General features: G+C 35.4%; 50 protein-coding genes and 1 riboswitch. Of the genes, 27 read left to right on the top strand and 23 right to left on the bottom strand.

From position 1 onward, the window contains the following. Positions 1 to 246 precede the first annotated feature (246 nt). Positions 247 to 621, top strand: coding sequence for a DUF5362 family protein (locus A9G22_RS07135; RefSeq protein ID WP_065586232.1), 375 nt, complete (start codon positions 247 to 249; stop codon positions 619 to 621). 90 nt (positions 622 to 711) lie between these two features. Here A9G22_RS07135 and bamE read toward each other — a convergent pair whose 3' ends face one another. Next, positions 712 to 1,128, bottom strand: coding sequence for an outer membrane protein assembly factor BamE (bamE, locus tag A9G22_RS07130; protein ID WP_065586231.1), 417 nt, complete (start codon positions 1,126 to 1,128; stop codon positions 712 to 714). A gap of 208 nt (positions 1,129 to 1,336) precedes the next feature. Here bamE and A9G22_RS07125 point away from each other — a divergent pair, with 208 nt between their 5' ends. Then, a complete protein-coding gene (locus A9G22_RS07125; RefSeq protein WP_065586230.1) occupies positions 1,337 to 1,948 on the top strand; it encodes an FKBP-type peptidyl-prolyl cis-trans isomerase in 612 nt (203 codons plus the stop codon). Positions 1,949 to 1,988: 40 nt separating this feature from the next. Here A9G22_RS07125 and A9G22_RS07120 read toward each other — a convergent pair whose 3' ends face one another. Continuing rightward, complete coding sequence (locus A9G22_RS07120; protein WP_075508587.1) at positions 1,989 to 3,185, bottom strand: MFS transporter; 1,197 nt, start codon at positions 3,183 to 3,185, stop codon at positions 1,989 to 1,991. Positions 3,186 to 3,315: 130 nt separating this feature from the next. Here A9G22_RS07120 and dapB point away from each other — a divergent pair, with 130 nt between their 5' ends. From dapB to tamB, 5 genes are all read left to right on the top strand, one after another. Continuing rightward, positions 3,316 to 4,137, top strand: a complete 822-nt coding sequence (gene dapB / locus A9G22_RS07115) for a 4-hydroxy-tetrahydrodipicolinate reductase (protein WP_075508586.1) — start codon at positions 3,316 to 3,318, stop codon at positions 4,135 to 4,137. 7 nt (positions 4,138 to 4,144) lie between these two features. Beyond that, positions 4,145 to 4,642, top strand: a complete 498-nt coding sequence (gene tadA / locus A9G22_RS07110; protein WP_075508585.1) for a tRNA adenosine(34) deaminase TadA — start codon at positions 4,145 to 4,147, stop codon at positions 4,640 to 4,642. Positions 4,643 to 4,773: 131 nt separating this feature from the next. Further along, positions 4,774 to 5,313: a hypoxanthine phosphoribosyltransferase gene (hpt, locus tag A9G22_RS07105; protein ID WP_065586226.1), complete on the top strand. Its 540-nt coding sequence runs from the start codon at positions 4,774 to 4,776 to the stop codon at positions 5,311 to 5,313. Positions 5,314 to 5,324: 11 nt separating this feature from the next. Continuing rightward, positions 5,325 to 7,046 carry an autotransporter assembly complex protein TamA gene (tamA, locus tag A9G22_RS07100; protein ID WP_442899743.1) on the top strand — a complete coding sequence of 574 codons (1,722 nt, stop codon included), beginning with the start codon at positions 5,325 to 5,327 and terminating at the stop codon, positions 7,044 to 7,046. Between the two features lies 1 nt (position 7,047). After that, positions 7,048 to 10,848: an autotransporter assembly complex protein TamB gene (gene tamB / locus A9G22_RS07095; RefSeq protein WP_075508584.1), complete on the top strand. Its 3,801-nt coding sequence runs from the start codon at positions 7,048 to 7,050 to the stop codon at positions 10,846 to 10,848. Between the two features lie 51 nt (positions 10,849 to 10,899). Here tamB and mnmD read toward each other — a convergent pair whose 3' ends face one another. After that, positions 10,900 to 11,610 (bottom strand): tRNA (5-methylaminomethyl-2-thiouridine)(34)-methyltransferase MnmD, encoded by a 711-nt coding sequence (mnmD, locus tag A9G22_RS07090; RefSeq protein ID WP_065586223.1) that lies wholly within the window; start codon positions 11,608 to 11,610, stop codon positions 10,900 to 10,902. An 88-nt stretch (positions 11,611 to 11,698) separates the two neighbouring features. Here mnmD and A9G22_RS07085 point away from each other — a divergent pair, with 88 nt between their 5' ends. The 6 genes from A9G22_RS07085 to A9G22_RS07060 all read left to right on the top strand — a co-directional run bounded on the left by A9G22_RS07085 (position 11,699) and on the right by A9G22_RS07060 (position 16,494). Continuing rightward, positions 11,699 to 12,430: a 1-acylglycerol-3-phosphate O-acyltransferase gene (locus A9G22_RS07085; RefSeq protein ID WP_065586222.1), complete on the top strand. Its 732-nt coding sequence runs from the start codon at positions 11,699 to 11,701 to the stop codon at positions 12,428 to 12,430. A 9-nt stretch (positions 12,431 to 12,439) separates the two neighbouring features. Further along, positions 12,440 to 13,213 (top strand): methyltransferase domain-containing protein, encoded by a 774-nt coding sequence (locus A9G22_RS07080; protein ID WP_065586290.1) that lies wholly within the window; start codon positions 12,440 to 12,442, stop codon positions 13,211 to 13,213. A gap of 102 nt (positions 13,214 to 13,315) precedes the next feature. Continuing rightward, complete coding sequence (gene rfaD, locus A9G22_RS07075) at positions 13,316 to 14,242, top strand: ADP-glyceromanno-heptose 6-epimerase (RefSeq protein WP_065586221.1); 927 nt, start codon at positions 13,316 to 13,318, stop codon at positions 14,240 to 14,242. 15 nt (positions 14,243 to 14,257) lie between these two features. Then, positions 14,258 to 15,307, top strand: a complete 1,050-nt coding sequence (gene rfaF / locus A9G22_RS07070; protein WP_065586220.1) for an ADP-heptose--LPS heptosyltransferase RfaF — start codon at positions 14,258 to 14,260, stop codon at positions 15,305 to 15,307. Then, a complete protein-coding gene (gene rfaC / locus A9G22_RS07065) occupies positions 15,307 to 16,269 on the top strand; it encodes a lipopolysaccharide heptosyltransferase RfaC (protein ID WP_065586219.1) in 963 nt (320 codons plus the stop codon). The genes rfaF and rfaC overlap by 1 nt, the downstream gene beginning before the upstream one ends. Positions 16,270 to 16,293: 24 nt before the next feature. After that, complete coding sequence (locus A9G22_RS07060) at positions 16,294 to 16,494, top strand: YaeP family protein (RefSeq protein WP_065586289.1); 201 nt, start codon at positions 16,294 to 16,296, stop codon at positions 16,492 to 16,494. Here the strand turns inward: A9G22_RS07060 and A9G22_RS07055 are convergent. The 3 genes from A9G22_RS07055 to trmA all read right to left on the bottom strand — a co-directional run bounded on the left by A9G22_RS07055 (position 16,472) and on the right by trmA (position 20,023). Further along, positions 16,472 to 17,899 (bottom strand): heavy metal sensor histidine kinase, encoded by a 1,428-nt coding sequence (locus A9G22_RS07055; RefSeq protein ID WP_065586218.1) that lies wholly within the window; start codon positions 17,897 to 17,899, stop codon positions 16,472 to 16,474. The genes A9G22_RS07060 and A9G22_RS07055 overlap by 23 nt on opposite strands. Further along, entirely contained in the window at positions 17,877 to 18,563 is a 687-nt protein-coding gene (locus A9G22_RS07050) for a heavy metal response regulator transcription factor (RefSeq protein WP_065586217.1), read from the bottom strand. The genes A9G22_RS07055 and A9G22_RS07050 overlap by 23 nt, the downstream gene beginning before the upstream one ends. A 362-nt stretch (positions 18,564 to 18,925) precedes the next feature. Next, positions 18,926 to 20,023: a tRNA (uridine(54)-C5)-methyltransferase TrmA gene (gene trmA, locus A9G22_RS07045; protein ID WP_065586216.1), complete on the bottom strand. Its 1,098-nt coding sequence runs from the start codon at positions 20,021 to 20,023 to the stop codon at positions 18,926 to 18,928. A 366-nt stretch (positions 20,024 to 20,389) separates the two neighbouring features. Here trmA and srmB point away from each other — a divergent pair, with 366 nt between their 5' ends. Both srmB and A9G22_RS07035 read left to right on the top strand, forming a co-directional pair. Beyond that, on the top strand, positions 20,390 to 21,703 hold the full coding sequence (gene srmB / locus A9G22_RS07040) for an ATP-dependent RNA helicase SrmB (RefSeq protein WP_065586215.1): 1,314 nt from the start codon (positions 20,390 to 20,392) through the stop codon (positions 21,701 to 21,703). A gap of 119 nt (positions 21,704 to 21,822) precedes the next feature. Continuing rightward, the gene (locus tag A9G22_RS07035; protein ID WP_065586214.1) at positions 21,823 to 22,425 is read left to right on the top strand and encodes a peroxiredoxin C; all 603 of its coding nucleotides are present in this window, start codon (positions 21,823 to 21,825) and stop codon (positions 22,423 to 22,425) included. Between the two features lie 91 nt (positions 22,426 to 22,516). On the opposite strand, the gene A9G22_RS07030 is transcribed toward A9G22_RS07035, so the two are convergent. The 8 genes from A9G22_RS07030 to eco form a co-directional block, all read right to left on the bottom strand. After that, the gene (locus A9G22_RS07030) at positions 22,517 to 22,831 is read right to left on the bottom strand and encodes a DMT family transporter (protein WP_065586213.1); all 315 of its coding nucleotides are present in this window, start codon (positions 22,829 to 22,831) and stop codon (positions 22,517 to 22,519) included. 26 nt (positions 22,832 to 22,857) lie between these two features. Beyond that, complete coding sequence (locus A9G22_RS07025) at positions 22,858 to 23,172, bottom strand: DMT family transporter (protein ID WP_065586212.1); 315 nt, start codon at positions 23,170 to 23,172, stop codon at positions 22,858 to 22,860. A gap of 687 nt (positions 23,173 to 23,859) precedes the next feature. After that, a complete protein-coding gene (gene ribB / locus A9G22_RS07020) occupies positions 23,860 to 24,504 on the bottom strand; it encodes a 3,4-dihydroxy-2-butanone-4-phosphate synthase (protein ID WP_065586211.1) in 645 nt (214 codons plus the stop codon). 162 nt (positions 24,505 to 24,666) lie between these two features. Continuing rightward, positions 24,667 to 24,844: riboswitch (FMN riboswitch) on the bottom strand. Between the two features lie 106 nt (positions 24,845 to 24,950). Beyond that, positions 24,951 to 25,709, bottom strand: coding sequence for an ABC transporter permease subunit (locus A9G22_RS07015; protein WP_081296928.1), 759 nt, complete (start codon positions 25,707 to 25,709; stop codon positions 24,951 to 24,953). A 243-nt stretch (positions 25,710 to 25,952) separates the two neighbouring features. After that, the gene (gene potH, locus A9G22_RS07010) at positions 25,953 to 27,125 is read right to left on the bottom strand and encodes a putrescine ABC transporter permease PotH (RefSeq protein WP_255314944.1); all 1,173 of its coding nucleotides are present in this window, start codon (positions 27,123 to 27,125) and stop codon (positions 25,953 to 25,955) included. An 18-nt stretch (positions 27,126 to 27,143) separates the two neighbouring features. Further along, positions 27,144 to 28,280 carry a putrescine ABC transporter ATP-binding subunit PotG gene (gene potG / locus A9G22_RS07005; RefSeq protein WP_081296912.1) on the bottom strand — a complete coding sequence of 379 codons (1,137 nt, stop codon included), beginning with the start codon at positions 28,278 to 28,280 and terminating at the stop codon, positions 27,144 to 27,146. Positions 28,281 to 28,382: 102 nt separating this feature from the next. Further along, entirely contained in the window at positions 28,383 to 29,492 is a 1,110-nt protein-coding gene (locus A9G22_RS07000; protein WP_065586210.1) for an extracellular solute-binding protein, read from the bottom strand. A gap of 340 nt (positions 29,493 to 29,832) precedes the next feature. Then, complete coding sequence (eco, locus tag A9G22_RS06995; RefSeq protein WP_075508583.1) at positions 29,833 to 30,327, bottom strand: serine protease inhibitor ecotin; 495 nt, start codon at positions 30,325 to 30,327, stop codon at positions 29,833 to 29,835. A gap of 110 nt (positions 30,328 to 30,437) precedes the next feature. Here eco and ydiK point away from each other — a divergent pair, with 110 nt between their 5' ends. After that, on the top strand, positions 30,438 to 31,490 hold the full coding sequence (gene ydiK / locus A9G22_RS06990; protein WP_065586208.1) for an AI-2E family transporter YdiK: 1,053 nt from the start codon (positions 30,438 to 30,440) through the stop codon (positions 31,488 to 31,490). Positions 31,491 to 31,701: 211 nt separating this feature from the next. Beyond that, complete coding sequence (gene pssA, locus A9G22_RS06985; RefSeq protein WP_065586207.1) at positions 31,702 to 33,057, top strand: CDP-diacylglycerol--serine O-phosphatidyltransferase; 1,356 nt, start codon at positions 31,702 to 31,704, stop codon at positions 33,055 to 33,057. Between the two features lie 386 nt (positions 33,058 to 33,443). On the opposite strand, the gene guaB is transcribed toward pssA, so the two are convergent. The 3 genes from guaB to ubiG form a co-directional block, all read right to left on the bottom strand. Next, the gene (guaB, locus tag A9G22_RS06980; RefSeq protein ID WP_065586206.1) at positions 33,444 to 34,904 is read right to left on the bottom strand and encodes an IMP dehydrogenase; all 1,461 of its coding nucleotides are present in this window, start codon (positions 34,902 to 34,904) and stop codon (positions 33,444 to 33,446) included. A 213-nt stretch (positions 34,905 to 35,117) separates the two neighbouring features. Continuing rightward, positions 35,118 to 36,458 (bottom strand): gluconate transporter, encoded by a 1,341-nt coding sequence (gntT, locus tag A9G22_RS06975; RefSeq protein ID WP_442899745.1) that lies wholly within the window; start codon positions 36,456 to 36,458, stop codon positions 35,118 to 35,120. Positions 36,459 to 36,552: 94 nt separating this feature from the next. Further along, positions 36,553 to 37,263 (bottom strand): bifunctional 2-polyprenyl-6-hydroxyphenol methylase/3-demethylubiquinol 3-O-methyltransferase UbiG, encoded by a 711-nt coding sequence (ubiG, locus tag A9G22_RS06970; protein WP_075508581.1) that lies wholly within the window; start codon positions 37,261 to 37,263, stop codon positions 36,553 to 36,555. A 363-nt stretch (positions 37,264 to 37,626) separates the two neighbouring features. Between ubiG and A9G22_RS06965 the strand changes: the two genes are divergently transcribed. The 10 genes from A9G22_RS06965 (at position 37,627) to A9G22_RS06925 (ending at position 49,577) form a co-directional block, all read left to right on the top strand. After that, complete coding sequence (locus A9G22_RS06965) at positions 37,627 to 38,988, top strand: sodium-dependent transporter (RefSeq protein WP_218058767.1); 1,362 nt, start codon at positions 37,627 to 37,629, stop codon at positions 38,986 to 38,988. A 390-nt stretch (positions 38,989 to 39,378) separates the two neighbouring features. Further along, positions 39,379 to 39,630 carry an NYN domain-containing protein gene (locus A9G22_RS11840; protein ID WP_442899744.1) on the top strand — a complete coding sequence of 84 codons (252 nt, stop codon included), beginning with the start codon at positions 39,379 to 39,381 and terminating at the stop codon, positions 39,628 to 39,630. A 21-nt stretch (positions 39,631 to 39,651) separates the two neighbouring features. Continuing rightward, positions 39,652 to 39,894, top strand: a complete 243-nt coding sequence (locus tag A9G22_RS11835; RefSeq protein ID WP_218058765.1) for an OST-HTH/LOTUS domain-containing protein — start codon at positions 39,652 to 39,654, stop codon at positions 39,892 to 39,894. 361 nt (positions 39,895 to 40,255) lie between these two features. Continuing rightward, the gene (gene htpG, locus A9G22_RS06955; RefSeq protein WP_075508580.1) at positions 40,256 to 42,130 is read left to right on the top strand and encodes a molecular chaperone HtpG; all 1,875 of its coding nucleotides are present in this window, start codon (positions 40,256 to 40,258) and stop codon (positions 42,128 to 42,130) included. Between the two features lie 183 nt (positions 42,131 to 42,313). After that, the gene (gene licT, locus A9G22_RS06950) at positions 42,314 to 43,156 is read left to right on the top strand and encodes a BglG family transcription antiterminator LicT (protein WP_065586202.1); all 843 of its coding nucleotides are present in this window, start codon (positions 42,314 to 42,316) and stop codon (positions 43,154 to 43,156) included. Positions 43,157 to 43,344: 188 nt separating this feature from the next. Next, on the top strand, positions 43,345 to 45,240 hold the full coding sequence (locus tag A9G22_RS06945; RefSeq protein WP_075508579.1) for a beta-glucoside-specific PTS transporter subunit IIABC: 1,896 nt from the start codon (positions 43,345 to 43,347) through the stop codon (positions 45,238 to 45,240). A 3-nt stretch (positions 45,241 to 45,243) separates the two neighbouring features. Next, positions 45,244 to 46,635, top strand: a complete 1,392-nt coding sequence (locus tag A9G22_RS06940; RefSeq protein WP_075508578.1) for a glycoside hydrolase family 1 protein — start codon at positions 45,244 to 45,246, stop codon at positions 46,633 to 46,635. A gap of 178 nt (positions 46,636 to 46,813) precedes the next feature. Next, positions 46,814 to 48,142, top strand: coding sequence for an OprD family outer membrane porin (locus tag A9G22_RS06935; RefSeq protein ID WP_065586199.1), 1,329 nt, complete (start codon positions 46,814 to 46,816; stop codon positions 48,140 to 48,142). A gap of 13 nt (positions 48,143 to 48,155) precedes the next feature. Continuing rightward, positions 48,156 to 48,920: a histidine phosphatase family protein gene (locus A9G22_RS06930; RefSeq protein ID WP_075508577.1), complete on the top strand. Its 765-nt coding sequence runs from the start codon at positions 48,156 to 48,158 to the stop codon at positions 48,918 to 48,920. A gap of 159 nt (positions 48,921 to 49,079) precedes the next feature. Then, positions 49,080 to 49,577: a methylated-DNA--[protein]-cysteine S-methyltransferase gene (locus A9G22_RS06925; RefSeq protein ID WP_218058764.1), complete on the top strand. Its 498-nt coding sequence runs from the start codon at positions 49,080 to 49,082 to the stop codon at positions 49,575 to 49,577. 65 nt (positions 49,578 to 49,642) lie between these two features. Here the strand turns inward: A9G22_RS06925 and A9G22_RS06920 are convergent, their stop codons facing one another. The 6 genes from A9G22_RS06920 to A9G22_RS06895 form a co-directional block, all read right to left on the bottom strand. Then, on the bottom strand, positions 49,643 to 50,551 hold the full coding sequence (locus A9G22_RS06920; RefSeq protein ID WP_075508575.1) for a lysine exporter LysO family protein: 909 nt from the start codon (positions 50,549 to 50,551) through the stop codon (positions 49,643 to 49,645). A gap of 79 nt (positions 50,552 to 50,630) precedes the next feature. Next, positions 50,631 to 51,575 (bottom strand): VirK/YbjX family protein, encoded by a 945-nt coding sequence (locus tag A9G22_RS06915; RefSeq protein WP_065586195.1) that lies wholly within the window; start codon positions 51,573 to 51,575, stop codon positions 50,631 to 50,633. Positions 51,576 to 51,806: 231 nt separating this feature from the next. Next, the gene (gene eno, locus A9G22_RS06910; protein ID WP_065586194.1) at positions 51,807 to 53,108 is read right to left on the bottom strand and encodes a phosphopyruvate hydratase; all 1,302 of its coding nucleotides are present in this window, start codon (positions 53,106 to 53,108) and stop codon (positions 51,807 to 51,809) included. 48 nt (positions 53,109 to 53,156) lie between these two features. Next, positions 53,157 to 54,794: a glutamine hydrolyzing CTP synthase gene (gene pyrG, locus A9G22_RS06905; protein WP_065586193.1), complete on the bottom strand. Its 1,638-nt coding sequence runs from the start codon at positions 54,792 to 54,794 to the stop codon at positions 53,157 to 53,159. A 546-nt stretch (positions 54,795 to 55,340) separates the two neighbouring features. Continuing rightward, positions 55,341 to 55,628: a TonB-dependent receptor domain-containing protein gene (locus A9G22_RS11540; RefSeq protein ID WP_065586192.1), complete on the bottom strand. Its 288-nt coding sequence runs from the start codon at positions 55,626 to 55,628 to the stop codon at positions 55,341 to 55,343. Between the two features lie 177 nt (positions 55,629 to 55,805). Next, on the bottom strand, positions 55,806 to 57,458 hold the full coding sequence (locus A9G22_RS06895) for a TonB-dependent receptor (RefSeq protein WP_075508574.1): 1,653 nt from the start codon (positions 57,456 to 57,458) through the stop codon (positions 55,806 to 55,808). Positions 57,459 to 57,671 lie beyond the last annotated feature (213 nt).

The raw sequence follows: 57,671 nt of genomic DNA, 5'->3' as shown, positions 1-57,671 counted from the left end.
TATTGATTGAAATGGAGATTTATTACAAGAAGTTTAATATTTTTATGAAAGTTCCCAATGAGATCCTAACATGATCAGTAACTTTAAAATTTCAACGATGTTTGCCCTATTAAGCATTGGAGCAATGGAAAAACAATTAAGTATAGATTTTACGAGCAAAAAAATCTCGACAATTAATTAAAAATTGCTATTCTAGCTACCGATTTTTGATCATGTAATAAATAAATACATACATAGGGAATAAAAATGAATAACAATGAAACAAATACCATTTCGTTACAAGTAAGCGATTTACTGCAAAAATGCCTGCGTTTCATCGGTGTTATGCAACAAATTTTCGGTGTCTTAGTAATAATTAGTGGAGCAATCGCTTGTTTAGGAATCATTTCTGCTATTGTCGGCGTGCCAGTGATCATTGGTGGTATTAAACTTTTCCAATCAGGTAGTTCTTTTATTTTAACTGCAAAATTAAAACATAACGATGATCTTGTAAATGCAATTAATGGACTTCATGGATATTGGATGTTTATGCTAATTACTTTCATATTATCTGTAGCTATGTTTATCACAATGTTATTTCTTTTTACGGCATTAGTATCTTCCGCAATATACGGTTATTAACCCGTAACAACTTTTTAGTGAAAATTTAAATTTATTAATTAAGAATTTAGAAAAGTAAAAACCTCGTTAACTATGAGGTTTTTATTCCTATTAAGATTCAGTATTATCATCGTCAGATTTTGTATCAATTGGGTCTGATATATCTTGTTTATTCATTTCATCTAATGATTTAGATTCAGCTAGCGCTGAAGCTTTGATATCTTTTACTATGCCCTTTTCATCAAAATAAACTGCATACATTCTTTGGCTTACAGCTCCATGCTGTGGTTGTTGACGGAAAACATAATACCACACATTACCACCAAAAACTGAAGTTAACATGGGCGCACCCATAATAAATACAACCTGTTTTTTATTTTGACCAACTTGTAATAGATCAATAGCATCTTGTGTTACATAATTACCTTGGTTGATATCAGGTCTATAAACCCAACGATCAACGACTGAACAACCAGTTAATAAAACACTAGTTACAATTGCAAAAGCGGTAAATTTACGAAACGGCATCTAACTTTATCCATTAAAAAAATAATAGGGTGTATTATCGCTGATATTTTCCCTAAGTGCTAGCCAAATTGATATATTCTTTCACTATTAGACAACAATCAAGTTATCATTAAATCATTCTATGAATTATTACTTGACTTTTATTCTTGTATCAAACAACTTAATACAGTCACAATAAACGCTATTTTTAAACAATAAAAGGTAAAAAATGAAACTAGAGACAATAGATCAAAAAGCAAGTTATGCTATTGGATTACAAATTGGACAACAATTGAAAGAATCAGGCTTAAATAATTTAGAACTCAACGCATTAAAACAAGCAATGGAAGATGTTTTAGCCGGTAATCCGCCTGCACTACCTTTGCAAGAACTACATGATGCACTACGTCATGTACACGAACAAGCAACAAAAGAAAAAGCCAAACAAGCAGAAAAAATTGCTCAAGCAGGTAAAGATTTTCTTGCCAAAAACCTTGATAAAGATGGCATTAAATCGACTGAATCTGGTCTACAGTATGAAATCATCCAACAAGGTGATGGTGCTTTACCTAAAGCAACAGATCGTGTTCAAGTCCATTATACGGGGCAATTGATTGATGGTACTGTATTTGATAGCTCAGTAGAGCGTGGACAACCGGCTGAGTTCCCTGTCAATGGTGTAATTCAAGGCTGGGTTGAAGCGCTACAACTGATGCCTGAAGGTTCAAAATGGCGTTTATATATTCCTCAAGAGTTAGCCTATGGTGCTCAGGGAGCTGGCGCATCAATTCCACCATACAGCGCATTAATTTTTGATGTTGAATTATTAAAAGTTTTATAAGCAAGAATGGACGCTATTTGGCGTCCATTTGTTTTAAGTATTATCGTTTGGGAAGAAGATAGGCGCTAAATGCCGCCAGTAATAATAAAATACTCGCCGTACCAAACGCAACTAAATGAGTGTGTAAGTGATCGTAAGCCCATCCACCTAACCATGAACCCATCATCGCACCAATTTGATGCCCCAAATAGGTTAATCCAGAAAGTAATCCCACAATTTTTACACCATAAATATCTGCTGTAATAGCGCCAGACATTGACAAAGCGCCAGCCCAAACCAAACCACCTGCTGCTGCAATAGTAAAAAGCTGCCATTTAGTTGATGCTAAAACAAGAGTAATAAAACCTAAGCCTCGTATTAAATAGACCATCATCAAAATGTTTTTTCGTTGTACTATATCAGATAGATAACCCAAAACTAAGGTACTAAAAATAGCGACTAAACCAATCAAACCAATACCATTAGAACTGGTGATAGGATCAAAACCATGATCGATAAGCATTGGGACACCATGTGTTCCTAATAAATTCATACTGAAGCCACACGTAAAAAGCCCAAAACTCAGTTGCCAAAATGGACGTGTTTTTAACACATCTATAAGTTTGATACTAAACTCTATTTTTTGATTGATAACAGGCTCTATACTAGAATTTTCGATCTCAGATTGATTATCTTCCATAATAAACAAAGCAATAGGCAAGGCGATAATCATAAAAATTACAGCAAACGAAATTAGCGTTGTTTGCCATCCATAAATAGGAATGAAGAATGCAAAAACAGGTAACATCACTGCAATACCTGCCATACTTCCTGTTGATAAAATAAATAAGGCCAATCCTCTGCGTTTAATAAACCAACGCGCTATAATGGGCGTAAAGCTAACTGACCCCACAAAAGAAGTACCAAAAGATAATGCAATACCGAAAGATAGTAAAAAGCTCCAAGAATCAGTTGAGTTAGCTGACCAAACTGTCGAAATAATAATAATGATCGCGCCTAATATTAGGACAAAACGAGTGCTATATTTACCCACTAAATATCCGGCTATTGGCATTGCGATACCTGAAAAAAGCATACCTATAGCAATAATGCCAGAAAGGACGCTACGGCTAAAACCGAGATCATTTGCAATGGGAAGAAAAAAGACCCCCATACTCATTCTCAACCCACTAGAAAGTAAAGTAAGAAAAGAAGCTGCAATAACGATATTCCAACCAAAATACCACGGAGATCTCATAATAACTCCTGATTATTTTTTATAGAAAACGGTTCAAAAATTGTAACATTTAAGTTTAGCTGATGTGTATAAGTTATTTATTTTCCGCTATAATATTTATCTACATTCACAAAAAGTTAAGGAAAGTTATATGTCAACAAACATGATTCGTATCGCAATTGCTGGCGCTGGTGGCAAAATGGGACGGCAACTTATCCAAGCTGTTTCGCAAATCGAAGGGGTTACCTTAGGTGCAGCATTTGAACGAAATGGTTCATCATTAATTGGTAGTGATGCTGGTGAACTTGCAGGGATCGGTATTTGTGGCATTACAGTCACCGATAATCTAGAACGAGCTAAAGACCAATTTGACGTATTAATTGATTTTACGAGACCTGAAGGCACCCTTGCACACTTAGCTTTTTGTGTTGAAAATAAAAAAATGATAATCATTGGCACAACAGGTTTTGATGATGCTGGTAAACAAGCTATTGCTGATGCAGCCAAAAACATTGCCATTGTCTTTGCCGCAAACTTCAGTGTCGGTGTTAACTTAGTGCTAAAATTATTGGAAAAAGCCACCAAAATTATGGGCGATTATACTGATATCGAAATTATTGAAGCGCATCACCGTCACAAGGTTGATGCACCGTCTGGCACAGCATTAGCCATGGGCGAAGCAATTGCAGAGGCTCTTGATTGTAACTTAAAAGATCGTGCTGTTTACTGTCGCGAAGGTCATACAGGTGAAAGGCCACAAGGCGCTATCGGCTTTGCAACTATCCGGGCCGGTGACATAGTAGGAGAACATACTGCTATCTTTGCCGATATTGGCGAACGCGTTGAAATTAGCCATAAAGCATCTAGTCGCATGACATTCGCTAATGGAGCTGTACGGGCCTCACTCTGGCTTGCCAAACAACCCATTGGTTTATACGACATGCGTGATGTTTTAAATCTCAATAATTTGTAATTTGAAAATGTCAGATGAAATTTGGATGCGCCGTGCATTAATGCTCGCTAATCGTGCCGAATTGATTGGAGAAATTCCAGTCGGCGCGGTGATTGTTGATGAAAATAATCAAATTATTGGTGAAGGTTTTAATCAACCCATTAGTAAGCATAATCCCACTGCTCACGCTGAAATAATAGCTATTGAACAAGCGGGTAAATTTTTGAATAACTATCGCATAATTAATACAACCTTATATGTCACTCTTGAACCTTGTATTATGTGTGCTGGTGCCATTATTCATAGCCGTATTAAACGTGTAGTATATGGTGCAAGTGATTACAAAACAGGCGCAGCAGGTTCTTTTATCAATATTCTTGCTCAGCAAGGCATCAACCATTATGCAGAAGTTAAAGGTGGCGTGCTAGCTAACGAGTGTAGTGCTATTTTAAGTGATTTTTTTAAAAAACGGCGTTTACAAAAAAAAATGACTAAAAATAGTTGTCAAAAAGTTTTAGGTAACTAGGCGTTTGAGTAAAAAATGCTATAATCCGCTCCCTTCTTAGCATAATAAAATATGGATTCACTTATTCTTTTTAGCAAGGAATATTGCTAGAATCTAATTTAATTTTTTAAAAGTAAATTTGAGCATTATTAATGAAAAAACACACATTAGAAATGATGATATCCGCTGAGGATATCCAAAAACGAATAATCGAATTAGGTACACAAATCAGCAAAGATTATCAACATAGCCAAAATGAACTGATCTTAGTAGGACTTTTACGTGGTTCTTTCATTTTTATGGCCGATTTAAGTAGGGCAATTAACGTCGGCCACGAGGTTGATTTTATGACAGCATCAAGCTATGGTAATGCTGTTATTAGTAACCGTGATGTTAAAATATTAAAAGACTTAGACGAAGATATCCGTGATAAAGATGTATTGATTATCGAAGATATTATAGATACGGGCAATACTCTCAGCAAAGTCATGGCTATTTTAAAATTGCGTCATCCACGCAGTATTGAAATTTGTACACTTTTAGATAAACCTTCACGGCGTGAAGTAAACGTTCCTGTTAAATATATCGGATTTTCCATTCCTGACGAGTTTGTTGTGGGTTATGGTATTGACTATGCTCAACACTACCGTCACTTACCTTATATTGGTCATGTCACTTTACTTGAATCTTAATATTATACGAGGTGTATGTGTCACGATTTTCCTGTTCATTAGGTTTACTTTTGGTGATGACAGCAACATCAAGTTATGCTGACATGAAATTATCCATCAAGGGATTAAAGGGAGAGCTTGCTGAAAATGTTGAGGCACGAACTTCATTAATTACACCAGACAAAGTTAGTGATAACCCGAATTTTAAACGTTATTTTGAAAGCGAAGCAAAAAAAGCACTACGCGCATTAGGTTATTACTCGCCAACCTTTGAATACAATGCACAAGATCCTAAAGTACTTGTTGTCAGAATATCACCAGGCAAGCCCGTATTAGTTGAGCAACTTAATGTCAATATTATCGATGACGGTCAACAAGACCCCGATTTTGAATATTTACTAAACCACGAATTGCCCAACATTGGTGATGTGTTAAATCATGGTATTTATGAATCATTTAAGAAAAGTCTACAAAATTTATCATTAAAAAAAGGTTACTTTGATGCCAATATGCCAAAACATCAGTTAGCTATTTTGATGTCCGAGCATCAGGCCTTTTGGAATATTGATTATACAACAGGTCAGCGTTATCGATTTGGGAAAGTGACTTTTCATAATGCCAAAATCCGTGATGATTATTTAGCTAATATTGTGCCATTTAAAGTGGGAGAGGAATATACTGCAGAACAGTTGTCATTATTAAATAGACGCCTTACCTCAACAAACTGGTTTAATTCGGTTGTGGTTGTCCCAGATTTTCCTCATGTAACAGAAGATAAAGTTCTTCCCATTGATGTAGAAACCTCACCTCGCAAAAAAAATAACATGGATTTAGGGTTAGGCTTTTCAACTGATAACGGCGTGCATGGTAAAATTGGTTGGAATAAACCTTGGATCAATAGCCGAGGACAAAGTTTTCAAAGTAACTTATCACTATCTTCACCAGAACAATTAGTGACCATGAGTTACAAAATTCCATTAAAAAAATCACCTCTTGAGCAATATTACACCATTCAGGGTGGGTATAAAAAAATTAATAATAATGATACCTATTCTCGTTCTTATACGTTTGGAGCTTTACGCAACTGGGATAATTTTTATGGATGGCAAACGTCACTAGGTTTTAATGTATTAAGTGATGATTTTACTCAAGGTGATGCAAGTTTTAAAACATTTTTGTATTATCCTTCGCTGAGCTTATCAAGAATCCGTTCTGATGGTGATTTATTAGCAATGTGGGGCGATTCACAACGTTATTCTGTTGAAGCTGCTGGAGAGTCATTAGGTTCCGATATTAATCTAGTACGCTTTCAAGCACAACAAACCTGGATTCGATCGTTACTAAAGTCACATCGATTTATAGCCCGTGGTAATTTTGGCATTATACAAGCAAGCAATTTTGATCGTGTTCCACCATCATTTAGATTTTTTGCTGGTGGTGAACGCAGTATCCGGGGTTACAGTTATCAGTCTATCTCGCCTAAGGATAAAAAAGGCAAGTTAAAAGGTGCATCTAAACTCATCACTGGTTCATTTGAATATCAATATAATTTAGCCGGATCATGGTGGGGAGCTACATTTGTAGATACAGGTGAAGCGATAGACAAAGTTGATAAAACCAAATTTTATACAGGAGCAGGTTTTGGCATTCGTTGGGCCTCTCCAATTGGGCCAATAAAAATCGATTTAGCAACACCATTGAGCAAAAACAGTGGTTCTGTTCACCTATATATTGGTTTAGGAAGCGAATTATAAAATGACTAGAAATACAGTTAAAATTAAAAAAGAAAAAAAATCAAAACCGATACATAAATGGAAAAAGCGAAGTATTGCCATTTTATCTATTATTGTTTTTCTAATTTTTTTTATTATTATATTTATATACACTAGTGTTGGTTTAAAGTTAACCACGTATGTTTTAAATAAATTTTTACCTGAGTTAAAGATAACGCAAGTTGAAGGTTCATTTCATGACCTGCATATCCAAGGACTCTCGCTTGAATTACCAAGTGTTAATGTTCAAGTCAATGATGCATCTTTTTCACTTTCTGGACTTTGTTTATTAAAAACTGAAGTCTGTATCAATCGATTTAATGCCAATGGTATAAAAGTTTCAATTAATGCTAAACAAAACGAAAGTTTGCCTGACGAACCTACTTCCGAAAAACATTTTGTGCTCAAAACACCGTTACCTATAGATCTTAAAAATACCCACCTAACCGATGTCAAAATCACTATTGATGATATGCAATTTGGCATGTCAGACTTTATAGGTAAAGCCACTTGGGTTAACAATCAGATTTATGTTTATCCTGCTGTGGCAACAGATTTAAGCGCTATCTTTGCCGATAATAAAATAACCAATGTACCTGTTAAAACAACAGCAGAAGATATCGCGATTAATGAAAAAATTAGCCAAATTTTTAATCAACCACTGTTTGACTCATTGCCTCAAATTAATATTCCATTAGATATTAATGTAACCTGTTTTAAGGGTAATAACTGGTTATTACATATAGGAGGCCAAGATTATCGTTTCAATAATGTAGCCATTCAAACCAATATTGTTAATAGCCGTATCATTATAAAACAATTAGACACGGATGCTACCACCCCTTACGCAAGCGGACATGCTTCGGTTTCGGGCGAAATCACATTACGCGATGACTGGCCGGTATTAGCGCTAGTAAAAGCGAATACTGAGCAAAACCAATTTGATGCACAGTTTTCAGGCAAATTGCTGGGTGAGTTGTTGGTCAATACAACTCTTGATGGTTCAAATCAGATGAAACTAAGTGGACACATCAATTTTGTTGAAAAATACCTGCCTATCATGATCCAACTCGAAGGTAAACATATCCAATGGCCAATTGAAGGGCAAGCGCAATATGAATTAAATGATTTTGCTGCATCAATAAATGGTAATGTAAAGCAATATCAAATATCAGCCAAAGGAGATATACAAGGGGAACAACTAGGCAATACTATGTTTGATATTGCAGGAAAAGGAACCAATCAAGATGCAAGCATTGATCACGGCATCGTTAAATTACCTCAAGGTGAGGTTAATATAGCGGGAAATATAAGTTGGTCACAAGCATTACAATGGGATACCAATATAAAACTCAATAATGTTGATCTTACTAAAGAACTGCCAACGAACCCAATTCGATTAAACGGTCAATTGAAAACGAAAGGTATACTAGAGAACGATAAATGGGCATTTAATTTATCCGATCTACAACTAAAAGGTAATATTAATCATGCTGATTTATTGGCATCTGGTAGCGTGTTTATTAATTCTGAAAATAAAGCCACAGCGAATAATTTTACGATTCAATGGGGTAAAAATCAGATCGATTCAAATGGATCAACTGAAAAAGGCAACTTAATTGCGAAGTTAAATCTAGAATCATTATCTTTATTGGTTGATGATATGCAGGGATCAATTGCGGGAAATATAAAACTCAATAGCACGCCTAATAACGCAATCATAGATACCAATTTAACCATTAATTCACTATCTTTTGACACGATAAAAGTTGCTAAAGCTAATCTTGTTGGCAAAGTTGAATATAAAAATCAAGTTAGTGGCAACATCATGTTAACTGGTCAATCAATAGAACTTCCAAGCCAAACCATCAAAAAAGCAACTATTGATCTGTATGGTAGTGAAAGCCAGCATACTTTAACCGTTAATATTGATGGTGAACCAGTATCATTAAAAACTTCGTTAACAGGACAGCTTGATAAAGCACGCACAAAATGGCACGGGACCATCCCTCACGCCCTACTCAATTTAGGCAATAACAACAATTGGCTACTCGCTAAATCTGTAGACTTAGCTTATGATGTGAATAATCAAATCCCAGCCATTAATGCCCATTGCTGGATAAATGGTAAGTCAACTATTTGCCTTGATAAACAATTTTTGCTAACTAAAAACAGCGATACGAGTATTACTTTAAAAGAAATTAATCTATCTAAACTACCGATACCTAACGATAGTGAAACCAAACTTGCGGGTAATGTAAATGGTAAAGTCATCATCCAATTTAAAAATGACAGTAAAATACCATCAATAAAAGCGAATATAACCAGTCATGATGTTTATATTCAACAAATGGTGACCTCGCAGTCGTTACCACTGCCTTTCGATCTTTTCAAGATTGATGCAGAATTTAATGAACAGCAAGCTAAATTAGATTGGAATTTTGGTCTGAATAAACTCGGAAAAATCAGCGGTAATTTTGTTATTACTGATCCAATCGAACAAAAAAAATTAGGTGGTCAATTGAATATCGATCATTTAGCGTTAGCAATTATTAATCCGTTATTAAACAGCAAAGATTATGCTAAAGGAGCCATTAATGGTCAGGTTAGATTTTCTGGATCATTAAATGCCCCATTGCTGACTGGTAGCATTAATTTACAAAATAGCGAAATAAAATCAAGCCAATTACCGATTGATGTTAAATCAGCTAAATTTGATATCAATTTCAATGGTAAATCATCTTCATTAAAAGGTATTTTAACCACTCAAGCCGGCAATGTTAATATTAATGGTAATGCTAGCTGGAATACCTTAGATAAATGGCAAGCTTCGTTAATAGTTAATGGAGCTGCCATGGAAGTTTCAGTACCGCCAATGATTATTATGTCCATTGTTCCAGATATTAAAATCAATGCAACACAAGATGAATTAACTTTATTAGGTAAAGTTAGCATTCCAAAAGGAAAAATAACAGTTGAATCGCTTCCGGCATCAAGTGTTGATGTTTCATCAGATGAAGTAATGCTCGATATAAATCGAAAAGAAATTAAACCTCAAGAATTTGGTATTAAAATCAATAGTCATCTTGAAATCAATATTGGTGATAATGTGACTGTCGATGCTTTTGGATTAAAAGCCTCGCTTAAAGGTAACTTAATAGCGGCACAAACTAACAAAGGGCTTGATCTGCATGGTGAAGTTTTGATTCCAACAGGTCGATTTCATGCCTATGGACAAGATTTGATTATTCACAAAGGCATCATTACATTTTCAGGAGCGACAGATCAAGCAATACTGGACATCGAAGCAATCCGCAATCCTGAATCAATGGAAAATAGCAATGTCACAGCGGGAATTCGTGTTACAGGATCCTCAGAGTCACCTAAAATTGAAGTTTTTTCAGACCCAACCATGTCACAGCAAGAAGCGCTGTCCTACTTAATTCGTGGGCACAGTCTTGATAGCACAGAACAAAGTGATAGTGATATGATGACAGCACTGCTGGTTGGTATTGGTACAGCAAAAACAGGTAAATATATTGGTGATATCGGTAATGTATTTGGTATCAAAAATCTAACACTTGATACGCAAGGCGCAGGTAATAACTCTAAAGTTGTAGTTAGTGGTTACATATTACCTAACTTACAACTCAAATATGGTGTTGGTATATTTGATTCACTGGCCACGTTTACTTTGCGTTACCGGCTAATGCCCAGCCTTTATTTAGATGCCACATCAAGCTTAGCACAAACATTGGATATCATTTATCAATTTGATTTTTAACTGTGCTAAAACTTGAAAAAGCGTTTTGCCTTGCCAATTTCCTTGGCAAGGTTATTCATCTCTATAACCAATTAACATTTCACGCTTCACCCCAAAACCTTTGCGTTTACGCACTTTGAATCCAGCATTAAGCAAATTTCGTCGCACAAATCCAGCCGCAGTAAAAGTAGCGAAAGTGCCATTTAATGCCGTTAATGCGTAACAATCTTTGAATAATGATTCTGCCCACATATCAGGGTTCTTAGCTGGCGAAAAACCATCAAAAAACCAAGCATCAATCAATACATTTCGCTTAGCTAAAAATTTCGAAAAATTGCTAATATCATCATAACATATCGTCAAACTAACGTTGTCAAACTGACAGGTAGAATCAATTAAATGAGTCTGAAGCTGCTTAGCTAATAGTAATAAACTATCATCCGAAATCACATTATTGTGAACTTTTATTAATTCATCTGATGATAACGGGTATTTTTCGACACTAAAAAATGCAAGATACTTAAGTATATGATTTGGATGTTGACTTCTAAAATGTAAAAATGTTTGCCATAAAAGCAAAAAGCTGAGTCCGGACCCAAAACCTGTTTCGCCAACGATAAATGTATCTTGTTTATGCCGTAAAAAACGCTGATATAAATCATTACCATCAATAAATACGTAAGTGGTTTCGTCAATTGCCCCTTTAGTATTAAAATACACATCATCAAAATAGGTAGACATTGGAGTTTGATTTTCGTCCCAAGTAATAGTCAATTTATGCATGCTTATCCTTTAAACAGAAGCATTTAACACACTGTATATTAGCGTAGATTATGTATATAATACACCAAGTTAAATTATGAGGTAAATTATGGTATTTCTTTTTCGCTTAATTAGTGTTGTGATAATTGGTGTTGTCGTTTGTTTATTAGGCATCATCTTTTGCTTATTCAACCCAAGGAATCCTAAAAATGTAGCAAGATTTGCTCATTTATTTAGTTATTTCTTTAAACCTCTATTAGGTGTAAAAGTTGATACTCGCTTAGTTCCTGGTATTAATAAAATAGGCAGCTGTGTTTATATTGCTAATCATCAAGATAACTATGACATCGTCGTAGCCGCTGATGTGGTACAGCCAAAAACAGTAACAGTTGGGAAGAAAAGTCTCGCTTGGATTCCATTTTTTGGGCAACTTTACTACCTTACAGGCAACATTCTTATCGATCGCAATAATAAATCAAAAGCTCACGACACGATTGGGCAAATAGTTGATGAAATCAAAAAACGAGGCATATCCATTTGGATGTTTCCAGAAGGGACTCGTAGTAGAGGTCGTGGATTGTTACCATTTAAAACGGGCGCATTTAAAGCTGCAATTGCAGCTGGTGTCCCCATTGTGCCAATTTGTGTATCGCAAACCAATGATATTAAATTAAATCGCCTAAACAATGGACATATCATTGTTGAAATGTTAGAGCCTATTGAAACCAAAGTTCTAAGCAAAGAAGATGCTGGAGCCTTAATGGAACAATGTTATAACCAAATGGCTACTAAAATAGCGCAAATAAACGATGAAGCAAAACAACTGAACAATCAAAAATAACTTATGACTATACAAGACCGTAATTTTGATGATATTAGCAACAAGTTTGCACAAAACATTTATGGTACAACCAAAGGTAAAATTCGTGAAGCAATAGTATGGCAAACACTAGAAAAGATCTTAGCAACCTACCCATCTGATAAACCACTAACCATACTTGATGCCGGCGGTGGGCAAGGTCAGATTGCCCTGCGACTGGCCAACCTCGGTCATAAAGTAACGCTTTGTGATATCTCTGAACAAATGCTAGAACAGGCAAAACAAAAGGCTCAAGCAGAAAAGGTATGTATAAATTGTCTTTGCTGCCCTATTCAACAACTTGATAACTTAATTAATAAACAGTTTGATTTAGTCATTTGCCATGCGGTATTAGAATGGGTAGCTGAACCAATTGAATTAATAAATTCATTAAAAAAACACCTTAAATCTGATGGTTATTTATCGTTAATGTTTTATAACTATCATGCACTTTTATTTAAAACTGTCACATTAGGCAATTTTGGTTACATACAGTCGGGCTTAGCTAAACGTAAGAAAAAGACACTGTCGCCGGATTTTCCAAGAGTGCCTAATGACGTATATCACTGGCTTACACAACTAGATTTTAATATATTACAAAAAACTGGAATTCGTATTTTCCACGATTATCTAACCAACAAATCCAAAGCAGAAACCCACTTTGAACAGTTATTAGAACTTGAACAAAAATACTGCCAAACTGAACCTTATCTTAATTTAGCAAGATATATATTAGTTACCGCAAAAAATAAAATAAACTCGTAAATAAACCCGCACTCGCTTATGCTTTTTTAAATGATTACTCGAAAATTTTGTCATAAATCTGTATTATAAGTAGATTAATTTTATTGGTTAAGGAAAATAAGCATGATTGTTGTAACAGGCGGCGCTGGATTTATTGGCAGTAATATTGTTAAAGGTTTGAATGATCTAGGACATAAAGACATTTTAGTTGTTGATGATTTAACTGACGGCACTAAATTTGCTAATTTAGCTGATTTAGATATTGCCGATTATATGGATAAAGACGAGTTTATTTCAATCGCCATCGCAGGGGAAGATAGGGATATTGAAGCTGTATTTCATCAAGGCGCTTGCTCATCCACTACGGAATGGGATGGCAAATTTATGATGGAAAACAACTATAACTATTCCAAAGACTTGCTACATTACTGTTTAGACTTCAACATTCCATTTTTATATGCATCATCTGCCGCGACTTATGGTGGACGCAGTGATAACTTTATTGAAGAACGCGCTTACGAAAAACCATTAAATGTTTATGGATATTCTAAATTCTTATTTGATCAATATGTAAGACAGCAATTACCCCAAGCTAATTCACCCATTTGCGGATTTCGTTATTTTAATGTCTATGGACCACGCGAATCACACAAAGGCAGTATGGCTAGTGTTGCATTTCATTTAAATGAACAAATTAACAAAGGTGAAAAACCAAAACTTTTTGCTGGCAGTGAGAATTTTAAACGTGACTTTATTTATGTTGGTGATGTCGTTGCGGTCAATTTATGGTTCTGGAAAAACAAAATTTCAGGAATTTTTAACTGTGGAACAGGTCGAGCAGAATCATTCCAAGCGGTCGCTGATGCAGTACTTAATTACCATAAAAAAGATGAGATTGATTATATCCCTTTCCCTGATCATCTAAAAGGACGCTACCAAAGCTATACCCAAGCTGATCTAACTAAATTTAGACAAACAAAATGTTCAATCGAATTTAAAACTGTTGCTGAAGGAACTGCTGAATATATGAAATGGCTCAACGAACAATAGAAAGGAATTAATTGAATGAAAACACTCATTATTGGTCCTTCATGGGTTGGTGATATGATGATGTCACAGAGCTTATATCGTACATTAAAACAACTTGATTCAAACAACCAAATTGACGTCTTAGCGCCTGCTTGGTGTCGAACTCTATTAAATAAAATGCCAGAAGTGAATCAAGCAATTGCAATGCCATTAGGCCATGGTGAGTTTGCTTTAACAAAACGTCGCGAAATAGGAAAATCACTGGGTAATAACCATTATGATCAGGCAATTGTATTACCTAATTCATTCAAATCAGCATTGATCCCTTTTTTTGCAAAAATTCCTAAGCGTACAGGCTGGAAAGGCGAAATTCGTTACGGTTTATTAAACGATCTGCGTAAACTCGATAAGCAAGCGTTTCCGTTAATGGTTGAACGCTATATTGCTCTAGCTTATCCTAAAGATCAAATTCATGCGGCTTCTGATTTACCACAACCACTATTGCGGCCTAAACTTAATGTCGAACAAGATGAGATAATCCACGCCCTTTCAACCTTTGCTATTACACAAGATGAACCTTTAATTGGCTTTTGCCCAGGCGCTGAATTTGGTCCAGCAAAACGTTGGCCTGATTATCATTACGCAGCACTTGCCGATATGTTAGTTAAACAGCATGCTAAAATTATTATTTTTGGTTCCCAAAATGATCGCGAAGTAGGTGAGCAAATTATTACCAAAATGATTCATCGTGATAAATGCATCAATTTAGCGGGGCAAACCCAATTAGAGCAAGCAGTTAGTCTCATTGCAGCTTGTAAAGCCATTGTGACTAATGACTCAGGATTAATGCATATTGCTGCCGCATTAGACAGACCACTAGTTGCACTTTATGGACCAAGTAGCCCTGATTTTACCCCACCACTGTCTGATAAAGCCGAAGTTATCCGCCTAATTACCGGATACCATCGCGTCCGTAAAGGCGATGCCGAACAAGGTTATCATCAAAGTCTAATCGATATTAAACCCGATACTGTATTTGAAACCTTGATGAAACTTATTATCCGTTGCCAAAAGAGTAATGAATAATGCGAGTATTAGTGGTTAAAACGTCATCCATGGGGGATGTGCTTCATACTCTACCGGCATTAACGGATGCTACCAACAACTTACCTGATATCACCTTTGATTGGGTAGTAGAAGAAAATTTTGCCCAAATACCCAGCTGGCACTTTGCAGTCAATAAAGTGATCCCCGTTGCAATAAGACGCTGGCGAAAAAATTGGTTTGCCAAAGCAATTCGCCAAGAGCGGCATGATTTTATTCATACCTTAAGGCAACAACAATATGATGTAATTATTGATGCGCAAGGACTCATTAAAAGTGCATTTCTTATTACTCGTAAAACCCAAGGCATTAAGCATGGTTTGGATCGAAAAAGTATCAAAGAACCTATTGCCAGTTGGTTTTATGATATAAAACACAATGTACCCAAGCAGATGCATGCTATTGAGCGCATTAGATTGCTGTTTGCGCAAAGCCTACAGTACAAGCTACCTAATTCAATGGGTGATTATGCTATTGCACGCCACTTTTTATCTTCACTACCTAGCGATAATCAGCAGTATCTGATTTTTTTACACGCAACAACACGCGATGAAAAGCATTGGAATGAAGATGCTTGGCGAAAATTAATTAAATTAGTTGAACCGACAGGATTAAAAATAAAGCTACCATGGGGGGCGCCACATGAACAAGCAAGAGCAATTCGCTTAGCTCAAGGCTTTCAACATGTCGAAGTACTTCCCAAACTTCCACTTTCTAACATAGCAACGATTATTGCTGGAGCAAAAGCGGTTGTTTCGGTTGATACAGGATTAAGTCACCTAACAGCCGCATTAGATCGTCCTAACATTACTTTATTTGGCAAAACCGATCCAAATTTGATAGGCGGCTATGGAAAAAATCAATTCAGCATTATATCAAACGAAAAAAATATGCAAACCATTCAAGCCGAACAGGTTTATCAACAGTTAGTTAAATTTTTATAAGTGGAATCAAAAGAAATGAATCTAATGAATAAATATAGTGCACTTGTTTGTGAAAAGTATGCGCAAATTGGCAGTAATGACCTCGGTTATATTGAAGATGCTTTAGGCGCCGTTATGCAAGTATTAGATGAAGTTGTTCGTAACAATCAAGTACCACAAGATCTGAAAGATAAAGCTGCTTATGCCGCAGCTAATTTATTGATCAGCGACTTTGATGTAAAATAGCCGTTGGTAAATTAATGATAAATCGCGTAGATCGTTCATCGGATTCAGCATAAATCGAACCTTTATGCGTTTCAACAATGGATTTAACGATCGCCAGCCCTATGCCTGTACCCGAATTATCATTACCATTACGATGGCGTGATTCATCAACTCGATAAAACCGCTCAAAAAGATGCGGCAAATGTTTATTGTCAATTTTTTTGCCCGGATTAGAGATAACAATCCTAACGCGTTTTTCGCTAACTTGACTTAAAGCTATCGTAATAATTTGATTTTCTGATGTATAACGAATTGCATTGGATAAAATATTACTAATTGCTCGCCCTAACATCAACTTATCACCTTGAATATGAGAACAATTTCCTTCAAGATTAAAGATAATATTTTTCTCATCAGTAAGTGGTTCAAAATACTCACACATCATTGTCATCATATTATGTAAATCAATATCAATTAAATTGGGCACCAATTGACGATTATCAGCTTGAGCTAAAAATAGCATGTCAGAAATCATCTGCGACATTTTTTCGTATTCTTCTAAATTAGAATATAAAATCTCGCGATATTCATTCGTCGATCTAGCATTACTCAACACAATTTGTGTTTGCGTTGTTAGATTGGTAATGGGTGTTCGCATCTCATGAGCGATATCCGCAGTAAAATTACGTTGACGTTGAAATACATCTTCTATTCGATTAAGCATATCATTAAATGCTTTCACTAAACTGACGTATTTCATTGGTACTAAAGAGGTAGGAATGCGGTAATTCAAGCTTTTAAGATTAATTTTTTCGATCTTTTTAATCAATCGATTGATTGGTTTTTGAGTAAAATAGATACTAATAAAAGAACCAATTAATGCCAAAATACAAGCAATACCAATAAGTAAACCTAAACCATCGTGTAATCGCCGAATAAATTCAATATGTAAATCACGGCTAACAGCAACTATAGTGGTATATTGTTTACCATTTTCAATAATAACGCGTGAAGCAGCAACTCGATATGATACTTTATCTTGATTCCAAATATCAGTGTTGTGATTTTCAATAATAGTATCAAAACCAATCTGAGTTTTAGCAACGGCTAAATTTGGTCCACGTGTTCGATAGACAATTTTACCACTTTCATCAATGACATAAACAAATAGACGATGATGCCCAGTTAAAATTAATAACAAATTTTGAATAAATTCGTCACGATTTTCATCTGGAGAATAATAAACAAGTTCACGTTCAATAGAATCAATTACCGAATTAAGCTCGGATACATTTCGTTGAATTGAAAGTTTTTCAAAAGAGCGCTCAATAAAAAAACTGAAACAATAGAGTAAACCACACGTTAACAAACAAACAACAAGAGGCAAACGGAACGTGATTAACTTATTCGGCTTCATCCAAGACATCTAACTTATACCCCATTCCTCGGACTGTATGAATCAATTTTGGTTCAAAATCAGCATCGATTTTATTACGTAATCGTCTAATCGCAACATCAATCACATTAGTATCGCTATCAAAATTCATATCCCAAACTTGAGAAGCAATTAACGAACGAGGTAAGACTTCACCAGGATAACGTAAAAAATACTCTAATAATAAAAACTCTTTATTGGTTAAATCAATACGCTTATCCCCACGTGTTACCATTCGTTTTGGAAGATCCATGACTAGATCAGCAATACTCAATTGAGAATTATTGACTTGGGGTACATTACGTCGAAGCATAGATTTAACTCGCGCCAATAATTCAGCAAACGAAAAAGGTTTTACTAAATAATCATCAGCACCTAAGTTAAGACCTTTTACTTTATCTTCTACACTACCCATAGCGGTCAGTAGCATAATTTGGGTCTCTTTACCTGCTTCACGCAGTGACTGAACAATTTTCCATCCAACAATATCTGGTAACATGACATCTAGAATAATTAGATCATAATCTTCTGTCATGGCTCTATGATAACCATCAAGACCATTATTTGTTAGATCAACAACAAATCCAGATTCCACTAAACCTTGGCGAAGATACTCACCTGTTTTTTGCTCATCTTCAACTACTAACAATTTCATATTTGAATACTTCCTTTGTTATTTTTCTGGTTGTCGAAATTGCATAATACAGCTATAGAATAAGTGATAGACACCAAACCAATCATGATAGTTTAATGACTATTTTGTAATGAGTATGTCATTAATAAGTTGGTTATTCTTTGTTATAGTAGCCACACAATGATTCATGAGGCTAGACATTATTGTTTCATTGTTTTATTTCCTTTCATCCATTCCTTGCAATTTAATGCAGCCCTAGTTTATCTAGGGTTTTTTTTTGTTATAAAGCTATAGATTTGTATATATGCTTGAAACAATAATTAGTTAGATATAGATTTAAGGATATTCTAGCAAAAATATCCTATATTGAATATCACATCATTTTATTTTTTACACAACACAATACCCGTTTCGATATGATCGGTATAAGGAAACTGATCAAACATTGCAATATGTTGAATTGAATGTGTTTTAGTCAATAACTTCAAATTGTCACGCAAAGTATAAGGATTACACGAAATATAAATAATAGTTTTATAGGTTTTCAATATATTAATAGTATTTAAATCCACTCCCGCGCGTGGTGGATCAACAAGTACCGTATCACACTGATAATCATCTAAATTAATTCCTTTTAAACGATTAAACTCACGCTCTTTTTTAATTGCACTAGTAAACTCTTCGGCCGATAACCGTACAATATTAAGATTATCAACTTGATTCACAACAATATTATGCTGAGCAGAATAAACCGATGCTTTAGCTATTTCGGTTGCCAATACTTTGCGAAAGTTTTGTGCCAGTGCAATCGAAAAGTTACCATTACCACAATAAAACTCGAGTAAATCACCGGACGCATTTTTAGTGACCGAGACAGCCCACTGTAGCATTTTAATATTTACCACTGCATTGGGTTGGGTAAAACTATTCTCGACTTGGCGATAAATAAACGTTTTATCCATTACTGGCAAAACTTCATCAACATAATCTACATCAATTGCTATCTTTTGATTACTTGCTCGCCCAACAATATTCGCATCTATTCCCTGCTCAGCTAATTGTGTTTTTAAATTTTTTGCTTCGGTGATCCATTCATCATTTAATTTTTTATGATACAAAAGCGTAATTAATAACTGACCACTTAAAGTCGAAAAATAATCGATTTGAAACAACAAATGACGAAGTAACTGATTATGTTGTAACAAAGGCAAAATCGACTGCATAGCTTGATTAATGAGTTTAGTGGCGATAGGAAATTCATCAATCCTTACCCGTTTTTTTGTCTTTTGATCATACATAATATGATAAAGGTCTTCGCCATCATGCCAAACTCTAAACTCGGCACGCATACGGTAATGGTTAATGGGCGATGAATATACTGCTAATTCGGGAAGTAAAAAGTCTGATAACAATGTTTTTAAATTATCTACTTTTTTTGCTAACTGTTGTTTATAGTTATCATTCGAGAAGCATTCAGTCATAGTCATTATCTAATAGGTATTATTGAAGTATTATTTAATATGGAATTTTGAGTCAATCTGCATTAAGTCACAAAATAGTTAAACACAAACTATTTAAACTAAGTTAACCTTAGCAGTATAACTAAATAGTCATTATAAATGCCATTATTAGGGTTCTAATCTTATCACAAATAGCCAATGATGATAAGTTTTGCTTAGATAAAGCGCCTAATCTTTAGGTATGAAAACTAAACTTTACATTGCAATAATTTGTCTACAAATAACCACTCCATAAAGATCGAATAATAAGCCATCACGCTTTTATTGATTGTAGTTATAACGATTGACGTTATAATGTGTATCATAATTTTAGACAAAAAGAATACTATGACAGCACACACTTTTTCTGATTTAGAATTAGATGATATATTAATTCACAATCTTCAAGCACAAAATATAAATACTCCAACAGTTATCCAAGCGCAAACCATCCCCGTTGCTTTAGATGGCAAAGATATTTTAGGTTCCGCGCCTACGGGTACCGGCAAGACACTGGCTTTTTTAATTCCTGCTGTACAACATTTATTGGACTTTCCACGTCGCAAACCTGGCCCGCCACGCATTTTGATTTTAACCCCAACCCGTGAACTAGCCATACAAATTGCCGAGCAAGCCAAATTATTAACGGAATCCACCCATTTAAGTATTGCAACTATTACTGGCGGCGTTGCTTATATGAACCATGCTGAAATATTTAGTAAAAATCAAGATATTGTTATTGCTACAACTGGCCGCTTATTACAGTATATAAAAGAAGAGAACTTTGATTGCCGTGCAGTTGAAATGCTTATTTTAGATGAAGCTGATCGCATGCTAGACATGGGCTTTTCGCAAGATGTCGAAACTATATCAGGAGAAACACGCTGGCGTAAACAAACCTTATTATTTTCAGCCACACTGGAAGGTGAAGGACTGCATAATTTTGCTAGCCGTATATTGAATGACCCAATTGAAATTACTGCCGATCCATCGCGTAAAGAGCGTAAAAAAATATTACAATTTTATTATCGTGCCGACGATTTAACTCATAAAGTGGCACTACTTACTTACTTATTAAAACAAGAGGAATTAAAAAAAACGATTGTATTTGTTCGTAAACGTGAGCGTGTGCATGAATTAGTTAGCCTATTACATCAAGCGGGCATTTATAGTTGCTATTTAGAAGGTGAAATGGTGCAAGCAAAACGCAACGAAGCAATCAAAAGAATTAGTAATAATACAGTTAATGTACTTATTGCAACCGATGTTGCAGCACGAGGTATTGATATTGATGATATCACTCATGTTATTAATTTTGATGCACCAAGAACTGCTGATGTTTATTTGCATAGAATTGGGCGCACCGCCCGTGCCGGCAAAAAAGGTACAGCGATTATGCTAGTCGAGGCGCATGATAACGAATTACTTCAAAAAATTGAACGCTATATTCAAGAGCCGATTAAATTAAGAACGATTGATGCATTACGCCCTAAAACTAAAGCGCCAAAACCAGCTACTAAGAAAAAGCCTTCACAAAAAGCCAAACAAAAAAGTACAATCAAAAAACAAGAACAGGCAAAAAAGAAAAAAGTAAAACAGCGCCATCGTGATACTAAAAATAAAGGTAAACCTAAAAGATTAATTACTAACACCAAACAATAATAATATATTTAATAGCTAAAACTTATGATATCGATTGTTTATAACAACTTGGACAATAAATTTTAATTGCTATAATGCTACGCAAAGTGAATTGCATTTAACTAAAAAGGAGAAATACTATGACATTAGTCACTCGCAAAGCACCCGATTTTACATCAGCAGCTGTTTTAGGTTCTGGTGAAATTGTTAGCAATTTCAATTTATCACAACATATTAATGGTAAATATGCTGTTGTATTTTTTTGGCCAATGGACTTTACTTTTGTTTGTCCATCAGAAATTATCGCATTTGATCACCGCCTAGAAGAATTCAAAAAACGTGGCGTGGAAGTAATCGGTGTTTCAATGGACTCTGAATACGTACATAATGCATGGCGTAATACACCACAAGAGAAAGGTGGAATTGGCGAAGTTAAATTCCCTATTGTTGCCGATATCAAACACTCAATAATGCAAGATTATGGTGTTGAACACCCTGAAGCTGGTGTTGCACTACGTGCTTCTTTCTTTATTGATAAATCAGGTATTGTACGCCACGAAACAATTAATGATTTACCAATTGGTCGCAACATTGACGAAATGATTCGTATTGTTGATGCGTTCCAATTCCATGAAGAACATGGTGAAGTTTGCCCTGCACAATGGACAAAAGGTAAAAAAGGCATGCAAGCAAATCCAAATGGTGTTGCCAGTTTCTTAAAACAACATGCTGATGAAATTTAATTTCTTTTTTATTCATCCATATCTTAATTTACGCTTTGCGTAGCCGGAGATAGTCTCCGGTTTTTTTATCAATACGCTTAATCTAAAATATTCATAAAGTAGCATGTAATCCAATCACACCAATAATAATAATGGTAAGTCCCAATAAACGAGGCAAGTTTTTAGGTTCATTAAATAATAACATATTAGCTAATACCGCCCCCGATGTACCAAGACCAACCCAAACAGGATACACTATACTCAAATCAAGATAATGGAGCGAAAAGTAAAAAAGTACAAAAGAGACAAAAAATCCCCCCCAATACAAAGCAAGCCTAAATAGACTTTTTTGCTGAGCATATAGCTTAAGGCCAATCGCACCAAGCACTTCAAAAACTGACGCAATTAATATCAACAGCCATCCCATGATTAAAATTGTCCTTTATTCTAAAATTAACTGTCGGCACGTTTGAGTTGTACAACACCAATAATAATTAGCACTACAAAAAACAGTTGAATTACCTTAATCTCTTTATCAAAAAGCAAAATATCAATCACCGTTGCGCCAACCGCACCAACCCCCGAAAAAATGGCATAAACTGTGCTAGTAGGTATTGTCTTACAAGCATTGGTCAAAAATGTAAAATCAACAATAATAAGCGAAACAATGATAACCCACTGCCACAGCTCAGTTGCGATGCTAAACCCTAAGATCCAACATAATTCAAAAAAACAAGTTAGCATCACAAATGCCCACTCTTTATTCATGCTAAACATAGCCACCTCAATTTTTCACTTTAATTTAGGCCGTAATAAATTTTTGTTACAATCTGTTGTAAGTATAATGTTTGACTATTGACTATGCTCTATTGCCAATAAGCAACGACAAAACAAAAGATGGTTCGCAAACAGAACATTTGCCACCAAAAGATCTTAATTGTTATATGTTCTTAATCATTAAAACAAAACACTAACATTTATGAAATATTTTTACAAATTTTATTCTTATTTGTCAAATAATTAAATAATTAAATAATGGAGAAATCTAAATGGCAAGAACAAAATGGTATAATTCAATGTTTAACTGTTTATGTAGTTTAGCTTTCTTCATCCCCATCCTTTTTGCTTTATATATATCGTATCATTTTGGCAAGATATAAAATATAGTTATACCTTTTCAAGTTTATTCCGAATCTTTATAGAATTAGTGCCAAAGCAACGCGTTGTATTTGTGTTGCTAGGATAGCACTTAGAAATTAAATTTGATACTTCGGGATTAGAAAAAGGCGTTAAAATAAGAAAAAGTTATGTTTTAAAAGTATCTGATTAATTTCAGCCTGATTCCGCCGGTATCTTCGGCGGAAGATGACGACATTAATCTCAAACAGTAGGTCTCTCCCTACTTTGCATAACATTTGTTAATAAACACTAAACATTTTAAAATTGAAAATTTTACTATGCTGTTAATGATTTACGATACTCAACAATATCTTCAATAGTCACAACTGGCATATGAAATTGCTTAGCGAATTCAACTACCTCTGGCGCTCTTGCCATAGTGCCATCATCATTCGTCAATTCGCACAATACAGCTGCAGGTTTTAAACCAGCTAATGTCACTAAATCAATTGATGCTTCGGTATGGCCTCGGCGAACTAATACACCGCCTTCTTTAGCAACTAAAGGAAACACATGCCCAGGGTGATTAAGATCACTAGGCTTAGCGTTATCATTCACTGCTGCTTTAATGGTAGTAACGCGATCAGCAGCTGATACGCCTGTTGTAACTCCATTAGCGGCTTCAATCGAAATAGTAAATGCTGTATTGTTTTTACTGGTGTTATTTGCCACCATCATTGGCAAATGTAACTCATCACAACGTTTTTGTGGCAAACATAAACAAACAATGCCACTGCCATAACGAATCGTCAGCGCCATTTGCTGACTTGTAATAGACTCAGCAGCCCAAATAATATCGCCTTCGTTTTCACGGTCTTCATCGTCTAAAACCAACACACCTTGGCCAGCTTGAATCGATGCAATAGCTTTTTTAACACGTTCAATAGGAGTTCCAAACTCATTTAAATTAAACTGATTCATGGTAAATACCTATATATTTTTAACTTGCTCATTTCATTATTTACCTAATTAGATTTAAATGGCTATTTAGCTATCCAAATAATTAAGTATAAACAAAAATACCAGAATCAGGGCAGTGCTTGACCAGCGAGAATTTGCCTTTCAGCAAATATTGGAAAGATAAGCAACTCTCTTTTATCCAGACTGTAACTGTCGGCTTTGGAATTTCACCAAATCTGCTTGTCCTTAATCTAACAGACCTAACCAAGCAATAAAAACAATTGCTGCAGTTAACAATTTAGATTAAGCGCTCGTGGGCTATACCACCGGTGGGGACTTACACCCCGCCCTGAGAATTTTGCCAAAAAATTTGACTCATCACACTATAATACAAAATAGCTAAAAAACACAGAGATTTTAAAACGAAATATTGCCACAAAATGCGGCAATATTTATAAAGGAAAGGATTAACTCATACGAGTTTCATGGATGTGACGTCGTTCTGCTTTACGCATCCACAACCAAGAAATAAAGCCAATAATACCAACAATTAACAATATAATGGTGGCTAAAGCATTGATCTGTGGATCGACTCCTAAACGTACTTTTGAAAATATCAATTTAGGTAACGTCATAGCACCTGGTCCAGTTACAAAGTTAGCAATAACCACATCATCGAGTGATAACGTAAAGGCTAAAAGCCAACCAGAAACTAATGCTGGTGCAATCATTGGTAAAGTAATGATAAAAAAGACCTTTAATGGGTTTGCACCAAGATCTAATGCGGCTTCCTCAATTGACTTATCTAATTCGCGCAACCGAGCACTAATTACCACCGTCACATAGGCAGTACAAAATGTAGCATGAGCCATCCAAATAGTAATTGCCCCACGATCTTTTGGCCATCCAAGCACCTGCCCCATACCCACAAATAGTAAAAGCAAAGCCAAACCGGTAATAACATCTGGCATAACTAGTGGCGCAGTTGTCATAAATGAAAACAGATTAGCCCCTCGGAACCTTCTAAAACGGATAATCGCATAAGCTGCTAATGTACCAAGCACTACTGCAAAAGTTGCAGCACCTGCAGCAATCGACAAACTCAAACCGACGGCCTTAAGTAACGTTTCATTATGAATTAGTTCAAAATACCATTTGACAGAAAAATTCGCCCAAACTGTCACCAAACGGGAGCTATTAAACGAATAAACAATCAAAATAATCATAGGAATATATAAAAACGAAAATACCACCAAAAAAATAAGTCCTTTCAAACATCGAAAAAACAACGCAATGGTAATTAAAGTCGTAATAGTGAAACTAAAAATAAAACAACCGTAGTAAAAGCTACTTTGACCAAAAAGAGCTAATCCAGATGCTGAAATCAAAACACTCAATAAAATTGTACCAAGCAATGACGAGATAAATACGATCACAGCCGATCGTGCAATAACGGTCAAATTGTTCATCTATTTATCTCCTAATTGTCGATTTTGGAATTTATTGAAATAGTAAATTGGTATAATTAATATCATCAACATCACACTAGCAACGGCCGACGCTACAGGCCAGTCATGGTTATTAAAGAACTCAGTCCAAAGCTGGGTACCAATCATAATCCCTTCTGAAGGGCCTAATAATTCGGGGATAACATACTCACCAACAGCAGGAATGAATACCAACATGCCTCCAGCAATAACCCCATTTTTGGTTAAAGGGACAATAATTTTGAAAAACGTCTTAATTGGCTTACAACCTAAATCTAATGCGGCTTCGATTAACGTTGAATCGACCTTACTTAACGACGTATAGATTGGCAATACCACAAATGGTAAATAAGAATAAACAATACCAATGTACACAGCAAAGTAGGTTTTCATAATAATCAAAGGCTGATCAATAACCCCTAACCACATTAAAAAGTGATTTAATAAACCATTAGGATTCAAAATACCAATCCACGCATAAACACGAATCAAAAATGATGTCCATGACGGTAAAATGATCAGTAACAATAAAATGTTACGCGTTGATTGTTTACATTGCGAAATAGCCCAGGCCAGCGGATAACCAATCAAAATACAAAGGACGGTCGAAATAGCCGCAATTTTGAGCGATTGTAAATATGAATCAATATAAATAGTGTCACTAATTAGATTTAAATAATTACCAAAATTTAATGCAATATTAAGCACACCATCGTCATAATTTAACAAATCCGTATAAGGTGGCACAGCTAAGGCAATTTCAGAAAAGCTAATTCTAAACACAATCAAAAACGGTAATAAAAACAATAACAACATCCATAAATATGGAATCGCAATCACCGTTAATCGACCATAAAGAGTCATTAGATCTGGATCATTACGTTGTTGACGCAGTTTTTTATATGCATAAAAAATTGCAACTAATCCAATTGGAATAAATAAAATACTGCCTGCAATAATTAGCCGATAAGCAAATTTAGACGGTTTGTAATCCGCTAAAAAACAACCAAAGCATGACAATAAAAAACTTAATGTCATTGCGGTAAATAGCGCATCTAAAAATAAATTATCAAATGCACCTGTTGTTACAAAACGCCAATAAACATTGAGCAACACAAATGCATTTAACCCTAAACCCAATAAAATGGATCGCATCACTATAACCTCTTTTGTTTATTCGGTAAGCACAACACAGCTATCAATTTCCCAACTCAAGTTAACGGTATCACCCCAAGTTGGCATGCCTTTACGATAACGATGCTCATTTTGAAGCTGTGCAATCATAATTAATCCGCTCGGCAATTTAACATGATAAATCGATAGATCACCTAAATAAGCAATTTCGACAACCTCTCCTGTAGCGCAATTATATCCATCTTCAGGGATTTGGTCACATAATTGGATTTTTTCTGGGCGCAGAGCAACTTTAATTGGTACACCTTCTACCGCTGGCGAATCATAATCCACTTTCAAAGGACGTTTAATCATAGGACTACTCAAAATCAAGCCATCTTCTAAAGTTTCTTGTAAAATCCCGTCAAAAATATTAACTGAACCAATAAATTCGGCACTATAACGGCTATTTGGGTGTTCATAAATTTCTTCTGGCTCGCCAATTTGCACAAATTGACCTTTATTCATAATGGCTATGCGACCTGCCATGGTCATGGCCTCTTCTTGATCATGAGTCACCATCACACACGTTGCCCCCACTTGTTCTAAAATGCTCACCACTTCAAGTTGCATTCGATCACGAAGCTGTTTATCAAGCGCTCCCATAGGCTCATCAAGTAACAATAATTTTGGCCGTTTGGCTAAACTTCTGGCTAAAGCCACTCGTTGGCGCTGTCCACCTGATAGCTGGTGTGGTTTACGTTTGCCAAATTGTTCCATATGCACAAGTGCTAGCATTTCTTCAACGCGTTGCTTAATTTCGTCATGATTTAATTTATCTTGTTTTAAACCAAAGGCTATATTTTGCTCAACCGACATGTGAGGAAACAAAGCATACGATTGGAACATCATATTAATAGGACGATTGTAAGGCGGAACTTGTGATAAGTCGTTACCATCAAGAATGATTTGCCCCGACGTAGGCTGTTCAAAACCAGCAAGCATGCGTAATAATGTAGATTTACCACTCCCTGATGCCCCTAATAAGGCAAAAATTTCACCAGTATAAATAGTCAAATTGACATCATCAACGGCATAATAATCATCATTAAAAACTTTGGTTAAATTTTTGATCTCCAATAGTGGAGTTATCATCTTTTTTTTAGGCTGTACCTGATTTGTTGTTTTATCGTTCACTCTTTTTTCCTCATAACAACAAGCCAAAAAAAACGAGACGGAAAGACTAAATAGCCTCTCCGTCTTGGATTATCACTTAATATTCGATAGACAAAATATCGATTATTTACCCGTTTTGAGCTTTGTCCATGTACGGGTAATTACACGTTCAAGTTTAGGATCTTTAACTTTTAAAGTGAATAGTTTTTTCATCACTTCTGGGTTTGGATAAACCGCTGGATCGTTCTTCACTTCTGGTCTTACAAAGTTATCGTTAGCTTCTTTATTGGCGCTAGCAAACTTCACATCGTTAGTAACTTGTGCGGCAATTTCAGGTTTCATCACAAAATTTAAAAACTCGTGAGCTTCGTCAGGGTTTGCTGAATCTTTTGGAATAGCAAAGGTATCAAAAAAAACTAATGCGCCTTCTTTTGGAATTTGATAACCAATATGTACACCATTTTTCGCTTCGTTTGCTCTATCACGTGATTGTAAAATATCGCCTGACCAACCTAAAATCACACAAATATCACCATTTGCTAAATCGGTAATATATTGTGAAGAATGGAAGTAACGAATATTTGGACGAACCTTTTCTAACAACTCATAAGCGGTGCCTGTATAATCCTTTGCATCGGAACTATTTGGATCTTTACCTAAATATTGAAGTGCACTAGCAAAGATTTCTGTCGGCGCATCTAAAAATGCCACACCACAATCTTTGAGTTTTTCCATATTTTCAGGTTTAAACACTAAATCCCAGCTATCCACTGGCGCGTTATCGCCTAAACGCTCTTTAACTTTATCAATGTTATAACCGATCCCTGTTGTCATCCACACATAAGGGATGGCATATTTATTATTAGGATCATGAGTTTCCATTAATTTCATTAAATTTGGGTCTAGGTTTTTCCAGTTAGGTAATTTACTTTTATCTAATGGAAGATAGATATCAGATTTAATCTGTCTAGCTAAAAAACTATCTGAAGGTGAAACCACATCAAAGCCAGAATGACCGGCCATTAATTTGCCTTCAAGTGCTTCGTTTGAATCATAAACATCATAAACCAGTTTAATACCAGTTGATTTTTCAAAATCCGAAATAGTATTAGAACCGATTTGCCCAGCCCAATTGTAAAAATGCACAACGCGATCTTTAGCAATAGCAGATTGAGATAACGCTAGTGAAACACCAGCCACGATTGAAAGAATTGTTTTACGTTGAGTAAACATGCTCACCACTTCTCCTCTAGTTGTAGGGATATTACATGTCAGACACAAGCCCATTGCAAAGACACAACGGACCCCCAAATTTTGCTATCGACGATGCTAACAATGATATAAATGACCAATATCATAATCGCCCAGCGAAACCGAGGTAATAAGGCAATCACAAGTCATTAATAAAATAAATGAACGAGTAGAGCTAACCTTGCATTACGAGGGATAAAATACCTTTTTTTTAAAAGATGTCTACTTAAAAAATCAAATATTGGAAGTTTCAGTATTGAGTGGTTAAACTTTAACCACTCAAGAGATAGTTGCCATCCAATTAACAATTAATGAACGTATATTATTCGGCTATGGCTTGCATGATTTTAGATTTTGGTTGCCAAACACGATATTTAACTTGCAAATCGTTTGGCACGTAAAAAACTAATGGCAAACTACTATTATAGTTAAATAACCCTAATTTATGGTTAATTGTCACAAATTGATTTTTATTTTTACCTTCAGGACAAGCCATTAATGTTGAAATATTACCAAAAGTCTTTTCAACGACATAGTAAGAGTATCCCCAACCTTTAAGCTCTTCTTGCTTAACAACACCACCTAAATTTTGTAAATTGCAATCAACATTCATCTCTTTACCAATAATCACTTCGACTTTTGCATTGTTTTCGTTTGCAATAGTTGGCAAATGAATAGCATAACGCGTAAAACCAACTTCAGCGTTTGGAAATGGTGCCGTATCATTAGCATTTTGAGTAACAGGTTTCATTTTCGGTGAATTAGCACACGCCGTTAACGCCACACCTAATAATGCCAATAACAGTAATTTTTTCATTTGAAATCTCCATTAAAATAATTAATCATAAGCACTATCGCACCATCGTATTAATTTTCAGTGATAATGCGTATAATAACGCTATCTAGATTAATAAATATGGTGCCAAAATGCCAGTAGAAAAAAACACTACAGATTTACTTAAGCTTATTTTAAACCTGTTAATTATTGGGTTGCTAATCATTATTACCTATCGTGTTGTTGAAGTTTTCTTATTTGGATTCTTCTGGGCGGTAATGGTGGTGATTGCCACTTGGCCATTAATGATAAAAATTCAACAAAAGATGTTTAACAAACGCTGGTTGTCAGTACTGGTAATGGCACTAATATTAGCGTTTGTTTGTATTATACCTTTTATATTAATTATTAGTTCGGTAGCACAAAATGGTCATCACCTTATTGAATGGGCAAAAACACTATCACATCAAAAGCTACCAACGCTTGAGTGGCTTGACAGCCTACCAGCTTTTGGCCCCGAACTACACCAAAAATGGTTAAATCTGATTCAAACTGATGGTTCTGATTTAGTTTCGAGCATACAACCTTATATTGGCACCATGATAGGCTGGCTACTTGCCCAAGCTACCAACATTGGCATATTCATTTTTCATGCTGGAGTGATGATTATTTTTAGTCTACTCTTATTTTTAAAAGGCGAAAATATCACCAAGTACGTCTACTTATTAGCCAACCGATTATCAAAACAATACGGCGCAATCACCGTTACATTAGCAGGGCAATCCATTCGCGCAGTGGCACTTGGTGTTGTGGTTACCGCCATCACCTTAGCTTTAATAGGAGGGGTAAGTTTTATATTAACCAATATGCCACTACCGGGGGTGTTAACTTTAATCTTATTTATTTGCTGTGTGGCACAAATTGGCCCAGTGGTTGTTATGCTAGGATCTAGCTTTTGGCAATTTTGGACAAGCAACACCATTGCTGGTATCGTATTAATTATTGTTGCAATCATCTTAACAACTTTAGATAGTGTAATGCGAGCTTACTTAATAAAAAAAGGTGCCAACTTACCGTTTCTACTCATCTTATTTGGCGTAATTGGTGGTTTACTGGGTTTTGGTATAATGGGATTATTTATTGGTCCAGTAGTGCTAGCATTAACTTATAAAATAATTCAAACATGGGTTGATGAACAATCTTAAACCATTTATCATCATCGATAATAAAGCATAAACAAGTTGCTAGAGGCGTAAGCGGCGGAATATGACTTAATTAAATAGCACACTTAACGCTAAAGCAACTTAGTCAAAATGCACATAATTTAAAAGGAGTGTTATTTTTCTGGCTTTACTTATGTTACATTAGAAGAACAAAATTTTAAAGTAACTTGCCAGTTATAATGATAAATAAATCATGAGAATACCATTTATAAAATATAATCATCAAAAGCATCTTGATGAATTAGCCAAAATTCAGCAAGATGCCGAACAATACCATATCTGCTATGATCCTAAAGCGTACCGACTGGCTTTAATTGAAAGTATAAAAAAAGCCCAGCACCGTATTTATATTGTTGCGCTCTATTTGGAGCAAGACGAAGCAGGTCAAGAAATTCTTAATGAACTGTATCAAATAAAACAACAACGTCCAAATTTAGATATCAAAATATTTGTTGATTGGCACCGTGCACAGCGAGGACGAATTGGGGAAGACAAAGCCCATACCAATGCCAATTATTATTACCAACTAAGACAGCAACACCCCAACATTGATATTCCCATTTATGGCGTTCCAGTTAATCGCCGTGAAGTGCTTGGCGTATTACATCTTAAAGGATTTATTATTGATGACACTGTCATTTACAGCGGTGCCAGCATTAATAATGTTTATTTACACAAACATGATAAATATCGTTACGACCGTTACCACTTTATCACTAACAGGTTATTAGCTGATAGCATGGTGCAGTTTATTCACGACCACTTTTTATCATATCAAGCTCTCCAACTGCTTAATACCGGCACAAACAAAACACGTAAACAAATCAAATCCGAAATAAAAATCCTACGCCAGCATTTAATGGATGCCAGCTATCAATACAGTGCCAATACCAACAACCAAACTTTATCGGTTGCGCCAATTATGGGACTTGGACGCAATAACGCATTAAATAAAATTATTCATAACCTAATTAACGTAACAGAACAAAAAGTCACTTTTTGCACACCTTACTTTAATTTGCCGAGCATTTTAGTGCGCGATATTATTCGCCTACTACGCAAGGGACGCCAAGTCGAACTTATTATTGGCGACAAAGAAGCTAACGACTTTTATATTCCACCAGACCAACCTTTTAATATATCAGGTGGACTACCCTATTTATACGAAATCAACTTAAGAAGCTTTATTGAGCGCTTGCAATCCTTTATAGATAAAGAACAACTCATCATACGCTTGTGGAAGGACGGACAGCAAACCTATCACCTTAAAGGCATCTGGGTAGATAATAAATGGGTACTTATAACTGGTAACAACCTAAACCCACGGGCATGGCGACTTGACCTTGAAAACGGTATACTAATACACGACCCAAAACAAGAATTAAGTAACAAATTCAACCAAGAACTTAATACTATTCGCCAAAAAACCACTTTGGTTACGCACTTTCAACAAATCCAAGCGAGCCAATTTTATCCAAGCCAAGTCCATAAATTAATAAAACGACTTAGTCGAATAAAAGTGGATAGAATTATTAAGCGGTTGCTATAAAAGTACCCTACTTTTCGGGTTACTGAATATACATAGCCACGTCAAGCATTAATATTTGGCGTGGCTATGTTTCAACTAATGGGCATCAAAAAGAGCCAATAGGGTGTCTCAGACTCCATTCCTAAGCTATGCTTCGGATATCAGGGGATTTTGCAAAAAAATCTCTGAATTCGGCAGGATAATTGTAGCTATTTTTACATCAAAAGCTCAAGCATTCAAACCTTACCCACCTAAAATAAGATTTGACCATCATAAAAAATTAGAGTGTTTTCTATAAAAAGTGTTCAGGAAAGCAATTGATTTTATTTGTTTTTATTCTTTTTTATGAAAAATAAAAATTCCTGAAAGAGAAGATCAAAAAAGGGGAAATTCCCCCTTTTTTAAGCTCATGCTCTATAATTAGGTGGCTCTTTGGTAATTAGTACATCATGTACATGACTTTCTTTCATTCCTGCACCAGTAATACGATAAAATTTGGATTTAGTTCTTAATTCATCAATTGTTGCGCAGCCAGTTAATCCCATGCAAGATCTTAATCCCCCCATCTGCTGGTGAACAATCTCTTTTAATGGTCCTTTATAGGCAATGCGCCCTTCTATACCTTCTGGTACAAGTTTGTCGGCAGCATTGTCAGTTTGGAAGTAGCGATCAGAAGATCCTTTTGCCATTGCGCCAAGCGATCCCATTCCGCGATATGATTTATACGCTCTACCTTGGAATAGCTCAATTTCGCCTGGGGCTTCTTCCGTACCGGCAAACATTGATCCAACCATCACACAAGAAGCACCTGCTGCGATAGCTTTGGCGATGTCACCTGAATAGCGAATTCCACCATCTGCAATAACAGGGATATTGTGTTTTTGTGCCACTTCAACAGCGTCCATAATAGCACTAATTTGCGGTACACCAACGCCAGTAACAATGCGTGTTGTACAAATTGAACCGGGACCAATCCCCACTTTAACAGCGCTAACGCCTGCATCAATAAGGGCTTTAGCGCCTTCACTGGTAGCTACATTACCGCCAATGATTTGTAAATCAGGATAAGCATTTCTTGCTTGGCCAATACGTTCAAGCACACCTTGCGAATGGCCGTGTGATGAATCAATTAATAATACATCAACACCCGCTTCAACTAATGCAGCAATGCGTTCTTCGTTCCCTGCTGCTGCGCCAACAGCGGCACCCACGCGCAAGCGCCCTTTTTCGTCTTTACAAGCATTAGGCTTTTGTTCCGCTTTATTGTAATCTTTAACGGTGATCATGCCTTTTAGGTGGAATCGAGCATCAACAACGAGCACTTTTTCAACACGGTGTTCATGCATTTTTTGCAGCACGATTTCACGTTGTTCACCTTCATTTACAGTCACTAACCGTTCTTTTGGTGTCATCACAGCGGTAACAGGTAAAGATAGGTCAGTTGCAAATCGGATATCGCGTGCGGTAATAATACCAACTAGTTCTTGAGTTTCAGTCACAACCGGAAAACCAGCAAAGCCATATTCTTTAGCTAGATCGGTAACTTGTTGTAGGGTTGCGGTTGGTAAGACTGATACAGGATCTTGTACAATGCCGCTTTCGTGCTTTTTAACTCGTCTTACATGGTTGGCTTGGCTTTCAATTGACATATTTTTGTGAATAAAACCAATGCCACCCTCTTGCGCTAGCGCGATGGCTAATTCAGATTCGGTCACTGTATCCATTGCAGCTGAGAGCATTGGAATATTTAATTTAATTGTTTGGGTAAGTTGAGTACGAATATCAGCTGTGTTCGGTAATACCGTTGATTGAGCTGGGACTAATAACACGTCGTCAAACGTGAGAGCTTCTTTAACTATACGAGACATGACAATATTCACCACTGGTTGGATTGTTGATAAAATATTGCCGAGGAATTCTACTTACTTTTAACTCAAAAGGCTAGTGGAATTTATTTTTTTATTCGAATGAAAAGATAGCCAATAAAATGAATTCAGATTAAATAAAGATAGATTGAAAGAACCTCACCAATTAAATGAAAACTGATGAGGCAAAAATTAAGTACTGAAGTAGTAGTTCTATTAAATAAACATATTAATAACTAAACATCCTACTAATCCACAAACTGAAATCACTGTTTCTAATAATGACCATGATTTCATGGTTTCAGTAATACTTAAGTTGAAGTATTCTTTAAACAACCAAAAGCCAGGATCATTTACGTGTGAAAACACAACACTACCGGCACCTGTTGCAATCACCATAAGTTCAGGGCTTACCCCTGTTGAAGCAATTAAAGGGAACACGATGCCACCTGCTGTCAATGCGGCCACAGTTGCAGAACCAAGCGCTAAACGCAGCAATGCAGCAATTAACCACGCCATGACAATCGGCGATACATTCGACGAATGCATCATCTGTTCAATGTAAACCTTGACACCACTATCGACAAGCACTTGCTTAAATGCTCCACCACCACCAATAATTAATAGCATCATAGAAATAATTTTGATTGAATCAACCAAAGTTGAATTAACTTCAGCCATGGAACGACCGCGTAAAATCCCAAAGGTAAATACTGCGACTAACACTGAAATTAAAGTTGCAATGACCGGATCGCCCAAAAATTCCACATAAGGTAATACTGCATGTCCTTTATCTAAAGTCATATCACAAACTGCACGAATCGACATTAAAATAACAGGAATTAAGGCAGTAAAGACGCTCACAGCAAAGCTAGGCATTTGATCATCAGTGAATTTTTTAGAGTTATATAAACCTTCTTCAATTGGATGATTAATTACACGAATAAATGGTAATTTTGTTAATACAGGCCCGGCTAAAATTACCGTCGGAATGCCAATGATAGTACCATAGAGTAAAGTTCGCCCCATATCGGCTTTAAAAATTTCGGCAATTGCGGTTGGGCCTGGATGTGGAGGTAAAAATCCATGAGTGACAGATAAAGCGGCAGCCATAGGAATACCAATATATAATGGTGATATTCGTAACGTGGCAGCGATGGTTAAGACTAATGGTAATAATAAAACAAAGCCTACCTCATAAAAAAGTGCAAAACCAACAATAAAACCTGTAAGTGTAACAGCCCATTGAATTTTTTTATCACCAAATGTTTCAATAAGCGTTGTTGCGATACGTTGCGCTCCACCACAATCGGCTAATAGTTTTCCTAACATTGCCCCAAAGCCCATAATTAAGGCTAAACTACCGAGTGTGCCGCCTACCCCATTTTTAATTGACTTTACGACATCCATAACCGGCATACCTTCCATTACACCAACACTGAGTGCAACTAAAATAAGAGCAATAAAGCCATTGACGCGGAGCGGTAACATCAAAATAAGTAGCAATGCTACACCAATAGCAATTATTATTAACGGCATAAATAATCCCTCTAAAATAAAATAATCCGTGTTATCGGTAACATGCAAAATTATAGAAGATTTTAAAAAAAATACTGGGAAAAATATCTAAATTGAGAATTTGATCACATTTTTAGAATAAATCTGATTTTTGTGCCATTAATATATAATTTACATCTACATTTGAACTTAATTTAAATTGATTTTTAAATAAATGATATTCCATACCAACAATAGCCTGTACGTCCAATTTTGCTTGCTCAACCCAAACCATCAATTCTGACGGACGAATAAAGCGATTAAAGTCGTGCGTACCTTTAGGCACTAGCCGTGCAATATATTCTGCTCCATAAATTAATAGCAATTTGGCCTTATGATTGCGGTTAATAGTCGATAAAAATAGTTTTCCACCAGGTTTTAACAATTTTGCGCAAGCTTGTATGACAGAAAACGGATCAGGCACATGTTCTAATAACTCCATGCAAGTAATAACATCATATTGGGATGGATGTTGTTGTGCATGATCTTCAACCGTTTGTTTTTCATAATTGATCGAAAGACCATTTTGCGAGGCATGTATTTTGGCAACGGCAAGCGATTCATCAGCAAGATCAATAGCGGTAACATTCGCTCCTAATTTTGCTAGACTTTCAGACAAAATACCACCACCACAGCCAACATCAAGCACGGTTTTGTTAGTCAATGATCCGCATTTTTGTTTTACATAATCCACACGTAGTAGATTAATTATGTGTAATGGTTTGCATTTGCCATTTGGATTCCACCAATCGGCGGCAAGTCGTGAAAATTTGTCGATTTCATTTTGGTCGATATTTTGTGACATAGAAACTCTTTAATATCAATAAAAGCTGAAAGCAACTATATGCTATGTGCTTGTAATTATCAATAAATAGCTCTAATAATTCTTTTCTGCTTTTAAAAATAGCATATCAAACAAGATTAGCCGTTTAATTATTTTCTTTTGGGTATATTAAAAATATTTAATATGCTCAGAAATTAATACAATTGTCTTAAAAATGAATATAGTTTATTACTACTCGCTAAATTTTTATACAGACATAACTAATAACCTAATGAAATCTTGTTTATAGCCTTATTTCATGGCATGATTAAAAATTCACTTATAAAAGGCACACTTTTTTCACAACGCTAAATTAAACTAATTGAGATTAAAGGAAAAATATTAATGAGTACTGATACTATGAAAAAAAGTCACTCACAATGGAGCTCGCGCATGGGTTTTATGCTTGCCGCAGCCGGGTCTGCTGTTGGTTTGGGTAACATTTGGAAATTCCCATATATGGCCGGTGAAATGGGCGGCTCTGCGTTTGTGCTTACCTATTTACTTTTTATGTTTGTTATTGGTTTGCCAATTTTAGTTTTAGAATGGTTAATTGGTCGTCGTGGGCAAAAAAATCCAATTCATACTATGGAGGATGTAGCTGTTTCTGAAGGTCGTTCTAAATCATGGCGTTGGGTAGGTATCATTGGCGTAGTGGGTTCATTTTTAATTCTGTCATTTTATAGTGTTATTGGTGGTTGGGCGACAGATTACATTGTTTTAGCCGCACAAGGTACTTTCGAAGGTGCTCATGGTGAAGTTACAGGCCAAATTTTTGATAACTTTCTTGGTAACGTAAGCCATTTATTAACTTGGCACACCGTATTTATGTTTGCCACCGCATCTATCGTTGCTATGGGGGTGGGAGCCGGTTTAGAACGGGCCTGTAAAATTATGATGCCTGGTTTAGGGGTATTACTATTAGCATTAGTTGGGTATGCTGCCTATGTGAGTGGGCCATCTTTTGGTGAAGCCTTTAAATTCTTATTCACTCCAAATTGGTCTGCAATTAATGGCACTGCCGTATTAGCGGCATTAGGTCATGCGTTCTTTAGCCTATCTTTAGGTATGGGTATTATGATGGCGTATGGTTCATACCTTGGTAAAGATGTTAATCTATTATCTACTGCGCGCACTGTGGTCATCTTAGATGTCATCGTAGCAATGCTATCAGGCATGGCAATATTTCCTCTCGTGTTTGCTAATGGTTTACAACCTGGTGAAGGTCCTGGTCTTATTTTTGTTACTTTACCTATTGCCTTTGGTAATATGGCTGGTGGTACTGTTTTAGGTGTTTTATTCTTTATATTCCTAACTTTTGCGGCGCTAACCTCTTCAATTTCATTACTTGAGCCAACCGTTGAATTATTAGAAGAAAAAACACCATTGGGTAGAAAATCAGCTACTATTTTAAGTAGTTTAGTTATTTGGGCTTTAGGTATTGCTTGTTTATTAGCATTTAATGAATGGGCTGAAGTCAAACTATTTGGTAAAAATATTTTTGATTTACTTGATTACCTGACTAGTAAAATCATGTTACCACTTACAGGATTAGGTACTGTGGTATTTGGTGCTTGGATGATGAATCAAAAGCTAATTCGCCAAGAGCTAAACTTAAGCTCGGTCTGGTTTAGCATTTGGACTATATTAACTCGTTACATTGTTCCTGTTGCGGTTATCATAATTTTGGTTTACGGTTTTGTATAAAAGACCATTACAAATTTATTTTTCACAAAAAAGCCTTGAACTATCAAGGCTTTTTTTTAAATTTAAAACAATCATCATAAGGTAATGGCTATGTGTATTACTTTGCATTTATAACAATAACTAGAATATACATATAAATTTTATAGGAAAAATAACTAAAATGAGTAAATTGCCCCAAAATTAGTTGTGCTTATTGATACGAACAATATATCTTCTGATATTATAGGATCTTTACCTGATGAAATAGCCAAATATAGAGTCATTAGTGTTAAACGCATATAGGGTCATGGGAGCTCATCTAAATGATAATAAATGGAAAGAACAATTATTACCTCATTCCATTACATCAACTCAACCGTTTGCTTACACAAAAGGAAACAATGCTAGGATATAGCTATTGTCATTGATGCTATGGATTTACTATATAGCAATCTCTTTAATATTTTTTGTATTGTCTCTAGTGACAGCGATTTTACTAGACTTGCTTCTTGCATAAGAGAAAATAGTATCGCTGTTTATGATTTTGGATTGAATAAGATCCCTGAATCATTAATAAAAGCTTGTAATAAATATATTTATCTTGAAAATTTAATTAAAATTGAAAAAACTAAACTTCAAATATATCTGGACGTAAAGCTCTAGAGGAATGAAAAATATGTCTAGTTGATTTATTTTATTAAAAATTCAGTTAAAAAAGAAAATGACCTTGGTTGGGCATCACTAAGGCAAATTGGTAGCTATATTAAGAAAACTAAACCTAATTTTAATGTTAAAAATCATGGCTACACTAAGCTATTAAACCTAATAAAAACTATTAATTTATTGAAAATTAAATTATCAAAACATACAACAAATGTCAGAGTACACCCGAATACAAAAATATCATCGTTACGAATTAAACTTTGACAAATAAAACTGACTCTTATTTAAACCTAACATGACAAGTGCTAGTTTTTATAGGTGACAGCTAGGTTAAATTTAGTACAGCGATTTATTCCTATATCCATTTTTGCTCAAGTTATGGGGTCATAATTCAATTTTTACCAAAAGTTATGCGATAAAATTCATTTCTGTATCCCTTGAAATTCATTTTTTTATTCCCATATAACAATACATCAATTAATCAAACCATTAAGCTATTTATGCTTAATTAATGTTAAAGATAATTTTACAAAGCGTCACCTAAACAAAAAGGTCAAATTTAAATATCGCTTATTTTATCTTTTATGTTACTTGAGCTAATTAATTATATTTGAGGTACTAATCAATGAGCAAAACAGGCACTGAAACTCGTGGATTTCAATCCGAAGTTAAACAAATTCTACATTTAATGATTCACTCTTTATATTCAAATAAAGAAATTTTTTTAAGAGAGCTTATTTCTAACGCATCTGATGCCGCCGACAAACTTCGTTTTAAAGCTCTTGAAAATCCAGATCTATATGCTGGTGATGGTGAACTTGGTGTGCGTATTTCTACCAATAAAGAAGCCGGTACTTTAACGATTGCCGATAACGGTATTGGTATGACGCGTGATGAAGTGATTGAAAACTTAGGTACTATTGCGAAATCTGGTACTAAGGCGTTTTTAGAATCTATTGGTAGCGATCAAGCCAAAGACAGCCAATTAATTGGTCAGTTTGGCGTAGGTTTTTATTCTGCTTTTATTGTTGCCGATAAAGTCACTGTTAGAACACGCGCAGCCACTGCAAAAGCTGACGAAGCGGTTATGTGGGAATCATCAGGTGAAGGCGAGTATACAATATCGGACGATAATAAAGAAACTCGCGGTACCGAAATCATTTTACACTTAAAAGAAGACGAAAAAGAGTTTTTAGACGATTGGCGCTTGCGTTCTATTATCAGCAAATATTCTGATCACATTTCACTTCCTGTTGAAGTGCAAACCACTGACGAAGAAAGCAAAGAAGTTAAATGGGAAAAAGTCAACAAAGCCCAAGCACTGTGGACGCGTAGCAAATCTGAAGTGACCGACGAGGAATATAAAGAATTTTATAAACACCTGTCACACGATTTTGCTGATCCACTAAGTTGGAGCCATAATCGTGTGGAAGGTAAGCAAGAATATACCAGCTTACTTTATATCCCAGCAAAAGCACCTTGGGATATGTGGAATCGCGATAATAAACATGGCTTAAAATTGTATGTGCAACGCGTATTTATTATGGATGATGCGGAACAATTTATGCCAAACTATTTACGTTTTGTAAAAGGCCTGATTGATTCAAATGATCTGCCATTAAATGTATCGCGTGAAATTTTGCAAGATAACAAAATTACCCAAAACTTGCGTAATGCGTGTACTAAACGTGTGTTACAAATGCTAGAAAAACTTGCCAAAGACGACAAAGAACAATATCAACAGTTTTGGAGTGAGTTTGGTTTAGTATTAAAAGAAGGTACCGGCGAAGACTTTGCTAACCGTGAAACGATTGCTAAATTACTTCGTTTTGCATCAACCCATACTGATAGCGATGCACAAACTGTGTCACTAGAGGATTACATTAGCCGTATGCAAGAAGGTCAAGAAAAGATCTACTTTATTACCGCTGACAGCTATGGTGCCGCTAAAAATAGTCCTCATCTTGAGCTATTCCGTAAAAAAGGCATTGAAGTCTTATTGTTGTCCGATCGTGTTGATGAATGGATGATGAGTAACTTAACTGAATTTGATAGCAAACAATTCCAATCTATTAGTAAATCAGACGAATCAATCGAAAAATTAGCTGATCAAGATAGTGAAGAGCAAAAACAAGTCGAAAAAGAACTTGAACCATTTATTGAACGTGTTAAAACCGTATTAGGCGATAAAGTGAAAGAAGTGAAATTAACCCATCGCTTAACCGACACACCAGCAATTGTCACCACTGCCGCTGACGAAATGAGCACGCAAATGGCTAAATTGTTTGCAGCAGCAGGTCAGAAAGCGCCGGAAATCAAATACACGTTTGAAATAAATCCAGATCATAAATTGGTTAAACGTATTGCCGATACGCAAGATGAAAGCGCATTTAACGATTGGGTTGAATTATTGCTTGATCAAGCTTTACTTGCTGAAAAAGGCTCGCTTAGCGATCCAAGTAAATTTATTCAAACCATGAATAAACTATTAGCGCAATAATAAGAAAATATTGACTAACTAGCCTCGATAAGTTAACTCTATCGGGGCTTTTTTATACTTGTAAAAAAAGGCCAACTATATTTTTTCAAATAGTATGATGTTTATCACACTTTTTTATTTTTTTGCTTCCGATTTTTTTATGCCGATTCATAATAAATAAACATAAGGAATTGATTATACCCAATGAAAGTTTATAAAATATTAAACAATAATGTTATTGTCACACTTGATGCCAAAGGCAATGAATTAATCGTCACCGGTCGTGGAATTGGATTTAAAAAACGTGAAGGCGATTTAATCGATCCTAGTCTCATAGAAAAGCAGTTTTCACTAGATAATAAAGAAACTTTCCCAAAGTTTGAAGAATTACTTTCAAAAATTCCCTTTGAAGTGTTAACTACATCCGAAGTTATCATTAATCATGCTAAACAGTGTATAGATGGCAGATTGCAAGACAGCATTTATATTTCACTGACTGATCATATCCATTTTGCCATTGAGCGCCATAAACAAGGATTTGATATACCCAATGGCTTTTTATGGGAAATTAAAAAGTTTTATCCTAAAGAGTTTCAGATCGGTTTATATGCGCTAGCAATAATAAAAGATCGATTATCAGTTGAATTACCTGAAGATGAAGCCGGTTTTATTACTTTTCATATCATCAATGCACAATTAAATGACACAATGCCCAATATTGTCAACTTGACTAAAATCATGCGCGAAATCCTCAATATTGTAAAATATCATTTTAACTTTGAATATGATGAAAACTGTCTATCTTATCAGCGCTTTGTTACCCATTTAAAATTTTTTGCGCATCGTATATCAAATCAACAATTCCAACCACATCAAGATACCTCTCTATATGAAATCATCCGTCAAAAATACGCGCAATCTTATTTATGTACTAAACAAATAGATTTACATTTGATACAGCAATATCAACATCCACTTTCTGATGACGAAAGTCTTTATTTAACCATTCATATTGAACGGTTACGCACTGAATTGAAAAAACAATAATGTGATATAAGTCACGATTTAATCATTACGATTAAACAATCTATACTCACTTTTCTTAAATCATGCTAATCTTAGCAAATCATTTTTGGATTGTTATTGCATAGTGAAATAACTAGCTATGCGAGCAAAACCTAAATTCCTTAAATTAAAGGGATTTAGGTTTTTTTTTGCATTAGAAAGGATAAGGTATGAAAAACAAACAACTTGCCGAATCAATTATTCAACATGTTGGGGGAAAGGACAATGTTATCAGCTTAGTGCATTGTGCGACTCGCTTAAGGTTTGTGTTAAAAGATGATAATAAAGCTGATGCAGATACATTAAAAAAACAGGTTGGTGTAATTACTGTTGTACAAAGTGGAGGACAATTTCAGGTCGTTATCGGTAATAATGTTGCAGATATTTTTAGCGATATCATGCAATTAACCAATCTTAATGAAAATCCTAGCTCAGAGACCAAGTCAGGCAAAAAATCAGGCGTGCTATCTAAATTGATTGATTTAGTTTCAGGTATTTTTATTCCTGCGCTAGCTATTCTTGTTGCAGGAGGAATTTTAAAAGGCTTAATATCTCTGTTACAAATACTTAATATCATTGCCCCTGAAACACCAACTTATAACTTCCTATTTGCCATTGCTGATGCACCATTTTATTACCTCCCTATTATTTTAGGTTTTTCTGCCGTGAAAAAATTCGGTGGCAATCCTTATGTTGGAATGGCTCTCGGTGGAGCTTTAGTTCACCCCAATATAGTCGGTATGATGAAAGGAGCTCTAGAATTACAAACTGAATTCTTCTCTATTCCAATTAATCTTATTCCCTATGCTTCATCTGTATTCCCAATTATTTTGGCAAGTTGGTTCTATTCACTATTAGAACGAAACTTTAATAAAATATTGCATGATTCGTTTAAAAAATTTATTTCTCCATTACTTGGCATCTTAATTACGGTACCTTTAACGTTTACGGTCATAGGTCCTATAGTATCAATTTTGAGTGATGCAGTTGCCTCGGGCATTATCTATATCTACCAACTTAATTCCGTTATTGCCTCAATGATTTTAGCCGCTGTTTGGCAAATCATGGTGATCTTTGGCGTTCATTGGGGATTAGTGCCATTTGCCATGAACAACATAGCGCTTTACCAAGAAGATTTCATGTTGCCAATTCTGTTCCCTGCAGTCTTTGCTCAAACTGGTGCAGCATTAGCTGTCATGTTACGATCTAAAGATAAACAATTTAAAGGGTTAGCAAGTTCTTCGGTATTGTCTGGCATTTTTGGCGTGACTGAGCCTGCAATCTATGGGGTCAATTTGCCATTAAAAAGACCATTTGTGATTGGTTGTTTATCTGCCGCTATTGGCGGTGCTATTGTTGGTTGTTATCACTCTGTAGCCTATTCATTTGGCTTTATTAGTATATTTGCATTTTTACAATTAATCCCACCAGAAGGTATAGATGAAAGATTTTATGCTGTTGTCGTTGCTTCAATTCTATCATTTACCATTGCGTCATTAGCCACTTACTTTTTTGGTATAGCTAAAGATAAATCGAAAACTAATGAAAGCGATAATTTATCGCCTAATAATATAGATAATGAAAACATTGAGAAGCAAAATAATACTACGATTTACAGCCCAATGACTGGAAAAGTCTTTGCATTAAGTGAGGTTAACGATCCCACATTTGCCAGTGAATTAATGGGTAAAGGTACAGCTATCATTCCTACAATTGGACAAGTTGTAGCGCCTGATGATGGTGAGGTCGTGTCACTATTTAGAACCAAGCACGCAATTGGTTTGCAAACTGACTCCGGAGCCGAAATATTGATCCATATTGGTATCGATACCGTTAAATTAGACGGTCAATATTTCCAGGCTCATATCAAAGCAGGTAACAAAGTAAAAAAAGGCGATTTATTAGTTAGTTTTGATATAGAAGCAATTAAGCAGGCTGGTTTTGAAGTGACCACGCCAATCATTATTACAAACAGTGATAACTATCAAGACATACTACCTATATTCAAACAAGATAATATTCAAAGTGGAGAGGCTTTATTAGCGTTATCCCAAAATAAGGAGTAAAACATGCCAACAAAATTTCCTAGTAATTTTCTTTGGGGCGGTGCTATTGCCGCCAATCAAGTTGAAGGGGCTTACCGTACAGATGGTAAAGGTTTATCTACATCAGATTGTACACCAAATGGCTTATTTGGTGACATCATTAATCGAAACGAAACCAATATTACAAGCATAAAAGATAACGCTATCGATTTTTATCATCGTTACCCAGAAGATATTGCCCTATTTGCTGAAATGGGTTTTACCTGTTTACGAACATCAATTGCTTGGACACGTATATTCCCGAATGGCGACGAAGAACATCCTAATGAAGCGGGGCTAGCCTTTTATGATAAATTATTTGATGAAATGGCAAAGCACAACATCACGCCATTAGTCACTTTATCACATTATGAAATGCCCTATTATCTGGTCACTCAATATGGCGGTTGGGGCAATCGTAAAGTAATTGAATTCTTTACTCGTTATGCTAAAACCGTTTTTGCACGTTATAAAGATAAAGTTAAATATTGGTTAACCTTCAATGAAATCAACATGTCATTACATGAACCTTTTACGGGTGTAGGCTTGGATAGAAACAGCACTAAGCAGCAAATCTACCAAGCTATCCATCATCAATTGGTTGCTAGTAGCCGAGCGGTTAAACTTTGTCATCAAATGATTGCTGATGCCAAAATTGGGAATATGCTATTAGGTGCAGTGGCTTACCCGCTTACCCCAAAACCGGAAGATGTTTGGGCAACTCATCAAGAAAATCATGGTTGGCTATTTTTTGGTGATGTGCAAGTTCGTGGTCATTACCCAACTTATATGAATCGCTTTTTTAAAGAAAATAATATTAAGCTTGAGATCACCGAACAAGATAAACAAGATCTAAAAGAAACCGTCGATTTTGTTTCATTTAGCTATTACATGAGCTGTTGTGCAACATCCGATGAGTCTCAGAAAACCAAAGGTAATATTTTAGATATGGTACCTAATCCTTATCTTAAATCATCCGAATGGGGGTGGCAGATCGATCCAACTGGGATTCGTTATCTCCTTAATTTACTTTATGAACGTTATCAAAAACCACTATTTATTGTTGAGAATGGCTTGGGTGCCAAAGATAAATTAGAAGCAGACGGCACTATCAATGATGATTATCGAATTAACTATATGAATGATCATTTAGTACAAATTCGTGAGGCTATTAATGATGGCGTTGAAGTCATAGGCTATACCAGTTGGGGGCCAATAGACCTTATCAGTGCATCAAAAGCCGAAGTGACTAAACGTTATGGCTTTATCTATGTTGATTTAAACCAAGATGGTACAGGTACGTTAAATCGCCTCAAAAAGAAAAGCTTTTATTGGTATCAGTCCGTGATTTCATCAAAAGGTGAAAATTTAAAATAGTAAGATAACTTAGGGGGATTATGCTTAGCAACTTCCCCCTTTATTTCATTCAAAATAAACAGATCAACATAGAAGCAGATACCAGTAAAAAGAGAACAATATAAAAAAATAATTGAATCAATTTAATAATTAAAATCGTTTTGCTATATACAAACAGGAATAGGTTAAGAAAATAACAATGAAAATCAAATATCTCACAATGATGCTACTGGGGATATCGAGCTCTTCGGCATCGGCAAATGAACTAACGAATAATTCACTCTTCGATAATCTATTTTTTAAAAATTCTAAGTTTGAATTTTCTACTCGTAATCATTGGAAGTATTTAAAAGAAAATGCAGCCCAACAAAAAGAGGTACACAGCGCTTGGGGGCAAGTATTCACTTTGGATTATAAATCAGGCTTCTTATTCAACACTATTGGTTTTGATGTCACATATGATAATGTAATAAAATTAGGTGCTAGTGATTATTTTGCAACACGTAATTTACTTTATAATGATGGTAAAAGTTATAACAAACATTATGCCCATGGTTTTAATAAAATGACCCAACGTTATGCAAAAATTAAATTTGACAATAATGCCATTCATTTCAACGGTAAAATTGGCTGGCATAGTTTGAAAAATTTTGGAATAATAAGTTCATCTAAACACCTTACTCGCAATAGTTATCTGGGTTATAGCGGAATTCTAAAATATGATAATATTTACTTATCGTTAGCTTATATAGATAGCACATTACCTCGAGAATCCGCCAGAAAAGTACATTTTTTAACCAAAGATAGTAAAAAAGTCATTAATAATATTTCAACAGTTGAAATCGCTTATAAAGATAAAGATCTTACTTTAGATTATTCTTATGGTGTTGCCAAAGACTATCTAAGACGCCATGTTATTGAATTATCCTATAAACCAATGCAAAAGTTGATTTTAGGCGGGCAATTCTACGGTAGTTATGCGCTTGATAATTATGATTCTATGAAGCAAAACAAAAAAGAGTTTGAAAATCATGCGTGGCATTATGCAACTGATATAGAATGGAAAGAAAAAGATTGGAGTGTTAAAATCGGATTAGCTTACACTGATGCTAATAAACACAATGCAATTGGGCATTATAATCGGCATTTAGGCAAAAATACACGGGCTCGTTTTAATGGTTTGGCTGCTGCAGGTGCAGACTATTTACGCGATGGTGAACTAGTGCTAACCACTGTAATGAGCTATGATTTTGTTAAAGATAATAGCACAGGCTTATATATGAATTATGGTCAATTTAACTACAAACATAATACATTGAAAAATGGCGAAATAAACGTTTTCGATATATGGAGACCAACTAGTAGTGCATTTAAAAATCTTTCTATTTTATCAAAGGTTGGTTATGGATGGTCTTATAAAACATTAAGTACCTCAGACCTTACGCCAAAACTTAGACACGGAAAATATCAACGTTCACCTTCACTTTCAGCAGAAACCGTTATTGATTACAAATTTAACTTATTATAAAGAGGACAGAAAAATGAAAAAATTTATTATACTAACCAGCTCGTTAATTATTTCAATATTAAGTGTATCGCAAGCTTTTGCTGATGATATTTATCTTTATGTGGCTCGACATGGTAAAACCATGTTTAATAATGTTCATCGTGCACAAGGGTGGTCAGATACGCCTTTAACAAAACCTGGTGTTGAAGTGGCCGAGCAATTAGGTCAAGGTTTAAAAGATGTTAAATTTATTTCGGCTTATTCTAGTGATTTAGGTAGAGCACGCCAAACAGCTCGCATTGTTTTAGAAACCAAAGGCGATCAAGTTCAAATTAATGAAATGGAAGGATTGCGTGAAGTCTGTTTTGGAGATTTTGAAGGCGATCTTGACCCTAATATGTGGAATCCTGCAGCCCAACACTTAGGTTATGCATCAGATAAAGATCTAATGGCAGATATGGCAAAAGGTAAAGTTACCCTAAAAAAAATGATAGATGCTATTGCTGCAGTTGAAAAATCTGGTGAGGCTGAAAACTATAATAAAGTAAAAACACGCATGCAGTCTTCATTAAAAACCATTGCCGAATCAGCCAAAGCACAAGGCGGTGGTAATGTTTTAGTGGTATCACACGGTATGGCAATTACAGCTATGGTTGAAGAATGGCTAGATAAACCAATTACGGCAGGATTAGGCAACGCCAGTATCACTAAAATTCGTTACACCGATGACGGTAAATTTATCGTTGAAAGCCTTGGCGACATGAGCTACGTAGAAAAAGGTAAAAATCAAGCTAAATGATTTTAAACATATGGCTCGTCAATGAGCCATATTCCTTTTTACCATTCATGTACAATATTGATAGATAAATTTGTCGTATTTATCACTATAAAAAAGCATCATTTTTATAGAAAATTATAAAAGGTCAATATGTTTTATTTATGTAATTATTCATCTCCCATGGGATTAATTACCTTGGTTAGCCAACAAAATAAGCTAGTTGGTGCATGGATTGAAGGACAAAAATATTTTGGCGATATAGTCAGTGCACAAAAAGAAGAAAAACCTAATTTGCCTATTTTTAATTCTACAAAAAAATGGCTTGATGATTATTTTTTAGAAAAGAAACCAAATCTATATCAGCTAGAGCTTGCGCCAAACGGTACACCTTTTCGACATTTAGTATGGAAAATCTTATGTGAAATCCCATATGGTAAGGTCACAACTTATGGCGATATCGCAAAACAGATTGCACTAAAAACAGACAAACCACACATGTCTAATCAAGCAGTGGGTGGTGCTGTTGGTCATAATCCAATATCAATTATCATTCCTTGCCATCGGGTCATTGGTGCTAACGGCAATTTAACGGGTTACGCTGGGGGGATTGATAAAAAAATCCAACTGCTACAACACGAAGGCGTCGACACTACGCCTTTTTTTGTTCCTAAAAAATGAGCGTGTATAAAACATAACCTAAAAAATAAAAAACTTCAGGTATAATATTGATTTTATGTGATTTTTTAAAACACACTATAATTAAGCAACGTAATAAATATAGGCATAATGAGAGTCAATAAAAAACCTTGGGCAATAGCTGCAGGAACAATGGTTATCCCTCCTCCTTTTTGTAGCATTGGTAGTGTAAAGTCCATTGATGTTGCACCACACAATCCTAATGTTGTGAATTTAAAACGCTTAATCAATGTAGGAATTAAAATAATTGCGCACAATTCTCGTAACATATCATTTAAAAATGTAGCACTACCAATAATTGGCCCGTGCGCTTCTGTCATTAAAATACCTGACAATGAATACCAGCCAAAGCCAGATGACATGGCAAGACCAACGCGAACAGGCAAGTTTAAAATAAATGAAGCAACGATCCCGCCCAATAAAACGCTCATTACAACCAATATGGATGTCGTCATCCCAACTTTATTGAGTAAAATTTGCTTAATCGAAATATTATTACTACGTAATTGAATTCCGACTAAAAATAATAAAAAAACTAGGATAATTTGAGTTACATTTTCAGCATATTGCCAAATAAATAATGGTAATAATCCACAAATAAACCCAACAATTAATGCAATACACACACGTAATGATTCAAGAATCATCTTAAAATGTGACGTATAAGTTTGATTTAAATTTTCACTTTTGGAGGTGGAAAAAAAATCCAACATCATTAAAACAACAAAATTCCCGCCGAACGTGCAAATAAAAAGAATAATTGCATAGCATAAAATAACTTGCAAATTAGTGGTTAAATTATCCAACTGTGCAAGTTCGGCTCCCATAATGAACAAAATAAGATATATCATCCAACTCAAAATTAGATTAATTTTTGTTAGCCAATTACTATTTTTTATTTTAATTAAATAACCTATACAAAGCGGCACTAGCGCAATAAGAATGCCAAAATACATATTTTATTCCTTAACTATCCATTCATTAATTTTTAAATTATTGAATCAAGTATACGTTTTAATCTATTAATGCTAATAATTATGTTAATGATGCTAAATTTTGTTCAATATTAAATTGAAGCTGATCCAATAAAGCATAGCGGTTACGGTATTCTGAACGTTTTTTACTGGCAATTTCTTCAATTGTTTTTCGATTAATTTGGTTTGGTAGTATAAATAAACCATTGGTATCTGGTTTTCCATCAAGGGTTAACCAAAAATCGTCATAATCAGACAACACTCGTTCTTGACGGCTATTGTAACGCCAATTGTTATAGATATGTGTTTTATTACCTACAGCAACAATTTGCGTTAATTGATAGTAACGTGCAACGGTTAATGCAGCTTCAACTGCAACACGTTTAGGGAATAGCCCATAACAGGCTTTAGTTGCTTTTTGTACACGAGTACGTGCGTCATCGTGACCTGTACCTTGTAAACCAGCAATAAAGAGCGTTGGCTTACCTTGATATTCAACAATTGAAAACGTTAAAGTGGTTAAATCAATCCCATCACTATCATAAAAATAAAGGCTTACTTCGCCTTCTCTGGCAAATTTGTTACGAGCTTGAACCGCAATTTGGATATTTGTTTCATTTTTAACAATAACATTAGCCAAAACAAACGGCGAATCTGGATTATAAAAAGCTTTGGTTACGCTGTCGGGTTGTTTTGCTAAAAAGTCATAATGATAGGCTAATGCAGCATAGCGTACTTTTTGGCTTAAACAAGATGCTAAATAAGGTCGCTGTAATTTGCATGGTAAATTAGTTTGGCACGAAAGATAATAACCAAGTAATGGGTATTGTCTTAATTTATTAAGCCATTTTAGAGTAATTGGGCTTAAGAATAAGGTTCTTAAAAAAAACTTATAACGATAGGTCGGGTTAAGCCATAATTCATTTAGTGGTAATTTACCAGCATAGAGCCAGTTAAAGAGTTGCCATTTACTTTTTGGCCGAGACATATTCGTAATATTATTCATAAGTAGAACTTTAAATCGAGTTAGTTATTTTATCTATTATAGAGTGGCTAAATTAATCAATATGCATTATTTATTAATAAGCCATAAAAAAATCAAACATTAAGAGTACAACACAACCTTATTCGGCGCAACTATTCCTACATCAAGTAATGTTTAAATTATATGAAAATAAAAAAACGGTGAACTAGTCACCGTTTTTTTAAGTGATAATTATAGTTTATAAAAAACTAATTATTGACCTTTAACTTCTTTTAAACCGTTGAATGGCGCTTTTGAACCTAAAGCTTCTTCAATACGGATCAATTGGTTGTATTTAGCAACACGGTCAGAACGGCTCATTGAACCTGTTTTGATTTGCCCCGCCGCTAAACCTACAGCTAAATCAGCAATTGTTGAATCTTCGGTTTCACCACTACGGTGAGAGATAACTGCTGTATAACCTGCATCTTTCGCCATTTTAACCGCAGCAATAGACTCGGTTAATGTACCGATTTGGTTTACTTTAACTAAAATAGAGTTAGCGATACCTTTTTCAATACCTTGTTTGAAGATTTTAGTATTGGTTACAAATAGATCATCACCGACTAATTGGATTTTGTGACCTAGAGCTTTAGTTTGGTATGCCCAACCTTCCCAATCACTTTCATCTAAACCATCTTCGATTGATACGATTGGATATTGTTCAGTTAAACCTTCTAAGTAGTGAGTAAATTCTTGCGCAGTGAATTCTTTATTACCCTCACCTTTTAATACGTATTTACCTGTTTCTTTGTTATAGAATTCAGAAGCTGCACAGTCCATCGCTAAAGTAATGTCTTTACCTAATACATAACCAGCTTTTTCTACTGCTTCTTTAATGCAAGCTAATGCTTCAGCATTTGAATCTAAGTTAGGCGCAAAACCACCTTCGTCACCCACTGCAGTATTCATGCCTTTAGCGTGTAATACTTTAGCTAAGTTGTGGAATACTTCAGAACCCATGCGGATTGCTTCACGTACTGTTTTAGCACCAACCGGTTGAATCATAAATTCTTGTAAGTCAATGTTGTTATCAGCGTGTTCACCACCGTTGATGATGTTCATCATTGGTAATGGCATCGAGTATTGACCTGGCGTACCATTAAGGTCAGCAATGTGTTGATAAAGAGGAACACCTTTAGCTGCCGCAGCTGCTTTAGCCGTTGCTAAAGATACAGCAAGAATTGAGTTAGCACCTAAGTTAGATTTGAAATCAGTGCCATCTAAATCAAGCATGATTTGGTCGATAGTAGCTTGATCTAAAGCATCTTTACCAACAACTGCTTTTGCAATTGGGCCATTTACGTTTTCAACTGCTTTTAATACGCCTTTACCTAAAAAGCGAGACTTGTCACCATCACGAAGTTCTAACGCTTCACGTGACCCCGTTGATGCCCCAGATGGCACGATTGCAAGGCCAACAAAACCTCCTTCTAAATGAACTTCGGCTTCAACAGTTGGATTACCACGAGAGTCGATGACTTCACGACCATGTACTTTAACGATTTTTGCCATGTTATTTTCCCTCTATATGACAGATATATTAATAATGTTAATTCAAAACTATTTTTGTTGCTGCTCTTGATAAGCTTTGGCAGCTTTAATAAAACTACTAAAGAGTGGATGTCCATCCCTTGGCGTTGAAGTGAATTCTGGATGGAACTGACACGCAACAAACCATGGATGATCTGGTATTTCGATGATCTCAACTAGCTTTCTATCCGTTGAAAGACCGGTGACCTTTAACCCAGCTTTAACCACTTCAGGTAATAAATTGTTGTTTACTTCGTAACGATGTCGATGACGTTCGGCAATCGATTCATTTTTATACATACCGTATACTAATGAATTTGGTTCTAAATGGCAAATCTGCGAACCTAAGCGCATTGTGCCCCCTAAGTCACTATTTTCATTGCGTTGTACTACATTTCCCGATTCGTCGCTCCATTCTGTAATTAAAGCAATGATTGGATTTGCACAATCTTTGACAAATTCGGTTGAATTAGCATCTTTAATACCTGCAACATTACGTGCATATTCGATCATAGCCACTTGTAAGCCAAGGCAAATACCTAAATATGGAATTTTATTTTCGCGCGCATAGCGAGCCGCCATGATTTTACCTTCAACGCCACGATAACCAAATCCACCTGGAATTAAGATCGCATCTAAACCTTGCAGTAAATCAGTTCCACGTGATTCAAGATCTTCTGAATCAATATAACGGATATGCACAGTTAAACGATTTTTCAATCCACCATGTTTTAACGCTTCATTAACTGATTTATAAGCATCTGGTAAGGCGATATATTTACCCACCATACCAATAGTCACTTCACCCACTGGGTTGGCTTCTTCGTAAATCACCTGTTCCCATTGCGATAAATCGGCTTCTTTACATTCAAGATTGAATCGTTTACAAACAAAAGTATCTAAGTTTTGTGATTTTAATAATGCAGGTATTTTATAAATAGAATCGACATCTTTCAGTGAAATAACTGCACGCTCAGGAACATTACAAAATAGTGCGATTTTAGCTCGTTCGTGTGCAGGAATAATGCGGTCGGAACGACAGATTAATACATCCGGTTGAATACCAATTGACAGTAACTCTTTTACTGAATGTTGCGTAGGTTTAGTTTTAACTTCGCCAGCAGATGCTAAATAAGGTACTAACGTTAAATGCATAAATAACGTGTGCTCACGCCCCACATCTACGGCTAACTGACGGATCGCTTCTAAAAATGGAAGTGATTCAATATCACCTACTGTGCCACCAATTTCAACAATCGCAACATCAAAACCTTTTGCCCCATCAATTACACGTGATTTAATTGCATTAGTGATATGAGGAATAACTTGAACTGTTGCTCCTAAATAATCACCACGGCGCTCTTTACGTAATACATCGGAATAAATGCGACCTGTAGTGAAGTTATTTTTTCGCGTCATTTTAGTGCGAATAAAACGTTCATAATGACCTAAATCCAGATCGGTTTCAGCACCATCTTCAGTCACAAACACTTCACCATGTTGAATAGGACTCATTGTACCCGGATCGACATTAATGTAGGGATCGAGCTTGAGCATGGTGACATTTAAATTGCGGGCTTCCAAGATTGCAGCGAGTGAGGCTGCGGCAATGCCTTTACCAAGAGAAGAAACGACACCGCCTGTAACAAAAATATAATTCGTGACCATTAATACCAGACCATTATTAATTTAATTAGAACAATATTGCATCGATTTTAAAGAATCAAAACCAATACAACATACAAGAATCAGACGGGAATGCAGTATAGCAGAATCCGCCTTGTCTCACAATTGAATAATTAGCTTTAACTAATTCTTTTAAAAGAGTGTCACCAAATTTATTCTTATGTTTTAAAATGGCCCTTTTTAATCAGCCTTGCTTATTATATCGGTAACAGCTTGTTAAACTTTTGAATTAGATTCTACACCTATCTGTGCATTTTTTGTATTTTATGTGATCTTAAAAAAACCGTTTGTTTTAACTTTAATATTAAAGAGGTAATTAGATAATTTTTATTGCATGATTATCATCGTCAACATTCGATATTAAATTTTCAGCCTCTTAACTAATATAAAAAACCCTATAAACATTTTTAATGTTTAACAAACTGAATTTATTAACAAAATACCGAAAAACAAGCTGAGTTATCTTGCCAATAATGACTTACCTCATTTTTAATGCTTAATTAATTCAGTACTTGTTTTTATATCACCTTACAGTCTATAACTAGCGGTCAACAAAAAGGCTCTAGGTGTACCCGGCATACTACTTGAACGCCAATACTCTTTACCCAGTAAATTAGTGAATGCTAAAGTTACATCAAAGTAGCGAGATTGATAACCAACCGCAGAATTCCATACGGTATAACCAGGGCGTTTAAATTCGTTCTTATCATCGTTATACATCGATCCTTTATAATTAAGTTCCACTTCAATAAACCAATTATCGTAAGGTAAATAACGAACGCTTAAATAACCACTATGCTTAGCCGTGTTAGGCAAATATTTGTTCTAATTGGCTGGTGTTTTTTTATCTTTATGGACTTTGGCTTGTTGATAACCAATACCGCTATTAATGTACCATTTTGATGCCAGCTGACCAATAGCGCTTAGCTCAATGCCTTGGCTACGATCGCTCCCTTTTACCTGCCAATTATAAGGATCATTAACGGCATCCGGCTAGTAACGGACATTATATAGTTCGAGATCATAAAGGGCGATTTGAGAGGAAAGTTTATCAGCTAGCCAATCGCTTTTAATTCCCACTTCATATTGACGCGAATATTGGGGTTTATCATCATAAACTGTTTTTGAGTTGGTCGAAATTGTAATAAGACCTCGACCTCCATAAGGTGCAAAATTTTTACTATAAGAAGCATAAAAACTCTGCGATTCCACAGGTTGCCAAATTAAACCAAATCGAGGACTTAACGAGTGCCCATCATATGAACGGTTTTGATGTTTTAATTTGTCATTTGATGCAAAATTATAATTATCGTAACGTAATCCTGCTAATAATTTCCATTGTGCTGTAAAACTAATTAAGTCTTGCCAATAAAATCCTTTCGATGTGGCTTTATGATTAGTTTTAGTATTCAATTTACTATAATGAGGCTTTTTGGAATGCCAATGCGGATGAAACGGATCAACCACCTCTGGATAAACGTTGGTTAAGGCTAATCTTGGTTGGCGCTTTTCAATGTTATATTCAATACCAATAAGCATATCATGAACAATACTTGCTGTATTAAATTTACCCATTAAATCAGCAGTGTTACTATATGTCTTATTAGCAGTTTCTTGCCAAGCTCGGCGAAATTGCAATTTACCTTGATGATGACAATCTTTACCATTATTCAGTTTGCCATTTAAATGACAATAATTACCTGCATAAATGTGATCAAAATTTTGAGACGCTTGACGGTATTGATTGGTTAATTTAATAGACCAGTCATGGTTGAATTCAAATCCCATGACAGAACGTAATGAACGATAATTATCTTTCACATAATCATTAGAATGAGCATAGGCCGTTTTAATCGATACGCCTTTAGGTAAATCATAATAAGCCGGTGTCCTATCAGGCTTACGCCACAAATTATCATGAGTATATTGAACTAACCAATTAAATCCATCTAAATTATCATAAAGTATACTTGGTGAGACCATTGTATCCCTTTGCTTAATGCCTTTACGAAAGCTTCTGTTTGATTGATGATCAACAGTCATTCGCATCGCAAGTTTATCATGTAAAACGTGATTGATATCCACCATACCGCCATACTTATCCCATGAACCGCTACGTAAGCTTAAAATCGAAGGCGAATCAAAATTAGCTTGTTTACTAATCATATTAATGATGCCACCACCCGACCCACGTCCATAAAGCACAGATGCCGGGCCTTTTAACACTTCAATCCGTTCTATGTTTGCGGTACTTTGCCTAACCTGTCCACTTGCACGAACACCATCACGATAAATATCACCAGAACTTGCTGAAAAACCACGGATTTTTATACCCTCATCTCTCATATCATAAGTTGTATCAACGCTTGGCAATTTATTGATTATCACATTGAGATCGTTTTGCCCGTAAATTTTTTGTTGCTCTAGGTTAACAGAATTAATCGTTTGAGGAATATCTTTGATATCAAAAGGCATTTTTGTTGCTGTTGATGATTTTTTTATCCGCTGATCATTATTATCCTTAATGCTAGCAAAAACTTTCATCGTCTCGATATTAGTATCGTCATTCAATTTTTCTTGTGCTCCAACAATAGCCGATGTTGTGCTCAATACCCCTAATATAGCTAATTGATTCACTAATTTCATTATTTGTTCACTCTATCGTTTATTATTTTACTTTATTAATTAAAACTAGAACAACAAAATAATGATAATAATTATCATTTTCATAATCAACTTATATTATATTTTTTAACTATTACTGTAAATTAAGCAACAACGGTAATGGATAATGATAGGGGGAAAACAAAACAATGGGTACTTTAATATCTTGACAATCAAAACTATTATCAAAACAAT

Origin of the sequence: Gilliamella sp. App2-1 (assembly GCF_001690255.1) — a bacterium.
In the GTDB taxonomy this organism is placed as follows: Bacteria; Pseudomonadota; Gammaproteobacteria; order Enterobacterales; family Orbaceae; genus Gilliamella; species Gilliamella apicola_G.
This window is presented reverse-complemented; position numbering and strand designations above follow the sequence as displayed.

Bases quoted from the DNA above. Each gene is read 5' to 3' on its own strand.
- A9G22_RS07135 (WP_065586232.1), top strand. From the start codon at position 247: ATGAATAACAATGAAACAAATACCATTTCGTTACAAGTAAGCGATTTA.
- bamE (WP_065586231.1), bottom strand. From the start codon at position 1,128: ATGCCGTTTCGTAAATTTACCGCTTTTGCAATTGTAACTAGTGTTTTA.
- A9G22_RS07125 (WP_065586230.1), top strand. From the start codon at position 1,337: ATGAAACTAGAGACAATAGATCAAAAAGCAAGTTATGCTATTGGATTA.
- A9G22_RS07120 (WP_075508587.1), bottom strand. From the start codon at position 3,185: ATGAGATCTCCGTGGTATTTTGGTTGGAATATCGTTATTGCAGCTTCT.
- dapB (WP_075508586.1), top strand. From the start codon at position 3,316: ATGTCAACAAACATGATTCGTATCGCAATTGCTGGCGCTGGTGGCAAA.
- tadA (WP_075508585.1), top strand. From the start codon at position 4,145: ATGTCAGATGAAATTTGGATGCGCCGTGCATTAATGCTCGCTAATCGT.
- hpt (WP_065586226.1), top strand. From the start codon at position 4,774: ATGAAAAAACACACATTAGAAATGATGATATCCGCTGAGGATATCCAA.
- tamB (WP_075508584.1), top strand. From the start codon at position 7,048: ATGACTAGAAATACAGTTAAAATTAAAAAAGAAAAAAAATCAAAACCG.
- mnmD (WP_065586223.1), bottom strand. From the start codon at position 11,610: ATGCATAAATTGACTATTACTTGGGACGAAAATCAAACTCCAATGTCT.
- A9G22_RS07085 (WP_065586222.1), top strand. From the start codon at position 11,699: ATGGTATTTCTTTTTCGCTTAATTAGTGTTGTGATAATTGGTGTTGTC.
- rfaD (WP_065586221.1), top strand. From the start codon at position 13,316: ATGATTGTTGTAACAGGCGGCGCTGGATTTATTGGCAGTAATATTGTT.
- rfaF (WP_065586220.1), top strand. From the start codon at position 14,258: ATGAAAACACTCATTATTGGTCCTTCATGGGTTGGTGATATGATGATG.
- rfaC (WP_065586219.1), top strand. From the start codon at position 15,307: ATGCGAGTATTAGTGGTTAAAACGTCATCCATGGGGGATGTGCTTCAT.
- A9G22_RS07060 (WP_065586289.1), top strand. From the start codon at position 16,294: ATGAATAAATATAGTGCACTTGTTTGTGAAAAGTATGCGCAAATTGGC.
- A9G22_RS07055 (WP_065586218.1), bottom strand. From the start codon at position 17,899: ATGTCTTGGATGAAGCCGAATAAGTTAATCACGTTCCGTTTGCCTCTT.
- A9G22_RS07050 (WP_065586217.1), bottom strand. From the start codon at position 18,563: ATGAAATTGTTAGTAGTTGAAGATGAGCAAAAAACAGGTGAGTATCTT.
- trmA (WP_065586216.1), bottom strand. From the start codon at position 20,023: ATGACTGAATGCTTCTCGAATGATAACTATAAACAACAGTTAGCAAAA.
- srmB (WP_065586215.1), top strand. From the start codon at position 20,390: ATGACAGCACACACTTTTTCTGATTTAGAATTAGATGATATATTAATT.
- A9G22_RS07035 (WP_065586214.1), top strand. From the start codon at position 21,823: ATGACATTAGTCACTCGCAAAGCACCCGATTTTACATCAGCAGCTGTT.
- A9G22_RS07030 (WP_065586213.1), bottom strand. From the start codon at position 22,831: ATGGGATGGCTGTTGATATTAATTGCGTCAGTTTTTGAAGTGCTTGGT.
- A9G22_RS07025 (WP_065586212.1), bottom strand. From the start codon at position 23,172: ATGAATAAAGAGTGGGCATTTGTGATGCTAACTTGTTTTTTTGAATTA.
- ribB (WP_065586211.1), bottom strand. From the start codon at position 24,504: ATGAATCAGTTTAATTTAAATGAGTTTGGAACTCCTATTGAACGTGTT.
- A9G22_RS07015 (WP_081296928.1), bottom strand. From the start codon at position 25,709: ATGATTATTTTGATTGTTTATTCGTTTAATAGCTCCCGTTTGGTGACA.
- potH (WP_255314944.1), bottom strand. From the start codon at position 27,125: ATGCGATCCATTTTATTGGGTTTAGGGTTAAATGCATTTGTGTTGCTC.
- A9G22_RS07000 (WP_065586210.1), bottom strand. From the start codon at position 29,492: ATGTTTACTCAACGTAAAACAATTCTTTCAATCGTGGCTGGTGTTTCA.
- eco (WP_075508583.1), bottom strand. From the start codon at position 30,327: ATGAAAAAATTACTGTTATTGGCATTATTAGGTGTGGCGTTAACGGCG.
- ydiK (WP_065586208.1), top strand. From the start codon at position 30,438: ATGCCAGTAGAAAAAAACACTACAGATTTACTTAAGCTTATTTTAAAC.
- pssA (WP_065586207.1), top strand. From the start codon at position 31,702: ATGAGAATACCATTTATAAAATATAATCATCAAAAGCATCTTGATGAA.
- guaB (WP_065586206.1), bottom strand. From the start codon at position 34,904: ATGTCTCGTATAGTTAAAGAAGCTCTCACGTTTGACGACGTGTTATTA.
- ubiG (WP_075508581.1), bottom strand. From the start codon at position 37,263: ATGTCACAAAATATCGACCAAAATGAAATCGACAAATTTTCACGACTT.
- A9G22_RS06965 (WP_218058767.1), top strand. From the start codon at position 37,627: ATGAGTACTGATACTATGAAAAAAAGTCACTCACAATGGAGCTCGCGC.
- htpG (WP_075508580.1), top strand. From the start codon at position 40,256: ATGAGCAAAACAGGCACTGAAACTCGTGGATTTCAATCCGAAGTTAAA.
- licT (WP_065586202.1), top strand. From the start codon at position 42,314: ATGAAAGTTTATAAAATATTAAACAATAATGTTATTGTCACACTTGAT.
- A9G22_RS06945 (WP_075508579.1), top strand. From the start codon at position 43,345: ATGAAAAACAAACAACTTGCCGAATCAATTATTCAACATGTTGGGGGA.
- A9G22_RS06940 (WP_075508578.1), top strand. From the start codon at position 45,244: ATGCCAACAAAATTTCCTAGTAATTTTCTTTGGGGCGGTGCTATTGCC.
- A9G22_RS06935 (WP_065586199.1), top strand. From the start codon at position 46,814: ATGAAAATCAAATATCTCACAATGATGCTACTGGGGATATCGAGCTCT.
- A9G22_RS06930 (WP_075508577.1), top strand. From the start codon at position 48,156: ATGAAAAAATTTATTATACTAACCAGCTCGTTAATTATTTCAATATTA.
- A9G22_RS06925 (WP_218058764.1), top strand. From the start codon at position 49,080: ATGGGATTAATTACCTTGGTTAGCCAACAAAATAAGCTAGTTGGTGCA.
- A9G22_RS06920 (WP_075508575.1), bottom strand. From the start codon at position 50,551: ATGTATTTTGGCATTCTTATTGCGCTAGTGCCGCTTTGTATAGGTTAT.
- A9G22_RS06915 (WP_065586195.1), bottom strand. From the start codon at position 51,575: ATGAATAATATTACGAATATGTCTCGGCCAAAAAGTAAATGGCAACTC.
- eno (WP_065586194.1), bottom strand. From the start codon at position 53,108: ATGGCAAAAATCGTTAAAGTACATGGTCGTGAAGTCATCGACTCTCGT.
- pyrG (WP_065586193.1), bottom strand. From the start codon at position 54,794: ATGGTCACGAATTATATTTTTGTTACAGGCGGTGTCGTTTCTTCTCTT.
- A9G22_RS06895 (WP_075508574.1), bottom strand. From the start codon at position 57,458: ATGAAATTAGTGAATCAATTAGCTATATTAGGGGTATTGAGCACAACA.